The organism is Pseudoalteromonas sp. Z9A5, from assembly GCF_011378875.1.
GTDB lineage: Bacteria > Pseudomonadota > Gammaproteobacteria > Enterobacterales > Alteromonadaceae > Pseudoalteromonas.
On the sequence record NZ_WTLC01000019.1, the window covers coordinates 1 to 57,671 of the forward strand.

Sequence of the window (57,671 nt, forward strand, 5' to 3'; positions counted from 1 at the left end):
ATGAGGGTTCGGTGTAACGTTTTTTAGCGAATTCAATTATACCTTATCCTCATGCTGTTTGTTTTTTATACCGCAAAGATCAACACGCCCTAGTCATTAAGTGCTAATGAAAAAGTCAAATAACCCATAAAAATTAACAATCAAAGCTCTTTGACAATAATTAAATATTCACTATATATAATTTTAAATTATTTTCTAATATATAATTCCATTTTTGCTCAACCACCAAAACCAAGAGTTTTATATAAATCTGGTTTAATATTTATGGTTATAATTATTGCCGACTAGAAACAAATCCACCCTTATGTTATTTTTGTCTTGTTAGTAAAGTTAATTAATCAACTAAATCAGCTACAGGAGCCTTTCTTTTTTGAAACCTACGCCGCCCTAAGTTAATGCCCTTATCTTATTTATTTGCACATTATGTGTAATCAAATATCGCCATCTGCGCGAGAATCACTATTATTTAAATACAAAAACCTCCCTGCCGTTGCAGGAAAACTAACTAATTAGGTTATCTACATGTTTGATCACGTAAAAAGAGATTGGCTCTCTAATGTTCGTGGCGATGTGCTTGCTGGTATTGTTGTGGCGCTTGCCCTAATACCTGAAGCTATTGCCTTTTCTATTATTGCGGGTGTTGATCCTAAAGTGGGTTTATACGCCTCATTTTGTATCGCCGTTATTATTGCCTTTGTAGGCGGACGCCCTGGCATGATATCAGCGGCTACCGGTGCAATGGCGCTATTAATGGTAACGCTGGTTAAAGATCATGGTCTGGAATACTTACTAGTTGCTACCTTGCTTACCGGTGTACTACAAATATTTGCAGGCTTTTTAAAGCTTGGTGAGTTAATGCGGTTTGTATCGCGCTCTGTTGTTACAGGGTTTGTAAACGCATTAGCGATTTTAATATTTATGGCGCAATTACCCGAGCTTACCAATGTTACTTGGCATGTTTACGCCATGACCGCTGCGGGCTTAGGTATTATTTACTTATTTCCGTATATTCCAGCTATTGGCAAAATCCTTCCCTCTCCTTTAGTGTGTATTGTTGTTATTACACTGGTTTCACTGTTTTTAGGGCTTGATATAAGAACCGTTGGCGACATGGGCGAACTACCAGACACCCTGCCTATATTTTTATGGCCCGATGTGCCGCTAACACTCGAAACGCTGCAAATTGTTTTACCATATTCGATTGGTCTTGCGGTTGTGGGCTTACTTGAATCCATGATGACCGCCACTATTGTTGATGACTTAACTGATACAACGAGCGATCGTAATAAAGAGTGTAAAGGCCAAGGTATTGCAAATATTGGCGCAGGTTTATTTGGTGGTATGGCGGGTTGCGCCATGATTGGACAATCAATTATTAATGTTAAGTCCGGCGGTCGTGGTCGACTTTCAACCTTTATTGCTGGTTTATTTTTAATCATCATGGTGGTGTTTTTAGATGAGTGGCTGCGTTTAATTCCTATGGCTGCATTAGTTGCAGTAATGATTATGGTATCAATTGGTACATTCTCTTGGACATCAGTTAAAGATTTAAAAAAGAACCCGCTTTCGTCAAACGTAGTGATGATTTCCACCGTTATTGTGGTTGTTGCCACACATAATCTAGCCATTGGTGTTTTAGTTGGCGTATTGCTAGCTACGTTGTTTTTTGCCAATAAAATTGGTCGCTTTATGGTTGTTACAACTAAGCACGATGAAACTAAAAACCTAGTAACTTATGAAGTTGTAGGTCAGGTGTTTTTTGCCTCAGCAGAGCAATTTATTGCTTCGTTCGATTTTAAAAGTGCGGTAACAAATGTTGTTATAGATTTAACCCATGCACATTTTTGGGATATAACCGGCGTATCGTCACTCGATAAGGTGGTCATTAAATTTAGACGCGAAGGCGCAACAGTTAATATTGTTGGTATGAATAGCGCAACCGAAACAGTTGTTGATAAGTTTGGCGTACACAACAACCCTAAAGAAGTCGATAAACTACTTGGCGGTCATTAAGGAGAATGTAATGAAAAAAATAATTACCTGTATCGATGGCTCTGTCATTACACACGCTGTAACCGAAGCTGCTATTTGGGCTTCAAAAAAGCTAGATAAATCAATTAGCTTTATACATATGCTTGAAAAAATACAACAAACTAATGTAGGTAACTACACCGGTACGATTGGTTTAGGTGCCCAATCGGCTTTGCTTGAAGAAATGACAAAACTCGATGAACACCGTAGTAAAATTTCTTTAAAACTAGCAGATGAATTACTCGACTCGGTTGCTGTACAAGCAAAAATTGCTCATATTCAAAACTATGAATTAATTAAACGTCACGGTGACGTAATCGACGCTATTATTGATTTTAAAGATGATACTCGCTTAATCGTTATAGGTCGAAATGGTGTTGATCATCGTGTTGATTTAAATGCACTTGGTTCACACATCGAAACGCTCGTGCGTAGCGCTTCGCAACCAATATTGCTTATTTCTAGAAAGTTTAAGCAACCTAAATCATTTATGATTGCGTACGATGGTCGCGAAACAGCCGACAAAGCACTGCAACAAGTTATTGATGGCGGTTTATTACATGGGCTTCATTGTCATTTAGTAAGTGTTAATAATAATGAGAAGAACTTAGAAGAGAAGTTTCTTAACGCTCAATTTAAGCTTAGTAGTATGGGTTTTGAAGTGTCTGCAAGCTTTTTAGAGGGCAATATTTTTGACTCATTAATGCAATACAAAGAGCAAAATAACATTGATTTGATTGTTATGGGGGCTTTTGGGCATTCTAAGTTAAGGCAGTTTTTTGTGGGCAGTAATACCATTAAAATGCTCGAAAACAACGATGTGCCAGTTATTATATTAAAGTAAGTAGTTGTTTTAAGTAAGCGCCACTTTTAATTAAGTAACTATTTTAAAATAATATTTTAATATTCCATTCTAAAAGCCTAAAATCACTTAACTGATTTTAGGCTTTTTTTGTTTTTAGCTTGGTTTGGCTTTTAGTTTTAAAGTAAGGTTTAAAGTAAGGTTTAAAGTAAGCTTTATTTTTTAGCTTCAAACTTTTCAAATAAAAACTGAATAAACGACGTGACCTTTTGAGCCACAAACTTTCTATGCGGATAAATAGCAAATAAACCAAACTCAAATGTTTTATAACCTTGCATAACCTGCACAAGCTTACCCGATGCAATATCGTCTCTCACCACTATTTCAGGAATTAAGCCAATACCGCCACCCGCTACAACCACCTCTTTTACAGCTTGTGGATTATTAACCGAAACACGCGAGTTTACACTTGCCGTTAATGCCTCACCACTAGGTGAAACTAGAGGCCAATGGCGACCTATTTTAAAGTTGCTATCAATCACCGTAGCGTGTTGTTCAAGCTCGTCAACACTCGCTGGTGCGCCAAAGCGCTGAATATAATCTGCTGATGCACATAAAATTAAAGGGTAACTGGTAATTTGCCTCGCGATTAAATTAGAGTCAGACACACTGCCAATTCTAATTGCTAAATCAACCCCCTCTTCTAGTAAATCAATTGTTTTGTCTGAAAGCACTAAATCAATACTTAAATCAGGATAACGGCTCAGTAACTCAGGCATTAACGGCGCAAGGTTTGATTCACCAAACGACACCGGCGCACTCACCCTAAGCTTGCCGCTAGCAAGTGCTGTTTGACCCGATAAGTTATCGAGCATTTCGCTGTAGCTTTCAATTACAGGCACTACGCTTGTGTAATAACTTTGCCCTGCTTCGGTAATCGAAATTCTGCGCGTGGAGCGGTTAAATAATCTAACCCCTAAGTCTTGCTCTACAATGCCCACGTATTTACTAACCAGTGCCTTTGAAAGCCCAAGTCTGTCGCCTGCGGCTGTAAAAGAGCCTGTTTCAACAACCGCGATGATTGTTTTAATGCCAATAATAGTATCCATGATTGTCAATATAGCATTGACATTAATTCCTTACTAGCTCGGTTTTTCAAAACTGATAATAGTGAAAGAATAGCGTTATTAAAAACCACTATTCAAAATTAAAAAACAGGACAACCCATGAGCAACCTAACGCTATACCGTTTTACTTTATCTGGTCATTCACATCGTGCAGAGCTATTTACATCGCTTTTAAAGCTTGATGTAAATATGGTTGATGTTGCACTGCAAAACGGCGCACAAAAGCAAGCTGACTTTCTAAAAATGAATATTTTTGGGCAAATACCAGTACTTAAACATAACGATGACGTTATTAACGATTCAAACGCTATTTTAATGTACTTAGCACAAAAGTTTGATGCTAACAGAACCTGGTATCCAGAAGATATAACCGTTCAAGCGCACATTCAGCGCTGGTTGAGCGTTGCTGCAGGGCTTGTGGCTTCGGGTCCGTGCTCGGCGCGTTTAGTTACTGTATTTGGCGCACAGCTTGATCATCAAAACGCGATAAACATTGCCCACACATTATTTAAAACAATGGATGCGTACTTACAAAATCGCGAGTACTTAGTAGGCACTCAGCCAACTATTGCCGACATTGCCAACTTTTCGTACATAGCACATGCACCAGAGGGCGGCGTATCACTTAGTGAATACCCAAATATTTTAAGATGGTTAAGCAACGTTCGTAAACTTGATGGTTTTATAGCAATGCCTGAAACAAAAACAGGTTTACTCGCTTAGTTTTATACGTTTTTAATACTGTTTTAAAAGAGGCTATTTGGCCTCTTTTTTTGTGCTTGTTTGAGTGAAATCTGAAATTTAGTATAAGTAAATAGGCTGATATTTTGACTAACAGACAACTATTAATTCAATTAGTTGATACAAATCTATGCGAATAATACTGTGAGAAATTTCATGTGAAAATAAGGGGAATTCTTTCTGATAAAGCAGTTAGAAGATATCTAAAATTTGGCGGTAGGAATAAATATGGGGGAGCACTCAGACCTTCGCGAAATGTATGGCGATATCACAATGCCTGAAACAAAAGTAGGTTTACTTGCCCAGTGATAAAAGCTTACTACTGTTTTAAAAGAAGTCATCGTGCTTTTTTTATAAGTTTCAAATGTACTATTTACATGTTTAAAAACTTAGAGATTATTTCATAAGCTCATTTTTTAATTAATTTTCGCTGTTAGAGTTATTCTACAACCTTGCCATGTTCTCTTTCATAATATAGATGTATACTCAACTTAATACGTTATCAAAAGGTGATTGTGATGAATAAAAAAGTAGAAGCTTACGGCGTTTCAGCAGTTGCTAGGCCTAAGATTAAAGCAACTAAGATTTTAGATTTATCTGGGGAATCAGGTAAGCAAATTGTAAAATCTGAAGCTAAACTAGCTATAAGAACACACAGAAAAACATTTACTAAATTGGCTCATATGTAATGGAAATAATTTGCTTTCCATTTGAAAGGGTTATTGAAATTAATGCTTTTATTTTAGAAAGTGAACCCGGTATGAAAGGTGCAGTCGACATCCCTAAATTACAGGGCGCCCTAGGGCGAATAGATAATGCAATTATCTACGATGGCTTGGATGATGTGTTTGAAATAGCAGCTAAATATACAGCAAGTATAGCTATAGCTCATGCATTACCTGACGCAAATAAACGAACAGGGCTAGTTGTTGGTCTAGAGTATTTGTCATTAAATGAATACGAATTAACTAGCGATAACGATTTAATAGCTGATGCTGTAAAAGATTTAGTTATCGGTGAAATTAGTGAAAATGATTTTGCTGATGTATTGTATGCACAGTATTTCCAAGAAAACCCTACCAATAAAAGTACATAATCGGATAGCTAAATGTCTAATCCACAACAACTATGGGCATTTTATTAGCAAGAGATGCAGTAAATAATTCTTTTCCAGTAATGTGTATTCAAATATCCCTTACTGACAATAAATATCGTGAAGCTAAATAGTCATTGCCTAAAACAATATTAATTCCATTGTGTGTTTCGCGAATTTTTACATCTAAAGCTCAATTTGAACCCATAGCTCTATATTAACAACTACAGCTCTATATCAAGCACCTCAATACCTTTAGCTGGTACGGCGCAGCAAATTAGCGCCAGCCCTGTCTCTACTTGGTAACTTACGCTATTACGATAAACCACAGCGCCTGCATTTATTTCTACAGCGCAGCTGCCGTTTCGACAGCCAAACTCAGGTTTTAAACCATGGGATTGGGCTACATTAAGTAAATAATTAATTATTACCTGTGGAGTTTAAAAATTCTCAGCTATAAATGTTTAGTGTGGGTTGACCAGTACAAGTGGAGTTAGCTATGTATTGCAGATTTTAAAAGTTCTGAGCTAAATTCTATTTATGATCACCAGATATGCCAATCATTTCAATTTTTCGCTATCAGTTTTGTATCTAACTAAAGTGAATTGGTGAGCAAATATTCATAATCAGCTCACCTTTAATAAAAATATTTACCAAATAGTATTTAACTCGTTAACGGTATTAAGAACACTCGTATAGCCGCCTGTTATTACATACCATTGCGTTGGGTTTAAGTAGTAAACATGTTTTTGTTGCCACGCTTGAGAGTTTTCTATAAACGGTGCTTTTGCTAAAGCTTGCTCAATATTGCTTTTCCCACCAGTTGCTAAACCTCTGTCGAGTATAAACAGCCAATTTGGTTTTGTTGCCATATAATCCTTTGTTAATACTGCAGCTTGTTTGGCTTTTTGCACTTTAGTTTGGCTTTTATCGTTATCTTTTAGCTGCGGTTTATTAATTTTATTTGGGCTTTTTATACCAAGTAGTTCATACACCATACCAAATCTGTCTCCAGGTAAGTGCGCAATAAACATATCTTTTACAGTAAATAAAACAAGCCCTGGCCCTTTACCCACTGCTTTAGCCTGCAAAGCATTAATTTTATTATTTAGATTGTTCCACAATAACTTTGCTTGCTGTTGTTTTTCAAAAACATCACCCAGTAATACAATATTTCTTTTAATATTAGAGACAAAATCATCGGAACTTAATGTTAAATCGATGGTAGGTGCAATTGCAGTTAATTTATCTAATGCTCTACGGCTGCGTGGTCCGACTATAATTAAATCAGGTTTAATTTTTTTAAGTGCCTCAAAGTCTGGCTTAAATAAGCTACCCGCTATTGCTTTGTTTGGGGAGTTATAATGAGCTAAATATTCAGGAAACACTCCCTTAGCAACCGCTGTGACATCAACATCAAGTGCTGTTAATGTATCAAGTACACCTAAATCATATACAACTACCTTTATAGGCTTTTGTTTTATAACAACTTGGGTATTCCCTTGGTTAATTGTTATTGGGTAATTAGCAAAGCTAGCTACGGAGAAAAAACTACAACCAGCTATAAAAAATATTTTTATTAGTATGCCGTACATTTATATTTCCTTTTTAATTTATGAACATATTAAGGACATGCTAGCATGCCACACATTAAATGATAATGAGTAGCATTTACTTTTATTGATTGAAAAGCGGTTTTTTACGTTGCAGTTTCTAGAACACTTAAAATAAATTGTCTAAGTAATACTAAATAAAATTTACATTTCTTGGCAAAGCTCATTATCCCATTCCTGCGGTAAATTGCTTTTTATATGCTCTATAAAAGCACGCTGCTTTTTGGCTAATTTGCCAAAAGGATAACATAACCAAATAGGAACAGGATGACCTACCCAGTCTTTTAAGCAACGCTCAAAGCATTCGGGGTGAGCATTAAGACGCATGTTTGCTTGCCATAGAGGTAATAAACCAAGCCCATGCCCTTGGCTTATTGCATCTCCTTGTAACACCAACTGATCTGACTGAATTCGTGACGAAGGAACTGGTACACTTAATGTTTCTCCTCCTTGGTTTGTCATAACTAACTGCTCATTTTTATTGCCAATTAATTGTAACCAGTGAGTATTTATTAAATCTTCCGGTGAGTTAGGATAGCCGTTACACTTAAAGTAATCTTTACTACCAAATACCCCCTGCCAAAGAATACAGAGTTTTTCTTGGCGTTGGCTGGATTCAGGTAACTGCCCCATACAAAGCAAAATATTGTCTTGCCATTGGTTTGAGTTAGATTTTATATCTGTTTTAAGAGTCACGCTAACATCTGGAAAGCGCGTTAAAAACTGAGTAACAACATCACCTAGCCATCCTCTTAATAAGCCGGTATCAACATAGATAACTACTTCACCCTGTACTTTTTCATCTAAGGTATCTAATTCTTGTTTAGCTTCTTTCGCTATACTCAGTATTTGCTCACAATAATCGTAAAAACACAGCCCCGCCTCTGTAGGCACCAAGCTGTTAGGCATTCTTTTAAGTAAAATACTCCCCACATCTTGCTCTAAGTTTTTAAGATGTCGGCTAATAGTTGATTTAGACAACTGCAGTGTTTTTGCCGAATTTGATAAGCTTCCTGAACTAACCACAGAGACAAAACTACGTAATTCTTTAAATTGAGGCATTGCAACATCCCTACTGCGTTTAATACGCTCAGTGACGGCTAATTTACATAATAATAAATTAGCCATTACACGAGCAAACGATCAACATGTGTTGCAACTTTGGCAACACATTGTTCCATTTAAGTTCCTTTACATGATAACAATAAGTATTATCATTTGCGCTCTTGAATTTAGGCCTACATGTAAAGGAGAACATTTTAATGTCCAAACGATCAATGTCGAAGTTAGTACCATTGACCTGTAAAAAGTTACCTCTCGCTATTTTGATCCCTATAGCCATGAGCGCTTCAGCGGCAGAAAAAACAAATGAAATGGAAACAATGGTTGTAACAGCAACCGGTTATCAGCAGAAAATTATAGATGCTCCTGCATCTATTTCGGTCATATTACAAGAAGAGCTACGCAAACAATCTTATACCACTGTTGTTGATGCTGTTCGCGATATACCAGGCGTATATGTAACTGGTGGCGGTAATATGCAAGATATTAGTATCCGTGGTATGGATGATCAATACACATTATACCTTGTCGATGGTCGTCCTCTTTCGGCGGGTCGCTCAGTAAATACTAATGGCTCAGATGGGGGTAAACAAATAGGTATTCCACCACTTGCAATGATTGAACGTGTGGAAGTTATTCGTGGTCCTATGTCATCACTTTACGGCTCTGAAGCAATGGGCGGAGTGATTAATATTATTACTCGTACGGCTCCACAACAATGGGCCGCAAGCTTAGCCGCAAGCTATACTTCATCTATGAATGATGTGAGTAATGATCAATACAATACCGACTTTTACGCTGGCGGTGCGTTAATTAAAGATGTATTAGGCATGGAGCTTACAGGCTCAATACAACATACAGATGAAAGTGATTACTCTGGCGGTGGCGACGCTACTGCTAGCCGCCCAGACTCAGATACAACCCAATTTGGGGTTAAATTTAACTGGGCCGTTGATGATAAAAACAAGGTGAGTCTAGCCTACGATACATCAAATATTGATTTTGAGCATACACCAGGTAACTCAATAGCTATTGATGCAGAAGGCTCACAGTACGAATTTGAAAAGCAAATGTACTCCCTCACCCATATGGGTAATTACGGAAAATTAACAACAAACACTTATCTTCAGCAAGATTTATCTGAACGCGTGCAAGATGAAGATAAAAAAGAAGAAATAATTACGTTTAATACATCTGCAACTTATGCAGCAGAGCAACATATTTATACTGTGGGTGCACGATATAAAACCGAAGAACTTGTTGACGAAACGAATGGTTTGCTAGATGCCAACGTGGCTATTGCCAGTGATACAGTTGACCGATGGATTGGGGCTTTATTTACTGAGGTTGAATGGAACTTTATAAAAGACTTATCCATAACTACCGGTTTAAGATACGATAACGATGAGCAATTTGGTTCTCATTGGTCACCTAGGATTTATGCTAACTGGCATGCAAATAACCGCTTTACTGTTAAAGGAGGGGTTTCTACAGGATATACTCAGCCTTCATTATCTCAAGCTACTGCAGGCTTTGGTCGAGGCACAGGCGGGGGCGGATCTCCTAACCTATCTTCCACTGGAACATCCATTTCACGTGCCCTGATAATAGGTAACCCTGACTTAGATCCAGAAACTAGCGTTAACTACGAAGTTAGTTTTATTTATAACGATCCTAAAATTGGACTATCGACCAGCTTAACGTTTTATCATACTGATTTTGATGATAAAATAGCAGAAGATCGCTACTGTATTAGTGAAAATATTGATAGAAATGATTTTGAAAACTATCAATGTGAATTCAGTGGGAACACTTATCAATTTTTGAGTACGCAAAAAAATATTTCTGAGGCAGAAATGCAAGGGGTAGAAGCGACTGTAAACTACCGTATTGCCGACAACCTTCGCTTTAAAGCTGACTACTCTTTTACAGACTCTGAGCAAAAATCTGGAGACTTTGCAGGCGAGCCTTTAAATAAAATACCCAAGAGTATGGCTAATGCTACCTTAAACTGGGATGCGAGTGACACGATAAATTTATGGAGTCGTGTAAACTACCGTGGTGAAACCACTGACTATTTAAGCCGTACAAGCTTAAGTGATGGTACACCCGGCTACACCATGATGGACATAGGCGCACAATATTGGATGACTGATAATCTGAAAGTAATGGCTGGTTTATACAATGTTACAGACCGTGTAGTGACCAATGAAACCTACGGCGTTGTGCTAGACGGAAGAAGGCTTACGGTCAGTTTTAATTTTGAGTTTTAATAAAAGTAATTCAACGGAGCGTTTTTAAAACGCTCCGTTTGTTTAACAAAAAACAGTTGTTTTAGCGCATAGTTTTGTATTTAAAAACGCTATATTAACAACTACAGCTCTAAATCAAGCTCCTCAATGCCTTTAGCAGGTACGGCGCAGCAAATTAGCGCCTGCCCTGTCTCTACAGGGTAACTTACGTTATTACGATAAACCACAGCGCCTGCGTTTATTTTTACGGCGCAACTGCCGCAGCTGCCGTTTCGACAGCCAAACTCAGGCTCTAAACCATGGGATTCGGCTACATTAAGTAATGTATTGTCACCTTTGTTCCAGCGCTGTTCAAAGCCCGATTTACTAAATTTAATTACGGTGTTGTCTGCTTCTTCAACGCTAACCTCGTTGCTTTTATTAGGCGCTTCGCTTGTGTTAAGTACTTTGCGCTTAATACTGGAGGGTCCAAATGCTTCAGCAAATATGTTTTTATCCTGCACACCGAGTAATAAAAGCTCGTTATATACGTGTTGCATAAACGCTTCTGGTCCGCATAAAAAGAACTCGTAATCATCAAGCGGCAAATAATACCTAAATACATCCGCATTTATGCGCCCTTTTAAATCAAAGTTTTTGTCTTTTAAGTTAAAGCTCTCATCTTTTAAATTAGAGCCATTGCCTTGCTTTTCATCAAGCTCAGGCTGAGATAAAAGTGAGTAATAATCAATTGCGCCGCCACTCGTATCTGCAAGTGTTTTCAGCTCGTTATAAAACGCACGCTGTTGGGCACTTTTAGCACTATGGAAAATATGCAAAGGGCGTGTATAGCGGGTTCTTAACCCTTCATTGGCAATGTGTTTAGCCATTGAGATCATAGGTGTAATGCCTATTCCGCCACCAATTAGCACCGCTGGTTTGGCGCTAGTTGGATCAATAAAAAACTGCCCTTGTGGGTATTTAGCTAAAATAACGTCGCCTACTTTTACGTTATTATGAAAGTAGTTAGACACCTCGCCATTTAGCTCTTTTTTAATCGATAACCGGTAAAATAGTTCATGAGGGCTTGATGACACGGTGTAGGTTCTAATAACAGGTTTGCTATTACTGCTATTGCTACTGCTACTGCTACTATTTTTACATGGTATTTGTACAGTTAAATGCTGTCCAGCTTTAAACGGTAACAAGGTTGTATTGTTATGCCCTTCTAAATAAAAGGAGGTAATTACATTACTTTCTTTAATTATTTTAGTTACTTTTAAAGGCTGCCAAGTATGTTTTAGTTTTTCGGCTTGTTTGTTTTTATCAGCCTCAAGCCATGTGCCCGTCATTTTAGTATTAGGGGAATAAGCATCAAATTTAGCACTAAACGGGAGTAAGTTTTTAAGCCACATTCCTTTAGTGAGGGTAAATTTCCAGCCTCGGTCTGCGCCAATAAAGCCTTCAAGCTCTGGGTGCCCGTCCCATAGAATTTCAACGCTGCCGGTAAGCATTAATACATTGCCGGTGTCAAAATCAGGAAATAACAAACCTGCTTTTGGGTTTAATAAAAAGTTACCCAAGGTATTAAAAAAATTGTTACCTGCGTAATCAGGTATCGTTAATGTGTTGCCCTCTCGTTTTACAAAGCCAGGTATTCCACCACGGTGAGAAACATCAACGCCTTCAATTTTTGGATTGTTTTTTGCGGTTATAAAGCTTGATACAAAAAACGTATCGGTGGTGTCAATTAACGCACTGGCTGCGTTATCAAGTGTATTAAATTCAACTTTTTGTACCGCATTACTTTTAAGTAAAGGATCTCTATTAAACGTTAAGTCGCGCGTTTGAATATACTGCGGGCAATTTCCAAAGGATTGATCAACATTAAAACTCACCTGATTATCGCCAATTACCTCACCTACACGCACATTTAAACGGTTACGCCTACGCGTGCTTAGCTCAATGCCTAATAAACCAATTGGCGAGCCGGCAATATTTAATGTGTTATGTAGAGGGTCGTTTTTATCAACAGCGTGGGTCATTAATAACGACGTAGGAGTTGGGGCGCTTAAAAAGCCCGACTGTCCTGAAACAATAGATACCCACACATCGGCATTTTCATCAACACTGCCTGCAACCACAAACGGTAACTGCTCAAAAAATGCTTGGTGCTGCTCTGGCATAAATGAGCGCACGGCACGCTTGCCAAATGGTGCCATTATTTCTCGTTTACCGAGTTTGTCTTGTATTGCCAGCTCGCCTTCATGAAAAGGTGAAGCATCTATTGAGTTTGTGTTAGTCATTTTTCTCGTAATTCATCTGCGTATTTCATGGGGTAAATTTAACGCAATACACAATGAATGATAATGGGTGTTTTATTGACTGATAATGCACAAAACAATGACAATACTTGCACCCTATTAGTGCCAGGCGCGCACCAACATATAACAAAACTGGTTTTATCTTCACTCTAAAAACACATTAAATGCCTTTTAAACAATAAGTTATAAAACTGGCTGTGTTTTTGCAAACATTCTATTAACAAGCCTGTTTTACTTACGGCAAAAATTTAGGTTGTGAACACACTAGCTATTAGCAACCATCGGCAAAGAAGCCCGCACACAGTTATGCATAATGCGTATTTGTGGCGGGCTTTTTTGTTAATTGTATTTAAACCGTCACTTTAAGGAATGCCCTATGCAAACCTCGCAAAAAATACTCATTATTGGTAATGGTATGGTCGGACACCACTTTGTTGAACAAATGCGCCAAAGCGATGCCAACGCAGACATTACTGTACTTTGCGGAGAAGCAAATCTTGCATACGATCGCGTGTACTTATCAAGTGTATTTGATGGTAAAACGGCTGCCGATTTAGCACTTACCACCCACGACAACTACAAACAGCTCAATATTAATGTGCATACAAGCCAGTGGGTTGAAGGTATTGATAGAGCTGCAAAAGTAGTGACAACACTAACGGGTGAGCAATACCTGTACGACAAACTGATACTTGCAACCGGTTCGTTCCCGTTTGTGCCGCCTATAAAAGGTAACGACCAACCCCATTGCTTGGTGTATCGCACATTAGAAGATTTAGAAAAAATAAAAGCCAGTGCCGCCGTAAGTAAAAGCGGTGTAGTTATTGGCGGTGGTTTATTGGGGCTTGAAGCCGCAAACGCGATTAAGCAACTAGGGCTTGATACCCATGTTGTTGAATTTGCGCCGCAGCTTATGGCTGTTCAGCTTGATGGACAAGGCGGTACGCTACTAAAAAATAAAATAGAAAAACTCGGCGTTACGGTACATACATCAAAAGCGACCAGCGAAATAGTAAAAGGCGAAACGAGTCGCTTTAGATTAAATTTTTCGGACGAAACATTTTTAGAAACAGACCTAATTTTGTTCTCTGCTGGTATTCGCCCGTACGACCAACTCGGCAAAATTGCTGATTTAGAACTAGGTGAACGCGGCGGTATTATTATTAATAACCAATGCCAAACATCAGATCCTGATATTTTAGCTATTGGCGAGTGTGCCCTGTGGGACAAAAAACTATTTGGCTTAGTTGCACCAGGTTACAACATGGCACGCGTTGCAGCGAGCCAATTAAGTGGTGGCGAGCTTGAGTTTTTAGGTGCCGATATGAGCACCAAACTTAAGTTATTAGGCGTAGAAGTAGGCTCAATTGGCGACGCTCATGCAAAAACGCCAGACTGCAAAGAACTTATATACCAAGACGCTATTCGCGGCTGTTATAAAAAAATAATACTAAGTGAAAAAGGCGATAAATTACTGGGCGCTGTACTTGTTGGCGATACCAGCGATTACGATACTTTATTGCAGTACATGCTTAACGACATGGACTTACCAGAAAACCCTGAGTGTTTAATTTTACCAGACAGCGGCGGCGCGCCGTCGTTATCTGGCAGTGCCCTACCCGACACCGCCACTATTTGTTCGTGTCACAATGTGAGTAAAGGCGACATTGTAGGTTCAATTGATGGCGGCTCATGCGATTTAGCCTCGGTAAAATCATGCACTAAAGCAGCAAGCGGCTGTGGTGGTTGTGCCGCGTTATTAAAATCAGTTGTTGATAACGAATTAGCAAGTCGCGGAGTTGAAGTAAACAACCATGTATGTGAGCACTTTGCGTATTCACGCCAAGAACTACTGCACATGGTAAAAGTAGAAAGCATTAAAAGCTTTGATGACTTACTAACTAAACACGGCAGCGGTCATGGCTGTGAAATATGTAAACCTGCCATTGGCTCTATTTTAGCCTCAACATGGAACGACTTCATTTTAGAACCCGCTCATGTTGGCTTACAAGACACTAACGATACGTACCTAGCAAACATGCAAAAAGATGGTTCGTACTCTGTAGTACCGCGTATTGCTGGTGGCGAAATAACACCCGACAAACTCATTGTAATTGGAGAAGTAGCAAAAGACTTTAACCTGTACTGCAAAGTCACTGGTGGTCAACGTATTGATTTATTTGGTGCGCGCTTAGAAGAGCTTCCTGTTATTTGGGAGCGACTTATAGAAGCCGGATTTGAGACAGGTCATGCTTATGGTAAGTCTCTTAGAACCGTTAAATCGTGCGTGGGTAGTACGTGGTGTCGTTATGGTGTGCAAGACAGCGTTGGACACGCAATAGAAATTGAAAACCGCTATAAAGGATTACGTGCACCGCATAAATTTAAAATGGCGGTATCGGGTTGTACCCGCGAATGCGCCGAAGCACAAAGTAAAGATATTGGCATTATAGCTACCGAAAACGGCTGGAACTTATACGTGTGTGGTAATGGCGGTATGCGCCCTCGCCATGCTGATTTATTTGCGACCGATTTAGACACGCCAACACTGATTAAATACATTGACCGCGTGATTATGTTTTACATTAAAACGGCTGACAAATTACAGCGTACGTCGGTATGGATGGAAAATCTTGAAGGCGGTTTAGACTACCTTAAAAGCGTAGTCATTGACGACAGCTTAGGCATTTGCGACGAGCTAGAAGCGCAAATGGAATTAATTACGCAAACTTATGCATGTGAGTGGAAAAAAGCAATTGAAAGCCCAGATGCAGCCAAACGATTCCGCCAGTTTGTTAATAGCCCCGAAACCGACGACAACATTTTGTTTGTGCAAGAGCGTAACCAAATTCGCCCTGCTACAGAAGCCGAAAAACGTGAGCAACGTAATACACAAAACCGTATTCCAGTAATGGAAGTTGAAGAGGAGCAAGCTGATGTCTTGGCATAATATTGGAACAATCGACAACCTAGTGGCTAATAGCGGCGTATGCGCATTAGTTAATAATCAGCAAGTGGCTATTTTTTATATTCCGCAAAATCCAACGGCTGTGTTTGCTATTAGCAACTACGACCCTATTGGAAAAGCCAATGTATTATCGCGTGGCATTATTGGCTCAATCGACAATAAATTAGTTGTCGCATCGCCTTTATATAAGCAACACTTTTGCCTAGAAACAGGCGAATGTTTAGAAGCAGAAGCAATACACTTACCGGTTTTTAATGCAAAAATTGAAGACCGCAGTGTATTTATAAGCTCTGAACCAAAAGTTACAACAGCTGTGGCTTAGGGGAATATTATGAGTGTACTGTCTTATTTTTCGGGTATTGAAAACGTGTGGCTAAATAAGCTTGTTACTAAGCTAACAAGCTCAAATGATCGCAGTGCTAAAAGCGGCAACGTTTATATAATTGGTGCGGGCCCAGGAGACGCAGAGCTAATTACGGTAAAAGCACAGCGTTTAATTAATGCAGCCGATGTTGTTTTATACGACTGGTTAGTAAGCGATGATTTATTAAAAACGCTTCCTAAAAAAGCACAGCGAGTATTTGTAGGTAAACGTGCTGGTAAGCATTCGATGACCCAAGCTAACATTTGCGAGCTACTGGTTAAATACGCGCAACAAGGCTTAAACGTAGTGCGTTTAAAAGGCGGTGATCCGAGTATATTCGCACGTATTAACGAAGAAGCCGATGCACTTACCAAGCATAATATTAATTTTGCTATTGTTCCGGGTGTTACAACGGCTTGTGCTACGTCCGCTTATACGGGTATTCCGCTCACTGCCCGCGATGTAGCGCGTAGTGTTACATTTTTAACGGCGCAGTTTGCCGATCCTAACAAGCAACCTCATTGGCAAAATTACACGTTTATGCCTGCAAACAACAACCCCACTTTAGTGGTTTATATGGGGCTTTCGCGCTTACAAACGCTAAGCAACGGTTTGCAATCAGTGGGTTGGCCAAGTAATACACCCATTGCACTAATAGAGAATGCCACTACCACTAAACAAAAAGTAATTACCAGTACGCTTGAGCAAATAGTAAATGAGCATGCTAAACATAACTTTCAAGGTCCTACCCTTATTATGATTGGTGAAGTAATAAATCATAAAATGGCTATTAGCCCAGAGTTACTAAACAGTGTAAATGTTAACGCTTGATAAATATTGTTTTCGCGCTTACTACCTCCCCAGGAGTAGGCGCTTTTTTAGGTTCAAGTTGTGTGCAATAACATATTTAAATGCACCAAATAAGTTAACAGCAGCGATTATTTTAGTTATAAAAGCTCTGTGATAAATTAAGATGGAATTTCAAGTGACTGTTTTAGTTTGATTTTAAATTCAATGATGAAATTTATTAATGATTGGAACGGTGGTTGCACTTTAAAAACAAAAAAGTGTGGAATACTATCAATGGCGACAAGCAATCCTCTCACAAAACAGTTTTTATTAGCGGCAAAGTATCAAGAAATACACGCCTTAAAAAAATTACAAAACAGTTGCGCCTCGCTCACTAAACTAGGCGATTTTGTACATCAGCTACAAAAAGAACGTGCAATGAGTAATATATTTTTAGCCTCAAATCGCGAGCGGTTTAAAACACAACTCCAGCAGCAAATACACGTAAGCCACGATGCACAAACCGCATTTTATGATTCAATTAAACAAACTTATATTAGTGATAATGCCGATACTGGTCATACTCGACTATTTAATTTAATTGCCTATAGCTTACAATCTCTTGATGCATTGCCTGCATTACGAAGCCAAATATCACAGCAAAACATTAGCGCAGTACATGCTACACAATCATTTACGCAGCTAATAGCCAGTTTACTCAATATTATTTTAGAGGCAGCCGATGGAGCAAGCGATCCTAAAATAACTCGCTTACTGGTCGCATTTTTTAATTTTATGCAAGGTAAAGAATACGCAGGGCAAGAACGTGCGTGTGGCGCACAAGCATTTGCAGCGAGCAAGTTTACTGCAGAGCAAAAACAACAACTGGCACATTTTGTACAGGAGCAAAACCACAGCTTTGACTTTTTTAATGAATACGCAGATGAGCATTTATTAAAGTGCTATGCCACGCTAACAACGCATCAGGTTAACAATCAAGTTGAACAACTTAGAAGTTTATTGCAAAAGCTCGATGACGAAAATGCTCAACCGCTCTCACAACTTAGCGAAGTATGGTACGAAGTTACCACTACTCGTATCGATATAATGCATAAAATAGAGCAAAATATTGCTGATAATTTAATCGATACGGCTGCAATGCAAATAGCTTGCGCCCAACGTAGTTTAAATACCAATAAAAAAGTGCTCAATACTATAAATGAACAGCAAATTGCTCCTATCGTGGGTCAATTAGCGATTAAACAACCAGACCCTGAAATACAACCCAATGTTGCAGCCGATAAGCTCAATAGCAATAAAAGCATGTACGATTTAATTATTGATCAAAGCCAACATATTAAACAAATTAACCAAGCCCTACTCGATGCTAAAAAAGTAATTAGTGAGCAAAAAATTATTCACCAAGCTAAATATATACTTATTGAACAACTAAAAATTAGTGAAGAACAAGCCCACAAGCAACTACAAAAACAAGCCATGAATTCACATAAAACACTTTATAGTGTTGCTCAAAAAATCGTGGAGTTAAGTGATTAAAAGTGAAGGGTAAGTTTAGCTCGTAGGTATATAAAATAAGTATTAGCCAAAAATAAACCCAGATGCGCAGTGCGTATCTGGGTTTATATTTAATACAAACAAAATTTAAATCAAGACCTCTATATTGCAGTAATTAACAACATAAAAGCCTATTAAATTAAACTAGGTCGAAACGATCTGCATTCATAACCTTTGCCCATGCAGCAACAAAGTCTTTAACAAATTTTTCTTTGTTATCGTCTTGTGCATACACTTCAACGTATGAACGAAGAATTGAGTTAGAACCAAATACCAAGTCTGCTCTAGTGGCTGTCCACTTAACCGCTTTTGTAGCTGTATCTTGAATCTCATAAGAGTTACGACCAGTCGGAACCCATGAATTACTCATGTCGGTTAAGTTAACAAAGAAGTCATTAGTTAATGCGCCTTCATTATCTGTAAATACACCATGTTTAGTGCCACCGTAGTTAGTGCCAATTACACGCATACCGCCAATCAATACCGTCATCTCTGGTGCTGTTAAACCCATCAGTTGAGTGCGGTCAAGTAGCATTTCTTCAGGTGTTACTGTGTAATGCTGTTTCTGCCAGTTACGGAAACCATCGTGAAGCGGTTCAAGTACATCAAATGACTCATTATCAGTCATTTCTGCTGTTGCATCACCACGACCTGCTGAGAACGGCACTGTTACTTCAAAGCCAGCTGCTTTAGCTGATTTTTCAATACCAACATTACCGGCTAGAACAATTACATCTGCAATGCTTGCACCCGTCTCGCTTGCAATAGCTTCTAGTACTGTTAGTACTTTAGCTAAACGAACTGGCTCATTACCTTCCCAATCTTTTTGTGGTGCAAGGCGAATACGGGCACCATTTGCTCCACCACGTTTGTCCGAACCACGGTAAGTTCTTGCACTATCCCATGCAGTATTAACAAGCTCACTTAGTGTTAAATCGGTTGCTGCGATTTTAGCTTTAACTGTTTCAACATCGTAACTTGTATTACCCGCTGGTACAGGGTCTTGCCAAATTAGCTCTTCTTTTGGTACGTCTGGACCAATGTAACGTGCTTTAGGACCTAAATCACGGTGAGTTAACTTAAACCATGCACGTGCAAATACTTCTGAAAAGTAGTCTTGATCTTGAGCAAATTTCTCTGAAATTTTACGGTACGCAGGATCTACCTTCATTGCCATATCGGCATCAGTCATCATTGGGTTAAGACGGGTTGTTAAGTCTTCAACATCAACTGGTTTTTTATCTTCAGGAAGATTAATTGGTTCCCATTGTGTTGCACCAGCTGGGCTATGCTTTAATTCCCAATCGTAGTTAAGTAATAAATCAAAAAAGCCATTATCCCATTTAGTTGGGTTAGACGTCCAAGCACCTTCAATACCACTTGTAACAGTATCACGACCAATACCACGTTTAGTTTTATTCAACCAACCAAAGCCTTGGTCTTCTAATTCTGCAGCTTCTGGATCTGCTTCTATCTGCGAAGCATCGCCGTTACCATGTGCTTTACCAACAGTGTGACCACCGGCAGTTAATGCTACGGTTTCTTCATCGTTCATAGCCATACGTTCAAAAGTAACGCGTATATCATTAGCTGTTTTTTGTGGATCTGATTTACCGTCTACCCCTTCTGGGTTTACGTAAATAAGCCCCATCATTACTGAAGCTAACGGGTTTTCTAAATCGCGTTCGCCTGAGTAACGAGTGCCTTCACTGCCGCTTGGTGCTAGCCATTCTCTTTCTGAACCCCAGTAAATATCTTTTTCAGGGTGCCAAATATCTTCTCGACCAAAAGCAAAACCAAATGTTTGTAAACCCATTGACTCATAAGCCATGGTACCTGCATAAGCAATTAAATCAGCCCAGCTAAGTTTATTACCATATTTTTTCTTAATTGGCCAAAGTAGACGACGTGCTTTGTCTAAGTTTGCATTGTCAGGCCAAGAGTTTAGAGGAGCAAAACGTTGGCTGCCAGATGCCGCGCCGCCACGACCATCTGAAATACGGTAAGTACCCGCAGAGTGCCATGTCATACGAATCATAAGACCACCATAGTGACCCCAATCAGCCGGCCACCAAGGTTGGCTGTCAGTCATTAATGCAATCATATCTTTTTTTAGCGCTTCAACATCCAGTGTTTTTACTGCTTCACGGTAATCAAAATCTTCTTCTAATGGATTTGTTTTAGTATCGTATTGGTGAAGAATATCTAGGTTTAGCGCTTTTGGCCACCAAACCTTATTTGCATCAGTTGATGTAGCACCACCGTGCATTACTGGACACTTGCTATTAGACATAGATATTTCCTATTTTTCGAATTGAATTAATTTATTATCAGCACTACGTTCAGTGCTCTAAGCAGTACTATTACTTGTTTTTTATTATAAATAAAACTGTTTATTCCTACCACATTGATAGCTAAAACCTATCAGCCCCATTTTATTAAAATAAATTAGCTAGTATTAATAAATGCTCACAATAATATATAGCACATGAATTAAGGTAATATATTAATAAATAAAGAATATTTTATTAAATATTTCTATAAAATCGTCAACGTTTAAACTCTATACAGTAAATTTAAAGCGCCCTATCTCCACTAAGTTATTGCTAAAACAAGTGAAATGTTAATTTTAAATATATTCATCGTTCAATAATTAGCACTTAAGTACTATTTAAATATTTTAATATTTTAATATTTTAATATTCATATTTAAAAATATGAATTTAGGTAAGTAAATAATCGAAACCAAGTACAAAAAGCGGTCAAAAATTAAAAGCGCGTCGGCTTAAATTATTGTCCACAATAAAAATGAAGTTGAATAAGAGGACTTCATTAATAGAGTGTTTTTTAATCGAAAATATTTTCCACTGGCTATTTAAATTTAAATTATAAAAATAAAAAGTGAAAATTTTCTTAAAGATATGACATTGTAAAATTCTATATTTTAGAACATTTACTCTCGTGTATAAGAGTAAACTGAACTTTTTCCTTTTTTAATACTTGGAAATCACACGCTTTATAGTACATAAATAATTTGTTATGTTTGCATACTAAACAGTAAAATAGCCCCGACTAATGCTGTAATAACACCATAAATTATCATCGGAAGTATGGTTTTTTTAATAATATTGCCTTCTTGGTTAACAATACCTAAAATGCTGCTAACAGCAATTATATTATTAATACACACCATATTCCCCATAGCTGCTCCCGCTGATTGCAATGCCAATACCAATGTAATAGGTAAGCCAACCTGCTCAGCAATACTTAATTGAATACCACCAAACGTTAAGTTTGAAACTGTTGATGAGCCTGAAAAAAAGCTACCCAAAGCCCCTAAAAACGCAGCAAAGTAAGACCAATTATCCCCGGTTACATTTGCAAATGCATTAGCAATAAGAAAAATAGGTGACTGCTCGTCGCCAAGCATCATAAAGTTCACCATAATTAACGCCCCAATAAGTGAAAGCAAAGGTAACTTAATGCGCTGTCCAGTATCTACAAACGCTTCTTTTACTGTACCTGCAGACATTTTAAGTAATGGGATCGAAATGAGTACAACTAATAAAAATGGAATTAGCGCAGGTACATACAACGCTTTATATGACCAGTTAACCGATGTTTGTAGTATATGCTCAACCGATAAAACCAGCGCTTGGCTTACACTAAAATAGGTGCCTGCAATATCAAAACCAAACCATAGACTATTATTATTTAGTAATCCTTTAATACCCAGTTGTTCAATTCGCGTCACAATTAAAATAACAATGAGCAATATTAGAGGAAACAAAGCAATAAAGAGTGGTTTAAATGGCACTTTTTCGCCTTTAGGTAAATCGTTGTCAACTGACTTTAACCCTATATCGGCTTTAGCCAATACAATACTGAGCATTAAACCAATCGCTCCACCAAGGAGAGAGGGAAATTCGTAATTCCAATTAGCTAAAAGGTAGTAAGGTAAAGTACAGGCCAAAATACTTAAGAAAATAAAAGTAATATTACCTCGTATAAGTTGCCAGCTAACAACAAACCTAAGTGCAATAATAGGAATTACTAGCCCCGCAACAAGGTTAATTAAAGCGGTTTGACTCGACACCGAAAGTAACTGCTCTGAGCTCAGATTAAGTGCCTCTAACCCAAACCATATCGGTGTACCAACAGCGCCAAAAGACACCGGCACTGAGTTCATAATTAAAGCAAGTACAGCAACTTTAAGCGGCTTAAACCCTAACCCAACAAGCATAGGTGCAGCGATGGCTGCTGGTGTACCAAAGCCAGAAGCGCCCTCCAACATAAAAGCAAATGCCCAACCAATAATCATTAGCTGAGCAACCGCATTTGTACTTATAGAGTTAAGCCACGCTGTAATGACTTTTTCAGCTCCCGAAAAAGCCAATATCCGGTTTAATAAAATAGCCCCCGCAATAATAGATATAGGCGTTAATACCGAAAGTGCCCCAGCAATCGTATTAGCTAACAGTAAGCGTATATTAGTTTGAAAATAAAAAAGTTGAATTATACCCACTAGTAAGGCAATTATTGGTAAGGCTATATGCGAAGGTAAAGCAGCTTTTTTTGTCATTAACCAAATTAATAATACAATTGGAAACGCTGATATAAGTGTACTAACGAATTCCATTTTACTTTTCCTCTGCCAGCGTTAAAAATATTAAACTTAATCTAAAGTAACTATATTATATATTTAGAGCACTAGATGGATTGAAGCAAAAATCAGACTGGATCAAATAACAACCTAGCATTTAAAATCCAATATTTTTATAAACCTTAAATAGACAGCTTCTTTTTAATTTTTTCTTGCCATTCTAAAGCGAGCTCTGGCAATGTTAGTGCTTGTAAAAGTACGTCTTCATAACCTACATATTTTTTATCAAAAAACGCCTGAAACAGCCTTTTAACTGATATGTCGTGCGAGACTTTCTTCTCGATAACAACACTATCACCCGTTTTTGCAACGCCCTGCTCTAGTACCCTAAAATAAACCCCAGTACAGTAATGCTGGGTAAACAGTTTGAGGCTATTTTTATTATTAAGCGCAATAGCCAGTTTAAAACAGGGTACTCGAGGCTGACTTACCTCTAACAGCGTAGTGCCTACACGAATATGGTCACCTATGTGTATATTTTCTTCATCAAGGTCTGTAATCGTGAAGTTTTCACCAAAAATCCCAAAATTTAAATTTTCGTTTTCAAGTGTTTGTTTCCAGTAGTCGTAATGATTGTGCGAAAAAGCATATACCGCTTTATCTACCCCGCCGTGGTTAACTAAATCTGCTTGCTCGTCACCTATAATATTTAGCTTTTCAATTACTACAGGCTCGTTAGTTGGAATTTTAAATATTCCCGTTTTAACCTCTTTACTATTGTGAACCACTGTTTTTATTTTTGAGATGTTGGTTGAGATTATTTTCATTACGATACCAAAGACTGAGAAGGTGAAGATTGATTAAGCAGATATTTGAATTAGTATAAATAAATTTGATCAAAAAAATAACTACTAAAAGCTAAGTAACCTGAATTCTGAATAATAAATCTATTTCAAACAGAGTTCAGGTTAAGTAGTCATTTTAAAATATATTTTATTCGGCTTGCTTTAAAAAATACGTCTCGGCTAGTCCATTATGTATTCCAGCTAAGTCTATCTGTATTTCATCGATAAAGTCATGCAACAGACCATTTTTAAGTACTCGTACGTCTTTATTTTCTAACTCAACAATTGCATCATCAATAGATTTAATAATTTCTGTTGAGTTTGGCAAAGGTAAAACCAATGCTTTTAATTCATTCATACAAAATAAAATAGATCGTGGGAATACTTTGCTGTGCATCACAAATTCTATTACATCAGCACGTTGTACGCGTACGCCCATTTCTTGGCGATACATTTGATAAGCACTTAATGAGCGCAATAAACTGATCCACTGAATATTATCAAACGGCTTCACTTCTTCTTCATTAGTAATTAACGTAGCAGAGCGAATATCTAAAATTCGCGATGTCATGTCTGCGCGCTCTATAATCGAACCAAAGCGGATAAAAACATAGCCCTGATCATGATTAATTGTGGCATCTAACGCCCCAAATATTTGATGGGCTGAATCTATAATCTTTTTTAAATAATCAAAACGTCCGCGCTTTGTTATCCCTTCTTTTTGATTATCTTTTACATAATAATAAAGAGAGTTAATTTCTTCCCATACATCTCGAGGTATTACATCGCGGATTGTACGCGCGCTTTCTCGTGCCGAAGTAATAGAGTTTAAAATTGACGAGCTGTTATCACTACCAACAAGTAAATACCTTAATGCTTTTTGTTCAGTAAAATCAGTATGGTTTTCTGAATACGCTTTACGTACACCAATAATATCAATTAATGGCTCCCAGCCGGTACATACGCCTTTGGGTAAGTCCATCATCAGTAAATTGTTAACGTTAATTAAACGAGCCACATTTTCCGCACGCTCAATGTATCGAGATACCCAATATAAAGTTTCGCCTACTCTTGATAACATATTATTTAGCCTCTTCGTCAACAATCCAAGTATCTTTACTGCCACCACCTTGTGATGAATTAACCACCAAAGAGCCTTTAACCATAGCAACACGCGTTAATCCACCAGTGGTAACTTGCGTATCTTTACCTGATGATAAAATAAACGGTCTTAAATCGGTATGTCGACCATCTGGTTTATTGTCATCAAATGTTGGTACTGTTGATAAATCTAATGTTGGTTGAGCCACCCAGTTTCGTGGATCCGCTTTAATTTGAGCAATACACGCTTCTTGTTCTTTTTTAGTCGATTTAGGGCCAATTAATAATCCATATCCGCCAGATTCATTTGCTGGTTTAACAACAAGCTTATCGATATTTTTAATCACATGGTCGCATTCTTTCGGGTCTAAACATTTGAACGTTGGGACATTAGCAAGTTTAGCTTCCTCGCCTAAGTAGTACTTAATCATCTCAGGTACATAGGCGTAAACTACTTTGTCATCAGCAACACCTGCGCCTGGTGCATTAACCAAAGCAACATTACCTTTAGACCAAGCACGCATTAATCCAGGAACGCCAAGTTGGGATTCTGGTAAAAAGGCTTCTGGGTCTAAAAACAAATCATCTATACGACGATAAATAACATCAACTCGTTGTAGCCCTGTGATTGTTCTCATGTATACACAGTCATCTTTTTCAACAACTAAATCGCGCCCTTCTACCAGTTCGCAACCCATTTCTTGGGCAAGGTAACAATGCTCAAAATAAGCGGAGTTAAACACCCCAGGAGTAAGTACCACAACTTCTGGTTTATCTTGTGGACGAGGCGACATTGCCGCTAGCATATCAAATAATTGTGAAGGGTAATCATCAACAGGTAAAATCGATACTTGCTCAAATAATTCAGGGAATACACGCTTCATTACAGAGCGATTTTCAAGCATATAAGATACACCAGAAGGAACACGCAGGTTATCCTCAAGCACATACATTGTACCGCTACCATCGCGTACTAAATCTGAGCCACAAATATGCGCCCATATTTTATTTGGCGGGTTTATCCCCACGCATTGCTGGCGAAAGTTAACTGATTTTTCTAGTAATCCTTTTGGAAAAACACCATCTTTTATTATTTTTTGGTCGTGGTATAAATCATCTATAAAAAGGTTAAGCGCTTCAACACGTTGCTTTAAACCAACCTCTACGCTTTGCCATTCTTTTTTACCAATAGTACGAGGAATAATATCAAACGGCCAGGCTCTATCAATCATATTACCTTCGTTGTAAACCGTGAAAGTAATACCCATTTCTTTAATAGCTAAATCAGCAACCGCTCTGGCTTTTACTAATTCTTCTGCTGATAAATTAGCAAAAAATTGTGCTAATTGTGTCCCATGCGATCGAACGTTTCCTTGTGCATCAATTAATTCATCAAAGAAACCATTTGTTTGGTACGCTTTCCAATCAATTTTCATACACTCTTTCACCTTATCCATCATAATATATGACGTAGTTAAACTGCCTATTCCATTCGAATCATATCAACCGCTACATCAAGCAATTGACTACCGCCACCAAATACCACTCCTTTTAAAGGAGTTACGTCAGAAAAGTCTCGCCCTACGGCTAGAGTAATATGCTGATCGCGAGGTAAAACATTATTTGTTGGATCAAAATCAACCCAGCCAAAGTTTGGCACAAATACCGCAAACCATGCATGAGTTGCATCTGCACCTTCTAGCTTTTCTTCGCCTTCTGGCGGCATGGTTTCTATGTACCCACTTACGTATCGACCTGCTAACCCTACGCTGCGTAAGCATGCAAGCGCAAAGTGTGCAAAGTCTTGGCAAACGCCCCTTTTTTGTGCAAAAACAGTGCTCAAAGGCGTACTAATCGTTGTAAAACCAGGATCATAATGAAATTCATGAAAAATTCGTGCCATTAAATCTTTGCATGCAGAAATTATATTTTTGTGTGCATCAAACGAAATTAATGCGTATTCCTTAATTCCTTTATCTATTGGAATAAGTTGTGAAGGTAGTACAAATTCAGACGTTTTTAATAACTCCGCCGTATTTGGTTTAACCAATAAATCACGTACTTTTCGCCATGCAATATCAACACTCTCTAAATTACTATTAGCGCCGACTAACAGCTCTACCTCACTGATCATCGTTACTTTAAGTTTTTTATGCTGTATTGCTATTTCAAACGCTGTTACCTGATTATTAAAATAATCAGTAAATGTTTGTAAGTAAGTCGGTGTAGGTTCAATTTCTACACGACTACTGTGGCATATTTGCCCGCGATTCGTTTTTGGCGTTAATCGCGCTTGGTTTTGACACAAACTAACAAAGTCTGAATAGTTGTATGTAGTCGAGTGCTTTATTTTATATTTCACGATTGAGCTTGCTCAATATTAGTCCAGTTCAATTTATTTGCCGTTTGGGTATGAGAAAAATACTGTAGTAGTAATACATCACAAAATGTATCTAAGTTCATACGCGTATTATGGTTAAATTCGATTAACTGGTTACGTTGTCCATTTTCACTTTTTTGTAGGTAATCTTTCTCAGTTACATAACAACTTGTTTTAGAAAGTAAAATTGCTTTTTCGTGTGCCGCAATTACGCCTTGTCTGCGTTTTGTGGGTAAATGCTTACACAACTTATTAATTTCCTCTAACTGAAATAATAAAGAACGTGGGTATTCAGCATCTAAAAGTAATAACTCAAGCCCTGTACCAATGGTTTGATACATTCTGTATCGGCGCTTATGCGTAACTAAACTAACTTGGCAACTTAGCACTGCTTCAAGTAAGCCAAGCTCTTCGGGCTCGTCTAACTCTTTGGTTAATAAAGCCGCACTTAGTGATGTTATTTGTAAGCTACGCTCTACTCTTCTGCCCATTTCGAGTAAAAACCAGCCGTTACTATTTGGCATACAATCTGTAATCGAGCCATTAAAAGCCATAATTGAGCCTATAACTCTATCTAGGCTGCTTTGCATTGCACGCGTTGGAATATTAATATTTACATTTTTAAATACTTTAATTTGCTCATTAATATCATCAATTATTCGGCGGCTATCATGAGATAGTAATTCTTGAATTTGCACCGACGCATTAGCAATGTACTTTAATGTATTAATAATACTGCCAGCGCATTGCTCGTCTGCAAGGAGTTGAAAAGCAGTTTCTTTAGACAGATTTACATCAATGCCATCTAGTTTTAAATCAGGTTCTATATAGGGATAAACAATATATTGCGACCTAATGGCATTAGAAAGCCGTGCAACTATACTTTTTCGTATTGAATCTGGGTAAACAGAAAACTCTGTATACTTGTCTATAAAAATACGCAATATACGTATGGTGTTTTCGCAGCGTTCTAAGTATCGACCCAACCAAAAAAGGTGCTCAGCCGTACGGCTCGAAATAACCCCTTCGAGTAGCGTTACATCCATTCTTTTTCTAATTGGCACCGGTGGATTATGCTCGCCTAAATCAACTCTATCGGCTGTATTTATCCATGTATCTTTGATCCAACCAGATATTCTCGGGTTGTTACTTTTTTCGTTCGAAAAACACAGTGCTGAAGGAAGTACTTCTACGCCATTTTCTGTGGTTAATGCATAGCATCTAAACACCACTGGCTTGGAGATTAATTGCCCGTCATGCCAAAATGGTGCACTGCTAAAAGAAGGTTTTTCTTGGAAAAAGTAATTATCGGGTTCTTTGCTAATAAGTAGCTTTATTTCTTGCTCGTCTAGCACTCCATCTAACTTAAGTGTAGGGTCTATAGCAGATAGTAGTTCGAGGTTATTCCAATCAACAGCTTGCGCTTCTTTTACACTTAAATAATTTGGCTCACCTAACAACAGCGGTTGCTTTAAAATTTGCTGCGATAACTTTTCTAAGTTGCACTTTATTGAAGGTGACGAGAGCACACCGCTACCAAACGGGTTTAAAACCTTAACCGACCCTTGTCGTACCGATTGTAATAAGCCCGGAATACCATGAAGTGAATATTCAGTTTGCTCTAAAGAGTCAATACAACGATCAGAAACCCAGCGTAAAATGACATTAATTTTACCCAAGCCTTGTAACGATTTTAAACAAACGTCACCACCACGTACGGTTAAGTCGGCGCTTTGTACTAATGTATAGCCAAAGTAGGTAGATAGGAATGCATGCTCGTTGTAATTAGGGTCATCAATTCCTTGGGTAAGGATTACAATTCGTGGGTCATCCATATAGTGGGTATATTCATTAATACCCTCTTGGAATAGGTTTAAAAACTCTTTAATTTGCTGAACATTACATTCGGCAAATTCTTCAGCCATTACACGCCTTGCAATAATACGGCTTTTAATTAATAGCCCTAAGCCTAACGGGCACTGACAGTGATCGCTCAGTACTTTAAATTCGCCTGTTGGCGTGCGGTAAACATCTAGTGCAGTAAAAAAGAGTGTTAATTCGTTATTAGGTAAACTAAAACCTTCGCGTAAGTAATTAGGGTCTTGAAAAAGCTGCTTTGCAGGAATATGACCATCAACTAATAATGTTTGGTCACCGTAAATATCTTGCTGAATTTTATTTAATAAAAGGGTTCTCTGTTTTATTCCCTCTTCGAGCAATGCCCAATCAGCTTTAGATAACATAAATGGCAATGGGTCGAAATGCCACTGCTTATTGCTTTCATTTTTAATATTGCCATTTTGTAGCAATTGGCTAATTTCTGTAGCGCGGCTACTAACATCATCTGCTGTTAGGCTAGCTAAACGCTTAAATAAAGTATCCCAATGGTCTGGGTTTAAACCACTGTGGTTTGCTAGTTCATCATGTCCATGTGATTTATCAAGATATAAAGACAACCACTCAGGCAATTCCGGCATCGCGTTATTGTTAATATACAAGCTGAAAGCGCTCCAATTTATAGTAAATAGCCGTGTTCATAATGATGCTTTAAAAATATTTAGTCATTCCACTTTAAATAATTTCAAAGTGGAATGACACAACTATCAATTATTATTTAAAGTTAGGCTGCCTGCGTAAATCCAAGGTATTTGGATAATCAGGATTACTACTTTCTTCATCAGGTACCACGTATTCACTTGCACTTTGCGCCGATTGAAAACTATGCGTAACCGCCGATGGGCTCCAGCTTGGTTCTGCTGATGCAAGTAACGATGGTGTATGCCCATGCTCCCAAAATCTTGCAACTCTGCGCCCTTCAGCTTCAAATGCATTAACCGGTAGCGTTTCAGGATTACGACCCCCAGCATGGCTCACATGATATACAAAGCCTCCAACTGAACGACCTTCCCACGTATCGATTAAATCAAAAACTAATGGAGCATGTACGCCAATAGTTGGGTGAAGCGCTGTAGGTGGTTGCCAAGCTCTGTATCGTATACCCGCGACCATTTCATCTTTTGCTTTACCTTTAACCGGTTTAAGCGGCACTCTTCGACCATTACACGTTACAACATAGCGATCGCTCATTGTTCCTTGTACTTTTATTTGTACTCTTTCTAATGACGAATCTACATAGCGCGCCGTACCCGACGCACTTGCCTCTTCGCCTAGTACATGCCAAGGCTCGATTGCGGTTCTAAGCTCAAGTGTAACGTTATCAAGTTCTCGCGTTCCACATACCGGAAACCTAAATTCAAAAAATGGATTTAACCAACTTAACTGAAATTGAAAACCTGCCTGTTGTAAATCGCGGCTTACTTCAGCTAAATCGTTTTCTACATATTGTGGTAATAAAAACTTATCGTGTAACTCTGTACCCCAACGTATTAATGGCTTGTGGTAAGGTTTTTTCCAAAACCAAGCAAGTAAAGTACGCAACAGTAGCATTTGCACTAAACTCATTTGTGAATGTGGAGGCATTTCAAAGCCTCTAAATTCTACAATCCCTAAACGACCTGTGGCTGAGTCGGGTGAATAGAGCTTATCAATACAAAACTCTGCTCTGTGTGTATTACCCGTTAAATCCACTAATAAATTACGCAGTAGCCTATCAACTAACCAAGGCTCAGGCACCTCACCTTCGGGCATATGCGAAAAAGCAATTTCTAGCTCGTATAAAACTTCATCACGGGCTTCATCCACTCGCGGTGCTTGGCTTGTAGGACCAATAAAAAGCCCCGAAAATAAATACGACAAACCAGGATGATGCTGCCAATAGGTAATAAAACTTCTTAAAATATCAGGTCTACGTAAAAATGGGCTTTGCTCAGGTGTTTCGCCACCAAGCGTTACATGGTTACCACCACCAGTACCAGTATGGCGACCATCTGCCATAAACTTATCGGTACCTAATCGGCATTCTTTTGCTAAACCATATAGCGTTGTGGTTCGACTGACTAATTGATCCCACGATGTTGAAGGATGAATATTTACTTCAATAACACCTGGATCTGGCGTTACAGCGTATTTTTCTACGCGGCTATCTTTAGGTGGACTATAGCCTTCAATAACAAGCGGCATTTTAAGTTCTTTAGCCACACTCTCTATACTACTTATTAAACCCATGTAATGTTCAAAATGACTTGTTGGTGGCATAAATATATATAAACGCCCCTCTCTCACTTCCATTACAAGCGCAGTTTTAACCATTTCTTTACCAATAAAGCCCTTTTTAAGCTTTTTAGCTTTGGTAAAATTTTCTGGAATATCAAACGGGTCGCGGTCAATAATATTGCCGCTCCACTCAAGGCTGTCTAAAGGTAGGCGATAACCAAGTGGTGATTCACCCGGTAATAAAAAACAATGACCCCGTTTAAACTCCCACGTACACGACTGCCAACAGTTTTTACTATCGTTCCATTTTAAAGGTAGAACATAGCCAACAGGCTTTTCTATGCCTTTATCCATTTTAGCTAAAAAGCCTTTTCGGCTCATTGCATGGAGAAGTTCTGGTTGATCTGGCTTTATTTCGGTAGGTAATGAGGCTTCTTGCCACATGTGATATAAAATATCTTCATAAGCCGTAGTAAGTGCCTTGGTTTCAAGACCAAGTGAGTCACACAGTTTATCAGCAAACTTTTTAGTATCGGTATGATCGAATTTATAATCTTTATTAGGATCGGCTAATAGTGCAGCATCTTGCCATAAAGGCTCGCCGTCTTTGCGCCAATAGCACGCATATTGCCAACGTGGTAATGGCTCACCCGGATACCATTTACCTTGTCCGTAATGAGTAAAGCCACCTTTTGTGTATACTTTATTCATTTCTACAAATAAATTTTGAGCTAATATTCTTTTTTCTTTACCATCGGCATCAGTATTCCACTGAGGATGTTCCATATCGTCAATAGAAATAAACGTAGGTTCGCCACCCATAGTTAAATGTATGTTTTCTTCATTGTAAACATTATCAACGTGCTGACCTAAGCGGTTAATTGCCGCCCACTGCGCCTCAGAATAAGGCTTAGTAACACGTGGGTCTTCGTGTACACGCGTTACTTTATTATAAAAACTAAACTCAGATTTACAGTCGTCTATACCGCCTGTTACCGGCGCTGCCGAGCTTGGCTCTGGCGTACACGCCAAAGGAATATGACCTTCACCAGCAAATAAACCCGAGGTAGGATCAAGCCCTATCCAACCTGCACCCGGAATATACACTTCGGTCCATGCATGCAAATCGGTAAAGTCTTCTTCTGGACCGCTTGGACCATCTAGTGATTTTTGATCTGAGGTTAGCTGTACTAGGTAGCCCGATACAAATCGAGATGCTAACCCTAAATGACGAAACAGTTGTACTAACAACCAAGCAGAATCACGACACGAACCTGTTTTTTTACTTATTGTTTCGTTTGCCGTTTGCACACCGGGTTCTAGCCGAATGCCATAGCCAACTAATTCATAAATAGCTTGATTAACAGCCACTAAAAAATCAACGCTTCTAAGTGGCTCTTTAGGGTTTAAAGACTCAATTAATTCTTTAAATTTTGGACTGGCTTTTCGTTTTTTTAAATAAGGAGTAAGTTCTGACTTTGAAATAGCATCGTAAACAAATGGGAAGTTTTCGGCGTAATCTTCTAAAAAGAAATCAAATGGATTAATAACCGTTAGTTCGGCGACCAAATCAACTGTAAAACTAAATTCGGTAGTAGGCTTGTTAAACACCACCCTCGCTTGGTAATTACCAAAAGGGTCTTGTTGCCAATTTATATAGTGATCTTCTGGAACTATTTTTAAAGAATAACTTTTAATTTTTGTACGGCTATGTGGCGCTGGACGTAATCGGAATATATGCGGTCCCATATTGACTGACCGATCGTATTTATACTGAGTATGGTGCGAAATTCCAACTGTAATTGTCATCTATTAATTCCCCTTTAATAATGTATAGCCACAATATAACGCTAAAATATATTACTTGGCCTAATTCAACTTGTGCAATTTTTATACCAGCAAACTTATAAATTAGTGCTCCTCATCCATTTGCCGACTCATACACAAAGCAACGCCGTGCATAAAGGTTTTGACCAAATTAATAGAAAAAACACACCAACTCTGTAAATATTAAACTTAGTGTAATTTATACCATCAATTTTAGATTTTTAATGGTGCAGATAATGCACCAAAATAGTGCTTAAAAATAACTTACAATTAAAACTAGTTAATTTAAAATATTGAAATAAAACAAATAATGTTAATTTTTTAAAATACTTACTCCGTTATTTATAACGCTAAACGGGTATAATTAAAAGTATTTATTTATAGTTTAAAAATCATTAAAAATAATCATTAAATAGTAAGAAATAGTTCACAATAAAGCTGCTGTTAAAGTAAGTAACGGTGCTATACTAGATCGATTTTTAACCGCTTACGTTACAGCAAAACTAACAATCTCGATGAGATAAAACAAGCAACTTTTAATACAAAGATGCTTGTTTTAAAGATTAGTTTTGCAGCGGTGTGTTTTAATTTCAAACAAAACAGAACACGTCCAATTTGAAAAACCAACACATCCCACTAACCTGTTAATTTTTCATTATCATCAATGCTAAAGGTAATGCAGCACTAGCGTATTTTCAGATTTTTTAAATCAACCCAATCTACCTAATAGGATATTTTCTTATGCAAAAGTTAACGGATGTCGGTGAAAACTTAGTTAATGGTATAGCATCTCGTTATAACCTCAGCCACGATGCAGTACTACACATGTTAGTAAGCGTTAATAACGGCGGTGGTTCTATGGCTCAGTTTAATTGCCCAGAGCTTGGTGGTTCTGGTCAATGGATGCGCGGCGGAATGACTATGGTTGGCGATATGTTTAATAACGGCTTAAAATCAACCGTTGATAACTTATGCAATGAACTCGCTAATGTATTAAATAATAATCAAATATTTCCGGTTATTCCTGCAGGAACGCCTGGCAGCAATCAATGGTGGCCAGGTAATTTAGGCAGCCCATTCAGTAGTGGAGCGCAAAATAATATTCGCTACGCTATTTTCCCTAATCGCTTAGCCGTTGAATTAAATGGACAAGTGAGCGTATACGACACGCTAGATCACAATATTGGTGGAGTCAGCCAACAGCAAGGCAATAATACCTCTCTTACATTTAACAGTCAGTGGGGAACAATTAATGTAAATACCCTGCCATTAATTTCAGGACAAACGCCACCGGCTCCTCAAAAAGACTTTACACAGCAAGTAACGCAGCCGAATTTTGCATCATTAACACCAAATCAAGTTGAAGCACCTGTTAATAATACAATAGCGCAATATTCGGTAGACGAAACACTTCAAATTATTGAAAAGCTGGCACAACTTCGCGACTCTAATGCGCTTAGTGATGATGAATTTAATATCAAAAAGTCTGAACTATTAAAAAGGATTTAACTACTATCCTCAAATAGCATAACGCTAACTAAAAGTGGTTTATACAGTCTCTTTTTATTCGGTAACATATGAAAACATTTAAATGTAATTGCACAGATCAACTTATTTTATTTTTTGAAAGCAGCCATTGTTTGGCTTGTGGCAGAACCGTGGGTATAGACGACGAGTTCGACCAAGTTGAACCGTATGAAATCGATGAACAATCGGGGCTGTTTTACAAAGCAGAAGCGCCTGACGTTTTTTATAAAAAATGTGATAACAACGCTCAGTATCACGTATGCAATGGTATGGTTAATTTAGACACATTTATACCTGTTGCCGATAAAGACGAAGTGCTGTGTTTTTCGTGCCGCTTTAATGAAACGGTGCCCGATTTAAGTATTGTTGAACATATTCCATTATGGAAAAAAATGGAGACAGCAAAACGTCGCGCTTTGTATACATTAAAATCATTATCACTCCCTTTAAATACAACGATTCAAGAACCTGAAAGCGGATTAAGCTTCGATTTTATAGCAGACCGTAACGTAAGCGATCACTTTGTAAGCCCTATTATAGGTCAAGACGTTGTATTTACAGGACACGATTGCGGGCATATCACTATAAACCTAGCCGAGGCAGACGACGTAGCACGCTCACAAGCTAAAATAGCAATGGGCGAGCGTTATCGTACCTTACTTGGTCATTTTCGCCATGAACTTGGTCATTATTATTTTGATCAACTAATTGCAAATTCACCAAAAAAACATACTTTATGTAAGCAATATTTTGGTGATGACGAATTAGATTACCAGCAAGCGCTCGATACTCATTACAAGCAAGGTGCGCCAACTAACTGGCATGAAACCTTTATTAGTGAATACGCTACTATGCACCCCTATGAAGACTGGGCAGAAACATGGGCGCATTACATGCATATTATCGATACGCTAGAAACAGCCAAAAACTTTTCAATTACAGGCTCAACAACGGGTAATGAGTTTGAATTAGATGAAGCAGACGAGCTTCGATTGCCACAAAGTGCTTATTACTTTAATTCACAAACATCGATTGATGCTATTTTAGATACTTGGATGGAATTTTCGATTATTCTAAATTCACTAAATCGCAGCATGGGACTTGCCGATGCCTACCCATTTGTACTAACTCAAGCGGTGCGAACTAAGTTATCTTTCATCCATCATGCTATCCATAACAGGCTAAATTTAATGCCTGATTTGGTGAGCCAAGAAAATAAGTAAATTAAAGACGGTTATTTTAATCCGTTAAAAATCTACACGCCACTTACACTCATAATGATTCTTTCATGCGTGGTAAGTGGCATCTAAAAAATTTTTACTAATATAGATGAATGCGTAAATACGATTTATAAAATCATATTTTAGGTAATTTAAACAACTAAAGTTAAGTTAATTAAGCTCTACTAACTATCAATCAAATTTGTATGTACTAATTTTTTTGATTGTAAAATACTAGCCCGCACATGATCATAGATTAAGTTAAAAGCAAATGCGAAAACTGTAATAAAAAAAGTTACGCCTATATCCATTATTAATGCTTCCCATAAGCCAACGTTTAAAATGTACGCCATTACAGGAATGGTAAAAACGAGTAATCCTCCTTGAAATAAAAGCACATGAAAAATACGAAATAATAATGAGCGCTTCTCTTTTGCACCAGTTGCTACTTTGTCAAAAAGGCAATTAAAAATAAAATTCCAACACATCGCAATGGTTGCAATTATAATCATGGTGCCCGATAAAGCCGATATTGCATGATCTGTAAATACAGCCAAACCAATAATCGATAACGTTACCGCTAATACCTCAAATAAAATAGCCTGTAATACCCGCTCCAACGCCCCCATCTTTGAACTCATAACCAACCTCTTTATGCCAAATAATTAAAGAAATCATCATGACATAATTTAATTATCTACAAAGTTAGCAGCCATCACCTTTAGTGATAAGATGGGCAAATAATTACTCATTTTTAAGTTAAATGGTATGTATAGTTTTGAGCAACTAAAAATTTTTGTAACAGTGGTAGAAACAGGATCTTTTTCGGCAACAGCCCGAAAGCTAAACCGTGCACAATCGGGAATTAGCCAAGCTATTTCTAATCTTGAAATAGCGATTAATCAAACATTGTTTACGCGTAATAAAAATACACCCAACTTAACAAGTAACGGTAAAGCATTGTTACCAATTGCATACTCTATACTCCATCAGCAAAAATATTTTGATCAAAAAGTAGATGCATTAGCACAAAATTATGAGCATGAAGTAATTATAGCTATAGATGAAAGCCTAAATAATCAAGATATTTTAAAAGTGATTACCCCACTTGCTGATCAGTTCCCTGTTACTAATTTTGAGATAATATCTGCAACAACATACGATATAGAAAATCTGGTAAAAACAGGAAAAGCACAACTAGGTATCATATATAGTGATGGTGAGCTAAAGGTAGATATGGATTTTTTTCTATTGGGGCAAGCTCGGTTTTTAACGATTTCATCACCAGTGCATCCACTCGCAACGCTAAAGTCTGTAACAAGCAGTGACTTAAAAGCCCATAGGCAATGTGTTCATCGCAGCCTTAATCAAAAAGAGTTATGGTTTAGCTACGCAATCAGTTCTAGGGTTTGGTATGCAAATACACATCAGACGCTTGTCGACCTAGTAACCCAAGGAATTGGCTGGGCACTTGTACCAGAGATGGCAATTCAAAAGCATTTAAATCAAAGTGAAGTTATAACACTGCCCGTTACACATGAACAAGGCGGTTGGCTAACTCCTGTAGGATGCGTGGTTTCAAGGAGCCAAGCATCGGGTCCCGTTCTTCAAAGCTTAGTAAATCTTTTACAACAATACTTTTTAAAAAATGATGGCTGGGAGCTAAAGCTTTAATGCTTGCAAAGCTTTAATTAAATTAGTTTACTGATTAACTCAGTAAACTATTATATAGACAGCTTAGTTAATCGTTTTCGCAAGATTCTAAACCAACTCGATAAGTTGATATTATACCTGAACCACTATGCTTATGAAGTGCAGTAAAAGCGCTATAGCTAGGCTTATAAGATACAGAGTAGCTCATGTTTAATTGCGAACCATAGTTACCACAGCAATTAGAACTAACAGATGCATCTTGGTTTATAATTTTAAAGTCTTCTAATTTATAAGTTTTAGCAAAAGCTAATAACTGTTCCGTTTTTTCTTGGTATATAGCACCTACATCAACATCTTCAGAAGATTTTATATTTTCCATGTAATTAAGTGATGCAACATCTCTTACTTTACATGTTTCCTCTGTCGCTGAATCGGCTGCAAATACTAATGATGGGGCCGTGATAAGCAGTATAGATAGAAGGGTTTTCATAATGACATCCTATGTAATTAAATTTCCATTATTAAATCTTAAATGTAAGATTTAATTATTGCCTGTAACACTATTTTTAATCAATCGGCTGCATTTTATCAGTAACGATTTTTCTATTCAACATCTTAAATATGCAGGATATTAAGTGAAATATTTAAGATTTTTTATTTTTTATAATTCTTATTTACTATATTCTTATTTTGTATATTTATAACAGCAAAGGTTATACCCACTATTTACAGAAACCCTAAACTCTACTTTATTTAAACTTATAAATTCGTAAGATAGGATTATTCCTTTAGTCTGTTTATAATTTTTTCTTGATAAGTACTTACTGTAGAAAACTTTTGTATCGGAACAAATAAATCCGCGAGCTTTTCGTTTGAGATATCAGAGATATTAATCCCTTTATATAAAATAGGCGCATTATTTTGTCTGGTTAAATTATCCGACAGTAAAAGATTTAATTTCACTGTACGTGCTAACTCTTCTTGATACAGAAAAAATTCTCTTAAATGTGTACTGACTATATCGTCTGGTTTTGATCTGTCTATCATCAAAATTTCGTCAATTAATCGGTTTAACCTGCTGCGAGACTCTATTGCTTCGTCGAGAATATCTAACCAATTAAGCTCTGTACTTGATAGTAAAGCTAAAAAATACACCGTTCGAGCTTTATTGTAATTAATAAAACCAGGCCACATAACATCTTCGCTAGATACTCTAAGTGCTTTATCAAACTGCTCAGCGGCAGATTTAAGATACATACTTACTTCTTCAAGTATTGATGGCTCTATAGTATTAATATTTTTTTGAGCCAACTCTAAACCATCAATCGACAAAATATCTACAGAGTTCATATTTAGCGACTCTCGTAATAAATGCATGCCTTTTTTGTTGTAATACAAACCTAGGTAATTATGGTAAATGGTTTTTGTCACTGGATTACGAAGAATTGGACCTCTCACATGAAGTAAGTCTGCATGAATATTAAAATTATCATCAGCCACAAAACTTTGGTAAGAAACAACAGCTTTAAATAGCTTTATTGTTTCCGTTATTTGAATTGAATTACCTTTACTCACCGAGTGCAATATTTCACAGCGCCTATCAACTTCTGACAAAATTGTACCCATACGCTTTTTATAAAGCACTTTGTTAGTTTCTGATGCATTAAAAACAGCTGGAAATAAAACAATTAGGTCAATTATATACTGAAGGGTATCGGCAAAAAGAACGGCGGTTTCTGACTCTTTTTTTAGTTTATGCTCAATAGAGTCAAAAATTTCTTTCTCTAGTGTATTTTCATCTTGGGACTTAAACTGATTAATTAACTCTGGAAGTGAGGTTACGTAATTTTCATTATCTAAAATGTTACCTTCCATTTTACTAATGTTATTTACACTATCAATTGATGTATATGTTCTAACAGTAATAAATAAAGCTAATACGGCTATACAAAAGCTTACTGTTGATATGGTAAAGCTTAGTAAATCTTTACCTTCTTTTAAATCATATACCCATACAGCAAGAAAAGCTGAAAGTAGAACAAGTAATAATATTGTAAAGTATAACATTTTTGATGTGCGCATATGTCTTCCAGACTTGGGTCGAGCTAACAATCTAATATTGCTGATTTATAACACGAAAAACGCAGACTTCACACGCAAACTGAGAGTTACATAAGTTATTTATTATCGAGCTGTGAAGCCTTTACTGAACGTAAATAATTAAATATTTTTATCACCCTTCCCACTTGCCCAGCGCTTGTTTGTCACTTTGTTTAAACTCAACCCAATTTGATGAGTCTTTAAAGTGCTCTTTCTTCCAAAGCGTGGCGTGGTTTTTTAAATAATCCATTATAAATTGTGCGCCTTCGAACGCGGCTTGGCGATGGCGGCTGGTCACGCCTACAAATACAATTTGCTCGCCAAGTGCTAAGTAACCAACGCGATGAATAATGCATATTCGCGCCAATTGCCAGCGAGTTTGTGCTTGCTCTGCAATAGATTGAAGAAGTTGCTCGGTCATACCAGGGTAGTGTTCAAGCTCAAGTGCAATAACGTTATCGCCACTGCTGAACTCTCTTACCAAACCTGTAAAGGTGACAACAGCGCCATCGCTTTTATTATTACTACAAAGCGCATTGTGCTCGTCACCTACATTAAAATCATCGGTTTGTACTTGAATATGTATGCTCATTAACCACCTGTAACCGGCGGGAAAAAGGCAAGCTCATCCCCTGCTTTCACTATTTCGTCGCTTGATGACATAGTTTGGTTAAGCGCTGCAAGTAGCTCACGCTCCTCCAGCCACGGTTGCCAATGCGGGTATTGGCTCACTAATCTTAATTTAAGCTCTGAAATAGTAAGCGGCTGCGTAATCTCAAGGCTTAATTTACTGCACTTTAACCGCTCTTTTAGTTGCCCAAAAAACAATAACTCTACTTTTCCGGCGCTAGATATAGCATCGTTTGGATTAATCGCGCTGCCAACTGCCATTTTTGCCCCCTGCTTTTTGAGTAACGCGCATGCCGCTTATTTCCATTAATGGGTCGGCTGCTTTACACATATCAAACAAAGTAAGCGCAGCAACAGATACCGCTGTTAACGCTTCCATTTCTACGCCAGTTTTACCGGCAAGTTTGCAGTAGCTGGTTATTTTAATTTGGCTGTTTGCTTCATCAAGTTCAAAATCAACAGCTACTTTAGTAAGTGCAAGCGGATGACAAAGCGGGATTAAATCGGCGCACTTTTTAGCGCCTTGAATACCCGCAATACGTGCCACGCCTAACACATCGCCCTTTTTGTTTTGATTAAGCATTACTTGTTCAAAGGCAAGCTTGCTCATGCTAATAAAGGCTTCAGCTGAGGCATCGCGCAGGGTTACGTCTTTGAGCGATACATCAACCATATTAGCTTGGCCGTTTTCGTCAACGTGGCTTAACATACTATTGCTCACGCGATTCACACTTTTTACCAATGGTAATGTGCGGTGCAAAGTTACACGGTTTATGCATTGAGTTAAGTTGATCTTTTATAATGCCTGTCCACGCTGTTTTACATGCGCCTGTAGAGCCTGGCATACAAAAAATAACGGTGTTGTTAGCAAGCCCTGCCAGTGCACGTGATTGAATAGTTGAGTTACCAATTTCACCGTACGATATATGTCTAAATAGCTCACCAAAGCCGTCTACGCTTTTATCAAACAGCGGCGCAAATGCCTCAGGTGTTGAATCACGTTCGGTAAATCCTGTACCACCAGTCACTAAAATAGCGTGAATCGTGTCGTCGGCTATCCACTGCGATGCAATAGCGCGCATTTGGTAAACATCATCTTTTACAATTTCTTTATCCGCTAAGTGATGACCCGCCTCAGTTAGCGCTTTAATTAAGTAATGACCAGAAGTATCGGTAATCGCATCGCGCGTGTCGCTTACTGTAAGTACGGCAATGTTTAGAGGTATTTGTGTATCGCTTGTGTGGCTCATAATGTTCTTCTCAATTGGTTAATGCTTAGGTCAAAATGCTCATTTACAGCTTTAAATTGCGCCGGTGTATTGGTGTTTATTAATGCATGCGCTTTATTACATAAAAGCGTTTGCACACCAATGCTTTGGGTAAACTGTTTTATTGATTTATGACTGTTTGCGTTTGTGAGTATGTGTTTTAAATGATTTTTTACACTGCTTGTATTACGAATATACAGCGGTAGCGGTTCATTTTCAAAGTGCCAAGCATGTATTTGTGACTGATTTAATTGATTGCTCACACTTTGTACGTTATTTGTCTGAGAAGCCAGCACTATTGTGCTTAACAAACTACTCGTAAGCAGTGGCATATCTACCGCAGTAATAAGTAAATCGTGATCGGTGGCTATTAATGTTGAGTAAATTCCGCCAAGGGGTCCACTGTTTGGGTATATATCTTTAACGTACTTTTCTGAGGGATAATCGCTCGGCGAGTAATGGCTCGATGACTTGACTGGATTTGTAATATTGCGGCTTATCAGTATGTTTTTAGCGCCTGCGTCTTTTAATAAATCACACGCATTGTGCAATAGCGTTTTATTTTTTAAAACTAAATCGGCTTTGTCTGTGCCCATTCTTGATGACTTACCACCAGCAAGCACAACGCCTGTAAAATCTCGCTTAACTTTTATATTAGATTTTATATCAGCTTCTATATGACTATTCACATCAACTCCCATATTAGCCACCTAACATGGCTAAGTGAGTTGTCGCACCTGTTAAGCGTTTATCTAGCTCATGACTTATTTCTTTATTGCCCATAGCAGCTTGAATTGCCTTTACGGTCGCTGCAGTATCATCCTCGTTTAGCAGTTCGCGTAAATCTATACCTTGCTCGGCAAACAAGCATAAGTGTAATTTACCCAGCGCCGACACCCTTAAGCGATTACAACTTTTACAAAAGTCTTTACTGTACGGCATTATTAAACCAATACGACCATCGTAATCAGGATGACAAAATTCCTCAGCGGGTCCATTTAATTTCCCTCTAACTACTTGTAACCAACCTTGGTCGAGTAATTGTGCTTTAACCATTTGCCCACTTAAGTGGTTTTCTTCAAAAAAGGTTGCGCCGTCACCGGTTTCCATTAATTCTATAAAGCGTACCGTAACTTTGTGGTGCTTTACCCACGCTAAAAAATCCTTCAATTGGTTTTTATTAAACTGCTTGGCAAGCACTGCATTTATTTTTATATCTTTTATGCCCAGCTCTACCGCGCGTTCAATCCCTTTTAAAATAAGGTTAAGTTTGTCGTGCCCTGTTATGAGTTTAAACATACTCGGATTTAAACTATCAATACTGACATTAAGCGCATCAAGCCCTGCTTCAGCAAATTCATCAATTTTCTTTAATAAATTAAATCCATTGGTAGTAATGGCTACTTTTTCTATACCTGGTGTATTTTTACAGAGCTTTATAATATCGGTTACGTCGCTTCGTAAGCATGGTTCGCCACCTGTAATACGCACTTTTTTGGTACCTAACTCTGCAAACGCATTTACCAACGTGCTAATTTCGTTTTTATTTAAAAAATTACGCGGCGTATCGCACTGATACCCGTTTGGTAAACAATAACTACAACTAAAATTACATACATCGGTTATTGAGAGGCGCAAATAGTTAAACTGCCGACCAAATTGATCATTAAGCATATGCTTCCTTTTTTCTTTACATTACAACCGCAACATCAATGCTGCTAGAACCTGCTTTGTAATGTTGTTTTATTAATTGGCTTAATTGTGTTTTACACGAACCGCAGTTCGTCCCACATTTAAGTTCAGACCCCAATTGCTCGACTGTGTTTGCACCGTTTTTAATGGCGTTTATAATTGGCTGCTCTCTTACTTTAAAGCAGCTACACACTTGTGCACCTTGGGTAAATTCTTCATCGGGAGTTGCATAAAGCAAAGACTGTAACTGTGTAAAGGTCAGTAATGGCTCTGCAAATAAATGGTTTATCCACTCAAGTGATATTTCTTTTTGCTCATTAGAAATAATACCAACAAACGCTAATTGATCGTTTTGAATACACTGCACATGCATGGCTTTTGCCGTATTCATAGCCGACCATTGCCCTTTTAGACCAGTTAAGGTTTGGCAGTAATACAGTAAATCACTTTGTGGTTCATTAAGCGCCAATTGGTAATTAAAGCAATTGCTTGCATTAACTTTGAGCCAAAAATCACTGCTTATAACTAGTTCGTTTTTAGCAAACAGCTGCATATATTGCCCAAAGGGTGCTTTAACTATATTAACAGCGCCGTGTTTGCACTCAGCCTGACCAGATAGAGGGTCAACTACCGATTGATACAACCCACTTACTGTTGCTGATGACGCAAATTGCTTGTTCCAATGAATAGGCATAAAGCATTCACCTTTTCGCACGGCATCGGTTACTTTTGCATGCGCGGTAACCTGCCCTGTTTGGGCAATTGCACTTATTAAATCGTTTTGTTTTATTGCTAATTTACTGGCATCAAGCGGATTAATTTCAATGTACGGGCGTGTAATATGCGATGAAAGCGCAGTGCTTTTACCCGTGCGGCTCATAGTATGCCATTGGTCTCGTATACGACCCGAGTTCATTACAAACGGGTAATCACTTGATGTTTTTTGCACAGGTAATTTCGGCGTTATGGGTATAAAACGCGCTTTTTTATCAGCGGTGCTAAATTGGTTATCTGTAAAAACCTGACCGTTTTTATAAGGCTCGTTTTTAACAACAGGCCACATAATGGGTTTTAAATTATCATACTGATTTTGTGTGAGCCCAACTAAACCTGAGAGGTTTAACAATCGGCTGCCGTTATTTTCAAAATCGGTTAATTGTGCCCATTCTTCAAAAATGCCACTTGGGTCTGTAAAATCAAACCCTTCAAAGCCCATTTTTTTAGCAACATCGCACATAATTTGCCAATCGTTTTTAGCTCCTGAATAAGGCGCTACTAACGGGCGCTGCCTTGATATTCTGCGCTCTGAGTTGGTTACTGTGCCGTTTTTTTCGCCCCATCCGGTTGATGGAAAAGCAACATCGGCAAATTTTAATGTATCACTTTTTGCAATACAGTCAGATACAACTACCAGCTCGCAGGTCTCTAATGCCTTTTTAATAGCGGCGTTATTGGGCAAGCTCACCATTGGGTTTGTTGCCATTATCCACACTGCTTTTATTTTACCTGCGGCTATTTCATCAAACATATCGATGGCATTGCTGCCTGCTTTTTTAGCAATAGTTGGCGAGAGCCAAAAACGTTGCACAAGTGATTGATGCGCTTCGTTTTCAATATCTAAATGCGCCGCTAACTGATTAGCCAAACCACCTACTTCGCGCCCACCCATCGCATTGGGTTGCCCCGTAATCGAAAACGGACCGTTGCCTGGTTTAAGTAATTTACCTGAGGCTAAATGCGCATTAATAATGGCGTTGCATTTATCTACACCCGAACTTGACTGATTTATACCCATTGAATAAAAGCTAATCGCACTTGGGCTGTTAGCAAATAGCGCATAAAACTCAGTTACTTGCTCAATTGCTATATCGCAAAAGTCGCTAACTGCCTCACAGCTCCACTTTTGTGCCTCTTGCAGTGCGCTTTCAAAGCCGTTTGTGTGTTGAGCAATAAATTGCGTGTCGAGGTGGTTATACTCATTTAAATAATTAAGTAAGCCGTTATAAAGTGCGGCGTCACTGCCTGGTTTTATATTTAAAAATGTGTCGGCAAGCTCAGCGGTGTCAGTTTTACGCGGATCAATAACCACCACTTTCATATTTGGGTTAAGTTGCTTTGCACGCTCCATTCGCTGATACAAAACAGGATGCGTCCATGCGGCATTAGAGCCAATTAAAATAAGTAACTCAGTTTGCTCTAAATCCTCGTAGGTACACGGCACTACGTCTTCACCAAAAGCGCGTTTGTAACCTGCCACAGCAGATGACATACACAGGCGCGAATTTGTATCAATATTGCCTGAGCCTATGTAGCCTTTCATTAATTTATTCGCGATGTAGTAATCTTCAGTAAGTAACTGCCCCGATACATAAAAAGCCACAGCATCGGGTCCGTGCTTTTGTATTATGTCGTTAAATTTATTGGCAACGTGGTCGGTGGCTTCATCCCACGTGGCTGCTTTATTATTAATAAGCGGCGACGTTAAGCGATTATCACTGCCTGTTGTGTCGAGTAAATGCGTGCCTTTTACACATAAACGACCAAAGTTTGCGGGGTGCTCTCGCATGCCTTCAAGCTTGGTTGGCACATTATTAAAAAGTGAAATATCAACACCACACCCTACACCACAGTAAGCACATGTTGTTTGTTTTAAACTCGTTTTATTTATAGTTGGTGACGTATTTGCGGTTGCCATACTGCTCTCTTTTAATGTGCTTTAATTAGTGTGCTTTAATTTATGCGGGCTGTTTTACAGGCTCATTAAGGGTAACTACGTTAATAGTGTTACTTGCTTTAGCGAGTGCGCTGCTTATTACGTTTTGAACAAGCTTTTCACAACCACCACAGCCTGTACTGGCTTTGGTGCTTTGCTGCACACTTGCCAAATCTATGCAGCCTTTAGCGACTGTTTGTTCAATGGTGTGTTTAGTTACTTTATGACAAGCGCAAATAATAGCGTCATCAGGCAAGTCATCGGCGCTTAGCTCTGCTATGTCGCCAGCAAGGGGCATAATGAGCGCTTCGGGAGCGGTGGTAAGTTCAATGTCGTTTAAATGATATTGCAGTAAATTATCGTAATCGCTGGTATCGCCAACAAGTACGGCGCCAATCAGCTTATTACTTTGTGAATTAGTGACTACTTTTTTATAAATGCCATTGAGTTGATCCTCAAAGTAATAGCTTATTGCGCCTTCGCTGCGTGCATGTGCATCGCCAATAGAGCCTACTTCAACGCCCATTAATTTAAGCTTGGTGCTCATATCAGCACCGCTAAATTCATCTGCTTTGTTATTTGAAGAAATGGCTTGTTGCGTACTTTTTTGGACATCTTGTAAAATATGTCCAACCGCTATTTTAGCCATGGCGTAACCTGGTGCCACTAAGCCAAAAATAAAGTTATTCCACAGTGCACATTCGCCAATAGCGTATATGTTTTTGTCGCTCGTTTGGCAGTGGTTATTAATTACAATACCGCCGCGCTCACCTATATCTAAATTAAACTCGCGGGCTAAATTGTCATAAGGGCGAATCCCTGCAGAAAATACAATCATGTCGGTTTCAACGGTTTTACCGCCTTTAAAACACATTTTGTAACGGCAACTTTCACCTTCTACTATTTCCTCGGTTGCTACTGATGTATGTACAGTAACGCCTAAATCGGTAATTTTGTTTTTTAATAACCGACCGCCACCCGCATCAACTTGTACGCCCATAAGTTGCGGTGCAAATTCTATTACGTGAGTATGTAAACCCAGTTGCTTTAATGCATTTGCAGCTTCAAGCCCTAATAAACCACCACCAATTACCACGCCTACTTTACTACCGTGGGCTGAGTTTTTTATTGCGTGTAAATCGTTAATGGTCCGATACACAAGGCAATGCTCGCGATCTTTACCAGGAATAGGCGGCACAAATGGGAATGAGCCGGTAGCAAGCACCAGCTTGTCGTATTCAAACAGCTCCCCTTTAGCGGTCTTTACAGTTTGCGAATCACGATTTATATCAACCACTTTAGAGTGAGTATGAAAGCGTACTTGCCAATCGTCATAGGTTTTATTGCATGTAAGAGCGAGGTCGTCTGCGGTTTTACCTTTAAAAAAAGACGATAGTTGCACGCGGTCATACGCTAAGCGGTCTTCTCCACTTAATACCGTAATTTCAAATGGGTTATCACCCTGATTTTGAGAAACCAGCTGCTGCACAAAATGATGCCCCACCATTCCGTTCCCTACCACTACAACACGCTGCTTGCTTAGCATTTACTCACCTTAAACCGACATTGCTTTACTTATAGCTAAACTTAAGTCTAGTTATTTGTTATAACTTTGTTAAAGCAATATGCAAGCCATGCATATATTAACATTAATTATCAATGAGTTAATGTATGCGGAGTGTTTGTAAAGCACCACAAAATAGCATTGTATGCACCAATTTGTTACGCAGTAAAAATATTTTAAAACACTTTGGGGACGGGCAGCATTGTAATGTGGAATTAATAAATTAAATTCCACTTCAGGCTTAGTTTAATTGGAAGATGGTAAGTGTGAGCAGTTGATTTTTATTAGCTTTTTTGCGCGATAACTTTATTTAAACGGGTATATTAATACGCATGAAATTTCTAATATAAAACAGATGCGAGCTATATTAGAAATTACCAATTAGAGCTATAAAACCGCTCTTATATAGCGGCGTATATACGCCGCTATACAATTATTCACACTAATTATAATAAAGATATTTATGCTAATTTTACTTACCAGGATAAATTCTTAGCACAACTGCTTGATGTGAAATAACCTCATCATCGTAATTTGTTGAGAATGACCCCATATCTTTATGTTTCCATAAATCACGTACATGTACTTCATCCCAATCAAGACCAAGATCTTGCTTCCAATCAATTGATATTTTTTGGGTTTCACTTCCACGATTCAACATAGCTACTGCCCAACTACCATCTGACATTGGTTTTGCTAAAACATGTATCTTACCCGTTTTTTTAACTGTTTTTGCTTGTTTCCCAAGAGGATCTTGATTCAAAGCAATTACTTCTTTATTTGTCAGGGTTTCTAAAGTGTAAGCATCTAAGTTTCTGACATCTGTGCCAGTTAATAACGGCGTTGCTAAAATAGACCACAAACTAAAGTGCGCACGGTATTCAATATTCGATGCACCAGCACCCACAAGCTCTTTACTCTCGCCATTGAGACCTACCACTAACATGTCAAAATCATTCCACTGCCCAGGCTTATTAAATTCTTCTAAGCCATCGCCTCTATCGAGCATGTCAAGAACATCAAAATAGTAATCTTCTCTATTCTCTGGGTAATCAAAATCATCCGATATATCTTGACCTATTCTCCAGTGATTTGCGCCTATATCACCTGCCCATTCCCAAATATCTTCCCATCCACAATGACATGCATGTAATACAATATCTTTAGGGTTATCAATTAATGGTTTAGACATTTTATAAAAAATTTCTTTTAATTCTTGTTTACTCGCATCTTTATGAGAGCAACAACTGTCGTACTTTAAATGATCAACATTCCATGAAGCGAACATATCTGCATCTTGTTTCTCATAGCCCAAACTTCCAGAAAACCCAGCGCATGTCGTTTCACCTGGTCCAGAGTAGATGCCTAGCTTCATGCCATTTTTATGTGCATATTCAGATAAAAACGTTATTCCTCTTGGAAATTTTTCTTTATCGTAATCTAAGGCTTTATTTTGACGTTTTCCTTTATCTTGCTGCCACCCATCATCGAGGTTAACGTAAATGTATCCAGCGTCTCGCATTCCATTACTTACCATTGCATCTATTGTTTCAATAATAAGTTTCTCATTTATTTCAACACCAAATTGATTCCAGCTACTCCACCCCATAGGAGGTGTTTTTGCTAATCCATTGTTAAGTTTCTCAAAAATATGGCTTTGTTTATCTTCTGATTGTGCGTGTACTTTTTCTGTTATGCCGATTGTAGAAAAGAATAAAATAGCGAAGAGTATAAAAATACGTGATGTAGTTATAGATTTCATATATTTCCCCAATGATTAAATAAATTAACATAAAACATGTTAAATCCATACTAATTGAAAGATAATGAAAGGTAAAGGCAGTGTGAAACAAAAAGAAACTTTTGTTATGTGTAATAATGGGCCGAGGATTCAAATAGACCAAACAATCACAATCGTATTATGGTGATTTAGTAATATTGTTTTTTTGGATGAAGGCTCGTCAAGTGAGGCTATTTAACTGCGGTATAAATATTTGTACTTAATGGGCTGAGTAACTTCTCCTGTATTATTTTACTTGGGCGTGTTTAACATTTATGCAGCGTTGTCGGTTATTTACAAAAAAGTAACTACACTTCATAGGCTTCGCCGCCCAGCCTAAAACCGTATAAAAGTAAATTATTCGGTTTTTATTAACGCATTTACCCATATTCACAAAGGTAATACGCGTTAATAGAACCGAGTAATCACAAGTATCATTTTAAATTAAGGGGAAAAATGCAAAAAATTAAAATTTAGCGCTCATCCATACCCACAATTTTTGGGTATCGACTTTATTAGCAGCGGTATCGCCCGCTGAGTAATCAGCGTATTTAGCACCCACAGAGTAGGTTTTATTAATAGGTTTAATGTATTGTACGTTTAGCTCACGACCTAAATCGTCAACCCCATTTGATTGCTCATTGGCATCAAAACTGTGATATGCCACCAGCCATTTACCGTCAAACGCTTTACCGTTTAAGCTTATGTAAGTGTCGTCCAAGCCTTGTGCGGGTGTGTTTAAAAACGTATCTGTCCAACCATTAAATTTATGTAACGTGGCAAGCGGTGCTGCAAACCCGTAATCGCTACTGTCAGAGCCCAGTGATTCGATGCCAACTTTAAATGTTATGGGCTCACTGCCCAACCCATTAATATCAACACCTCCTTCAAGTACATAGTAGTCTGCATTAAAATCACTCACGCTTGTTGATGCAGACTGCGTTGCATACTCCGCTTTGTAATAAAACGTTATGTCGTTTAGAGTTTTATTACCGTTAAAAGAAACGCCATAAGTGTCTAAACTGTCGTCTTGTAGTGCATCGTCACTTAATAAGTAACTGTATAAAACCACTTTACCGTAGTCTGTTGTAAAGCTGGCATTAATTAGATGATCGGACGATTTAATGTCTTTATCGTCAGCAAATATGCGGTTACGCTTATTTAAATAACTGTATTGTAAATCTATGTTATTAAATGCGTAGTTGAGGCTTGCTGCATCAAAAGTTTGCCTGTCTTGGCGCCAACCTACGTGCCCAACAAAGCGTTGCCCATCAAGTGCTATTACTTGGCGTCCTACTTTTAGCGATAAACCACTGCGGGCATATTTAACAAAGCCTTGGTCAATTTCAGTGGTTTCGGGGTCGGCAATAACTGAGTAATCGGTATTTTTACCCACTGTGTTGTTGTAATCATCTACGCCAAAAAGGCTGCGAGTGTCTTCTACTTCAATTAGACCTGAAAAACCATTAACCTCATCTGTTTGATGCGTTAAGCGGGTTCTAAGTGTTAAGCCGCTTGCATCTTTTAATGCATTTTCTTGATCGACGCTTTCAAAACGCAGTCTAAAATCAAGATCGGTTTGCGAAGCTTGGCTTATTGAAGGCGCGGTGAAGCAACCCAGTATAAAAATAATAGGTAAGTTGTTCTTATAGTTAAGCATTTTGGTTCTCTACGTTTTAATTATTAATACACATACCAAAGCAATAAATAAACACAGCGAAATACATTTCCAGACCATCACTGGATCGCGTTTCATTATTGAACTTTTATTAGCGGTACTTTCTAAATAAGGGTTAGGTTTATTGATATCGTTTATAAACTCAGAAAAGGCTTGGTATCTGAGCTCGGGTTTAGGGGCAAGCGCCTTCATAAGGGCTTGATCTAACCAAAACGGAATATCGGCTCTGTATTTACGTATACTTGTGTAGTGCCAATGGCTGTAATCTTTTGGCGCTACGTGGTTAAGTGGCAGTGGTTTGTAAGGCAATTTTGAGCACAATAACTCGTATGCAATAACGCCAAGTGAAAACAAATCACTTTTAAAATCGGCGTGCATAGTAATGAGTGTTTCGGGTGCAGTATAATCGGCAGTACCTTGCGGGCAATCATCCGCAATTTGTTTAACCGACTCGTCCATAGCCGCAACACTTACTGTGCCGTAATCAATGAGCGTTACTTTTCCGTGCGCATCTATCATTACATTATCGAGTTTTAAATCGCGATGTACCATATCGAGTCGCTGAAACGCCCTTAGCGCATGTACTATTTGTTCAATAATACTGCGTACTTGGGTTATTTCTGGGTGCGGCACGTCGTGCTTCCAATCACTAAGTGTTTGCCCGTCCATGTACTCACAAATATGGTACAAAAAACGACTCTGCGATTGCGTACTCAATACTTTCATCACGTTTAAATGGTTTATGCGTTGCCCTACCCAGCCTTCTCTTATAAAGCCTTGAAGGTAGTGCACATCGTCTTCAAAATTAACCGAAGGTGCTTTTAAAACCACTGGCGGTATATCGGGCGCTTGTTGCACTAAATAAATGTGCGAGCGACTACTGGCATGTAATTTACGAATAACCGTGTAGTCATCAATTTTTTGCCCAACATTAAGCGCAGGTGGAATTTTTCGTCGTGTTAGCGAATGATAAAGCTCATCTAACTTTTGCTCGGCAATATTTTCTACTTTTACAAGCAAACAACTTACGTTGTCGTCACTGCCTCGCGCTAATGCAAGTTCGGTAATTGCTTTAGCTGCATTTTCTAAATTAGTGTGATCTAAATTAACGTATTCATTAATTAGTTTAGCTATATCGCTGTTTGGGAGCACATCGTGTACGCCATCGCAGGTTAATATATAAATATCGTCTGCTTTTAGGTCAACTTCGTAAACATCTATTTCTTGATGAAGTTGTGCGCCTAATGCACGTGTTAGCGTATCGTTTACTTTGTGATCCCGTGTTATTGCCTCTATTTTATTTCCTCGCAAGCGGGTAATACGCGTATCACCTAAGTGAAATATATAACCCGTTGCCGACTTTAAAATAAGTGCTGTAAAAGTGGTCATCCAATCGGCTTGGCGTTGACCAAGGTGATTGTAATTAACCGATTGCGAATACAGCCACTGATTTAAACTCGCTAATACCTTCGACACTGACTTTTTAACTGCCCAACTTTCGGGGGTATTTAAATACTCATTTATAAAATGAGTGACCGAAAGTTGAGACGCTTGTTTCGCATTTTTTGCTGATGAACACCCATCGGCTAAACAGGCAATAACGCCTTTAGACTCTTTTTCTTGCGCTTTGGTATTAAGGGCTGCAAACGCATCTTGGTTTTCTGCTTTTAACCCTTTAGCGCTGTGCCCGCCAAATGAAACGTTGAGTTCATTTTTTAACGCTTTAGCTTGGAGTGTTTCATCAAACATCGTCAATAATGCCTTAAGTCACTGAAATAAGTTCAACGGTGCCGTCTTCATTTACTTCGGTAATGTGTCCGTCTGGTTCTTTCATAAAAAACAGCGCGCCTAAGCCAAGTAATGCACTACCCGCAATAATGAAAAAGAAGGTTTTATAATCAACAAGTGATAATGCCGTTAAGTAAACTACTGCGCCTACATTACCGTAAGCGCCTGTCATACCTGCAATTTGCCCAGTTAAACGACGTTTAATTAGCGGTACTGCGGCAAATACAGCGCCCTCACCTGCTTGCACAAAGAACGAACATGCCATAGCAGCTACAACAGCAAGCCATAAAGGCCACGATGCATCAACCAAGCCCATTACAAAATAACCAACAGCAAGACCCGTCGTAAGTACAATAAGTGTTATACGGCGACCCAGTTTATCTGAAATCCAACCGCCACCAGGGCGAGATGCTAAGTTCATAAATGCGTAAGCAGAGGCTAAAATACCCGCATACACCATATCAAGACCAAACACATCCATAAAAAACAGTGGCAACATAGATACAACCGCAAGCTCAGAACCAAAGGTTGTAAAATATAAAACATTTAAAACAGCCACTTGTTTAAACTCATAACGATGCGACTCAGGTACTGGCTCTTTAAAAATATGACCATTTACGTCAAAGGTTTTATACACTTCGTAAATATAAAGTAGAACTAAAAAAGCATACACAGCAAGTACAAAATTAGCCGAAATTAAGTTAGCACCGGTTGGCGAAAGCTTCCAAGTAAGTAATGCTAATGCGCCGTACATAGGGATTTTCATAATAAGCAGTAATACAAAGTCGCCTTTACTGGTTACTTCCATTGCGCCTACTTTTTTAGGCTTAAAGTATGTACCGCCTTTTGGCGTATCGGTTACATTTAAGTACCAAATAACACCAAATATAACGCTTAATACACCGGTTAAACCTACTGCATAACGCCAGCCATCTTCGCCGCCAAACATTAGTGCAATAATTGGCAATAACATAGCCGCAGCTGCTGAACCAAAATTACCCCAGCCGCCATAAATACCTTCCGCTATACCCAACTCATTAGCAGGAAACCATTCACTCACCATTCGAATGCCCACAACAAAGCCAGCACCAATAAAACCTAAAGCAAAACGCGCCAGCGCCGCTTGTTCAAATGTAGTTGCCATAGCAAACATAAAACACGGAATGCTACAGGTAATAAGTAATGCTGAATAAACAATACGAGGACCAAATTTATCGGTTAACATACCCACCACAACGCGGGCAGGAATAGTTAACGCTACATTTAAAATGAGTAACGTTTTAACTTGTGCCATGGTGATCCCAAGCGAACCCGCAATTGCACCTAGTAAAGGGGCATGGTTAAACCATACAAAAAATGACACAAAAAAGACCATCCAACTCAGATGTAATACTTTCATTTTTCCTTTAAAGGATATTAGGTTAAACCCAGAACTCGGTTGCATGTTTATTTCCTCGTAAACGTATTATTGTTTTACTAATGCCCCACTCTTTTAGATGAGTAGCAGCCCAATGTTTGTTAAATTTTAGTTAACCTACTACAGCAATTACTGAGCCACTAATTAAAAGCCATCAATTTCAGTTGGTTATATGTATTTACTGTTTTAATACGTTATAGTTGCACTATATGAGTGAAGGGCTATGGACTGTTACAGTGCAAATAAAAAGCGTTACTACTTGCTCTAGGATTTAACAACTTGGTATTGTTCAAAAAAAGTATGAGAAGTCTAAAAATGCAAAAGCCACCATTAACTTACCAGCAGCAACTGCGCTATTCTCGACACATTATGCTGCCGCAGCTTGATATAGACGGACAAGAGCGACTATGGCAATCGCATGCTTTAGTTATTGGTGTGGGTGGGCTTGGGTGTGCGGTAGGTCAATACTTAGCGGCATCTGGCGTTGGGACCCTTACCTTAGTTGATAACGATGAAATAGACGTGACCAACCTGCAAAGGCAAATACTGTATAAAGAAAGTGATATTGGTAGCTCAAAATGCAGTGCTGCTAAAAAACAGCTTAACGCGCTTAATAGTGAAATAGACATAAACACTATTGAGGCATTTTTTGATGCAAGTACCTCTACAGAACAGCTATTTAATAACATTGATATAGTAATTGATTGCTCAGATAACCTAGCAACGCGTAATGCACTTAATAGCGCCTGTTTTAAAGCTAAAGTTCCGCTGGTGTCCGGCTCTGCAATACGTATGGAAGGACAAGTCGCCTGTTTTACTATGGATGAAAACAGCCACTGTTATGGCTGTTTATCACAACTTTTTAGTGAACAAACACAAAGCTGCTCTGAATCCGGCGTACTTTCCCCTATTGTGGGGCTAATAGGCAGTATTCAGGCTACTGAAGCGCTAAAAATGCTTGCTGGTTTGCCCAGCGGCTTAAGCGAACACTTATTGCTGGTGGATGGTTTAAGCATGGAATTTAATCGTTTTAAAATAGCTAAAAACAGTCAATGTGCGGTGTGCAGCATTTAGTTATTCTAGATTACTGATCGTTGTATAAAGCACATCGCCCACTTTAAAGTCGTTTTTGTCCCACACTCGTCTTGAAGCCAAGCAATACAATGTTTGCCCATCTACATTAAGCGTTAACTGCCACTTATTATTAATAAGCTCAGCCTGAGTTAATACCGACTTTAAAACATTGCTGTGCGTTGTTTGCTCAGGCTTTAACGCACTAAACGACATTTGCTCACTTTCTATAATTAGCTTATTACTGCTATCTACAAGTGCAGGAAGCACAAAAAGCGGCTGCTCACTTTGCTGTAATTGCAGTTGATATAGCCCGTAGTCTTCATCAAATTTAACCACATTGTAATTAATTAAGCTCAGCGGTGTTTGCCTATCGTTTGCATAAATAGCTTTTGCAACGTGTGCACTTGCACCTTGGTTTATCACCTTCCCTTTATCAAGCTGAATAAGGGTATCGCAGCAAAATAGCAGCTCTTTTAATGAGTGACTTACTATTATAAATTTAATATTAAACTTAACTGCAAACTCGCTAAGTTTAGTGAGCGTTTTAAAACGCAATGACCAATCAAGCGCACTAAAAGGCTCATCAAGCATTATAAATTTTTGACCGGCTAACAGCGTACGCGCAAATACTACACGTTGGCGTTCGCCACCCGATAAGCTTTGTACATCACGGTTTAGTAAGTCTTGTAATTCGAGTGTTTTAACAACGTATTCTAGCGTTAAGCTGGTTTGCTTATTCCCGCAGTGCTTTTGTGTAAACGCTAAATTACCTACTACATCTAAATGAGGAAACAACGGGCACGATTGCAACTGAAGCGTAATACCGCGTTTATCGCTTGGTAACTCATGCACTGGCTGATTATTTACATAAACACTTTTTGCAGGCTCTAAACCACTAATACAACGCAGCAATGTTGACTTACCCGAGCCAGAAGGCCCGTAAACACCGAGTACATTAAACGACTCAAGCTCAAGGTTTATATCTAAATCAAAATTATTGAGTGCTTTAAAAAGGCTTAATTTAATCATGTTATTGCTTAACCCCTACAATGCTTTTATTAAACTTAAATAACAGCACTAAACAGGCAAACGAAATAGCCAGTAAAATAAGTGAAAGCTGATGCGCCGCCGTATAATTTAACGATTCAACATGGTCATAAAGCGCAATAGACACCACCTGTGTTTGCCCCTGAATATTACCGCCAATCATTAATACCAAACCAAACTCACCCAATGTGTGCGCAAAGCCTAAAGCAAATGCGCTACCAATACTGGGTTTTAAAAGCGGAATAATTAAATGCACAAAGCGTTTAAACGGGCTTAACCCAAGCGCAATGGCAGCTTCGTTATAGGTTTGATTAATATGCTTAAACCCAGCCACAAGAGGCTGCATTACAAAAGGCAGCGAATAAAAAAGCGAACCAATAACCACGCCCTGAAAACTAAACGCCAGCTGCGTACCCGTTAGCCAAAACCAAAACTGCCCAAAAGCGTGATCAGGCGAAAATAAAACAAGTAAGTAAAACCCTAATAACGTAGGCGGCAGCACTAAAGGCATTGCAATTAATGCCTCTAAAAATGGTTTAAATTTACCATTATAGCCAGCGAGCTTGTAAGCCACCGGAATACAAAAAACAAGAAGGAGCACTGCGGTTATAAAGGCAAGTTTTATAGTTAACCACAGCGCAGTTAAATCACTTTGAAGCATTGTTGTCCTTTATTCTGTAACCTAATTCAATTAACTGCTGCTGCGTAGCCTGCGTCATTAAAAATTGCATGAGTTGCTTAGCGCTAGCGAGTTTTTTAGTCGACTTAATAATAACACCCTGTTGAATTATATCGGGATATTGATTGGTAGGCAGCACGGTGTAATCTAAATACTTTTGATTTTGAGTGTTACTGTAAGCCGCCTTTAGTGATGAAACAGCCACCAGCCCGACTCCTACATTACCGCTTTCAACAAACTGAAAAGCATGCG

General features: G+C 38.4%; 44 protein-coding genes (1 of these 44 running past the window's edge). 14 read left to right on the forward strand and 30 right to left on the reverse strand.

All coding sequences use genetic code 11. The annotated features are described in order from the left end of the window. Positions 1–522: 522 nt before the first annotated feature. Together GQR56_RS11250 and GQR56_RS11255 are read left to right on the forward strand one after the other, a co-directional pair. Positions 523–2,013: a SulP family inorganic anion transporter gene (locus tag GQR56_RS11250; protein ID WP_024613038.1), complete on the forward strand. Its 1,491-nt coding sequence runs from the start codon at positions 523–525 to the stop codon at positions 2,011–2,013. A 10-nt stretch (positions 2,014–2,023) separates the two neighbouring features. Beyond that, positions 2,024–2,875 carry a universal stress protein gene (locus GQR56_RS11255; protein WP_166111379.1) on the forward strand — a complete coding sequence of 284 codons (852 nt, stop codon included), beginning with the start codon at positions 2,024–2,026 and terminating at the stop codon, positions 2,873–2,875. 173 nt (positions 2,876–3,048) lie between these two features. Here GQR56_RS11255 and GQR56_RS11260 read toward each other — a convergent pair whose 3' ends face one another. Further along, positions 3,049–3,942 carry a LysR family transcriptional regulator gene (locus GQR56_RS11260; RefSeq protein WP_024613040.1) on the reverse strand — a complete coding sequence of 298 codons (894 nt, stop codon included), beginning with the start codon at positions 3,940–3,942 and terminating at the stop codon, positions 3,049–3,051. A 117-nt stretch (positions 3,943–4,059) separates the two neighbouring features. Here GQR56_RS11260 and GQR56_RS11265 point away from each other — a divergent pair, with 117 nt between their 5' ends. From GQR56_RS11265 to GQR56_RS11275, 3 genes are all read left to right on the forward strand, one after another. Continuing rightward, the gene (locus tag GQR56_RS11265; protein ID WP_166111382.1) at positions 4,060–4,683 is read left to right on the forward strand and encodes a glutathione S-transferase; all 624 of its coding nucleotides are present in this window, start codon (positions 4,060–4,062) and stop codon (positions 4,681–4,683) included. Between the two features lie 536 nt (positions 4,684–5,219). Continuing rightward, positions 5,220–5,390, forward strand: coding sequence for a hypothetical protein (locus tag GQR56_RS11270; RefSeq protein WP_007375222.1), 171 nt, complete (start codon positions 5,220–5,222; stop codon positions 5,388–5,390). Continuing rightward, complete coding sequence (locus tag GQR56_RS11275) at positions 5,390–5,797, forward strand: type II toxin-antitoxin system death-on-curing family toxin (protein ID WP_166111385.1); 408 nt, start codon at positions 5,390–5,392, stop codon at positions 5,795–5,797. The genes GQR56_RS11270 and GQR56_RS11275 overlap by 1 nt, the downstream gene beginning before the upstream one ends. Before the next feature lie 647 nt (positions 5,798–6,444). Here GQR56_RS11275 and GQR56_RS11280 read toward each other — a convergent pair. Both GQR56_RS11280 and GQR56_RS11285 read right to left on the reverse strand, forming a co-directional pair. After that, positions 6,445–7,389, reverse strand: a complete 945-nt coding sequence (locus GQR56_RS11280) for an ABC transporter substrate-binding protein (RefSeq protein WP_166111388.1) — start codon at positions 7,387–7,389, stop codon at positions 6,445–6,447. 162 nt (positions 7,390–7,551) lie between these two features. Further along, positions 7,552–8,469, reverse strand: a complete 918-nt coding sequence (locus GQR56_RS11285; RefSeq protein WP_166111391.1) for a LysR family transcriptional regulator — start codon at positions 8,467–8,469, stop codon at positions 7,552–7,554. A gap of 200 nt (positions 8,470–8,669) precedes the next feature. On the opposite strand from GQR56_RS11285, the gene GQR56_RS11290 reads away from it, so the two are divergent. Further along, entirely contained in the window at positions 8,670–10,742 is a 2,073-nt protein-coding gene (locus GQR56_RS11290) for a TonB-dependent receptor (protein WP_166111393.1), read from the forward strand. 101 nt (positions 10,743–10,843) lie between these two features. Here the strand turns inward: GQR56_RS11290 and GQR56_RS11295 are convergent, their stop codons facing one another. After that, on the reverse strand, positions 10,844–13,006 hold the full coding sequence (locus tag GQR56_RS11295; RefSeq protein WP_166111396.1) for a pyridoxamine 5'-phosphate oxidase family protein: 2,163 nt from the start codon (positions 13,004–13,006) through the stop codon (positions 10,844–10,846). Between the two features lie 394 nt (positions 13,007–13,400). Between GQR56_RS11295 and nirB the strand changes: the two genes are divergently transcribed. From nirB to GQR56_RS11315, 4 genes are all read left to right on the forward strand, one after another. Then, positions 13,401–15,974 (forward strand): nitrite reductase large subunit NirB, encoded by a 2,574-nt coding sequence (gene nirB / locus GQR56_RS11300; RefSeq protein WP_166111399.1) that lies wholly within the window; start codon positions 13,401–13,403, stop codon positions 15,972–15,974. Beyond that, positions 15,961–16,314: a nitrite reductase small subunit NirD gene (gene nirD, locus GQR56_RS11305; RefSeq protein WP_165741035.1), complete on the forward strand. Its 354-nt coding sequence runs from the start codon at positions 15,961–15,963 to the stop codon at positions 16,312–16,314. The genes nirB and nirD overlap by 14 nt, the downstream gene beginning before the upstream one ends. A gap of 9 nt (positions 16,315–16,323) precedes the next feature. After that, entirely contained in the window at positions 16,324–17,187 is an 864-nt protein-coding gene (cobA, locus tag GQR56_RS11310) for a uroporphyrinogen-III C-methyltransferase (RefSeq protein WP_166111403.1), read from the forward strand. A 252-nt stretch (positions 17,188–17,439) separates the two neighbouring features. Further along, the gene (locus tag GQR56_RS11315; protein WP_166111406.1) at positions 17,440–18,702 is read left to right on the forward strand and encodes a nitrate- and nitrite sensing domain-containing protein; all 1,263 of its coding nucleotides are present in this window, start codon (positions 17,440–17,442) and stop codon (positions 18,700–18,702) included. A gap of 157 nt (positions 18,703–18,859) precedes the next feature. On the opposite strand, the gene katG is transcribed toward GQR56_RS11315, so the two are convergent. The 8 genes from katG to GQR56_RS11355 all read right to left on the reverse strand — a co-directional run bounded on the left by katG (position 18,860) and on the right by GQR56_RS11355 (position 33,571). Beyond that, positions 18,860–21,013, reverse strand: a complete 2,154-nt coding sequence (gene katG, locus GQR56_RS11320) for a catalase/peroxidase HPI (protein ID WP_166111409.1) — start codon at positions 21,011–21,013, stop codon at positions 18,860–18,862. Between the two features lie 744 nt (positions 21,014–21,757). Then, the gene (locus tag GQR56_RS11325) at positions 21,758–23,359 is read right to left on the reverse strand and encodes an L-lactate permease (RefSeq protein WP_166111412.1); all 1,602 of its coding nucleotides are present in this window, start codon (positions 23,357–23,359) and stop codon (positions 21,758–21,760) included. Between the two features lie 146 nt (positions 23,360–23,505). Then, positions 23,506–24,150, reverse strand: a complete 645-nt coding sequence (locus GQR56_RS11330) for an MOSC domain-containing protein (protein WP_166111415.1) — start codon at positions 24,148–24,150, stop codon at positions 23,506–23,508. Positions 24,151–24,316: 166 nt separating this feature from the next. Beyond that, a complete protein-coding gene (locus tag GQR56_RS11335; RefSeq protein ID WP_007585221.1) occupies positions 24,317–25,249 on the reverse strand; it encodes an alpha-E domain-containing protein in 933 nt (310 codons plus the stop codon). A 1-nt stretch (position 25,250) separates the two neighbouring features. Further along, entirely contained in the window at positions 25,251–26,705 is a 1,455-nt protein-coding gene (locus GQR56_RS11340) for a circularly permuted type 2 ATP-grasp protein (protein ID WP_166111418.1), read from the reverse strand. Positions 26,706–26,752: 47 nt separating this feature from the next. Next, positions 26,753–27,631: a transglutaminase family protein gene (locus GQR56_RS11345; RefSeq protein WP_024590933.1), complete on the reverse strand. Its 879-nt coding sequence runs from the start codon at positions 27,629–27,631 to the stop codon at positions 26,753–26,755. Further along, positions 27,628–30,147, reverse strand: a complete 2,520-nt coding sequence (locus GQR56_RS11350; protein ID WP_166111421.1) for a circularly permuted type 2 ATP-grasp protein — start codon at positions 30,145–30,147, stop codon at positions 27,628–27,630. Before GQR56_RS11350 ends, GQR56_RS11345 begins: the two co-directional genes overlap by 4 nt. 112 nt (positions 30,148–30,259) lie before the next feature. Continuing rightward, positions 30,260–33,571: a transglutaminase family protein gene (locus tag GQR56_RS11355; RefSeq protein ID WP_024611322.1), complete on the reverse strand. Its 3,312-nt coding sequence runs from the start codon at positions 33,569–33,571 to the stop codon at positions 30,260–30,262. 759 nt (positions 33,572–34,330) lie between these two features. On the opposite strand from GQR56_RS11355, the gene GQR56_RS11360 reads away from it, so the two are divergent. Together GQR56_RS11360 and GQR56_RS11365 are read left to right on the forward strand one after the other, a co-directional pair. Continuing rightward, a complete protein-coding gene (locus GQR56_RS11360; protein ID WP_166111424.1) occupies positions 34,331–35,098 on the forward strand; it encodes an SHOCT domain-containing protein in 768 nt (255 codons plus the stop codon). 68 nt (positions 35,099–35,166) lie between these two features. Continuing rightward, a complete protein-coding gene (locus GQR56_RS11365) occupies positions 35,167–36,339 on the forward strand; it encodes a putative zinc-binding metallopeptidase (protein ID WP_166111429.1) in 1,173 nt (390 codons plus the stop codon). 182 nt (positions 36,340–36,521) lie between these two features. Here the strand turns inward: GQR56_RS11365 and GQR56_RS11370 are convergent, their stop codons facing one another. After that, positions 36,522–36,977 carry a PACE efflux transporter gene (locus GQR56_RS11370; protein ID WP_206018155.1) on the reverse strand — a complete coding sequence of 152 codons (456 nt, stop codon included), beginning with the start codon at positions 36,975–36,977 and terminating at the stop codon, positions 36,522–36,524. Positions 36,978–37,104: 127 nt separating this feature from the next. Here GQR56_RS11370 and GQR56_RS11375 point away from each other — a divergent pair, with 127 nt between their 5' ends. Then, positions 37,105–38,010, forward strand: coding sequence for a LysR family transcriptional regulator (locus GQR56_RS11375; RefSeq protein ID WP_166111432.1), 906 nt, complete (start codon positions 37,105–37,107; stop codon positions 38,008–38,010). Positions 38,011–38,077: 67 nt separating this feature from the next. Here the strand turns inward: GQR56_RS11375 and GQR56_RS11380 are convergent, their stop codons facing one another. The 14 genes from GQR56_RS11380 to GQR56_RS11445 all read right to left on the reverse strand — a co-directional run bounded on the left by GQR56_RS11380 (position 38,078) and on the right by GQR56_RS11445 (position 54,646). Next, positions 38,078–38,479, reverse strand: coding sequence for a hypothetical protein (locus GQR56_RS11380; protein WP_166111435.1), 402 nt, complete (start codon positions 38,477–38,479; stop codon positions 38,078–38,080). A 290-nt stretch (positions 38,480–38,769) separates the two neighbouring features. Next, the gene (locus GQR56_RS11385; RefSeq protein ID WP_166111438.1) at positions 38,770–40,071 is read right to left on the reverse strand and encodes a hypothetical protein; all 1,302 of its coding nucleotides are present in this window, start codon (positions 40,069–40,071) and stop codon (positions 38,770–38,772) included. 151 nt (positions 40,072–40,222) lie between these two features. Beyond that, positions 40,223–40,681, reverse strand: coding sequence for a molybdopterin synthase catalytic subunit MoaE (gene moaE, locus GQR56_RS11390; RefSeq protein ID WP_166111441.1), 459 nt, complete (start codon positions 40,679–40,681; stop codon positions 40,223–40,225). After that, positions 40,681–40,980 (reverse strand): MoaD/ThiS family protein, encoded by a 300-nt coding sequence (locus GQR56_RS11395; RefSeq protein WP_166111444.1) that lies wholly within the window; start codon positions 40,978–40,980, stop codon positions 40,681–40,683. The genes moaE and GQR56_RS11395 overlap by 1 nt, the downstream gene beginning before the upstream one ends. Beyond that, positions 40,958–41,428: a cyclic pyranopterin monophosphate synthase MoaC gene (gene moaC, locus GQR56_RS11400; RefSeq protein ID WP_024593775.1), complete on the reverse strand. Its 471-nt coding sequence runs from the start codon at positions 41,426–41,428 to the stop codon at positions 40,958–40,960. The genes GQR56_RS11395 and moaC overlap by 23 nt, the downstream gene beginning before the upstream one ends. A gap of 1 nt (position 41,429) precedes the next feature. After that, a complete protein-coding gene (gene moaB, locus GQR56_RS11405; protein ID WP_024609783.1) occupies positions 41,430–41,969 on the reverse strand; it encodes a molybdenum cofactor biosynthesis protein B in 540 nt (179 codons plus the stop codon). Continuing rightward, the gene (locus GQR56_RS11410; RefSeq protein WP_050581964.1) at positions 41,966–42,688 is read right to left on the reverse strand and encodes a molybdenum cofactor guanylyltransferase; all 723 of its coding nucleotides are present in this window, start codon (positions 42,686–42,688) and stop codon (positions 41,966–41,968) included. The genes moaB and GQR56_RS11410 overlap by 4 nt, the downstream gene beginning before the upstream one ends. 1 nt (position 42,689) lies before the next feature. After that, entirely contained in the window at positions 42,690–43,661 is a 972-nt protein-coding gene (moaA, locus tag GQR56_RS11415) for a GTP 3',8-cyclase MoaA (protein ID WP_024609785.1), read from the reverse strand. A gap of 16 nt (positions 43,662–43,677) precedes the next feature. Beyond that, positions 43,678–46,374, reverse strand: coding sequence for a nitrate reductase (locus tag GQR56_RS11420; protein ID WP_166111447.1), 2,697 nt, complete (start codon positions 46,372–46,374; stop codon positions 43,678–43,680). A gap of 40 nt (positions 46,375–46,414) precedes the next feature. Further along, the gene (locus GQR56_RS11425) at positions 46,415–47,938 is read right to left on the reverse strand and encodes an FAD-dependent oxidoreductase (protein ID WP_166111450.1); all 1,524 of its coding nucleotides are present in this window, start codon (positions 47,936–47,938) and stop codon (positions 46,415–46,417) included. A gap of 490 nt (positions 47,939–48,428) precedes the next feature. Continuing rightward, entirely contained in the window at positions 48,429–49,565 is a 1,137-nt protein-coding gene (locus GQR56_RS11430; RefSeq protein ID WP_206018156.1) for a glycoside hydrolase family 27 protein, read from the reverse strand. 637 nt (positions 49,566–50,202) lie between these two features. Next, positions 50,203–51,396, reverse strand: a complete 1,194-nt coding sequence (locus GQR56_RS11435) for an alginate export family protein (protein WP_166111456.1) — start codon at positions 51,394–51,396, stop codon at positions 50,203–50,205. A gap of 9 nt (positions 51,397–51,405) precedes the next feature. Then, positions 51,406–53,163, reverse strand: a complete 1,758-nt coding sequence (locus GQR56_RS11440; RefSeq protein WP_166111459.1) for a bifunctional protein-serine/threonine kinase/phosphatase — start codon at positions 53,161–53,163, stop codon at positions 51,406–51,408. Between the two features lie 13 nt (positions 53,164–53,176). Continuing rightward, the gene (locus GQR56_RS11445) at positions 53,177–54,646 is read right to left on the reverse strand and encodes a NarK family nitrate/nitrite MFS transporter (RefSeq protein ID WP_166111462.1); all 1,470 of its coding nucleotides are present in this window, start codon (positions 54,644–54,646) and stop codon (positions 53,177–53,179) included. Between the two features lie 288 nt (positions 54,647–54,934). On the opposite strand from GQR56_RS11445, the gene moeB reads away from it, so the two are divergent. Continuing rightward, positions 54,935–55,693 (forward strand): molybdopterin-synthase adenylyltransferase MoeB, encoded by a 759-nt coding sequence (moeB, locus tag GQR56_RS11450; RefSeq protein WP_166111467.1) that lies wholly within the window; start codon positions 54,935–54,937, stop codon positions 55,691–55,693. On the opposite strand, the gene GQR56_RS11455 is transcribed toward moeB, so the two are convergent. The 3 genes in view from GQR56_RS11455 to modA are tightly spaced (at most 1 nt apart) and all read right to left on the reverse strand, a layout consistent with a single transcriptional unit that may run on beyond the window. Continuing rightward, positions 55,694–56,722, reverse strand: coding sequence for an ATP-binding cassette domain-containing protein (locus GQR56_RS11455; protein ID WP_166111470.1), 1,029 nt, complete (start codon positions 56,720–56,722; stop codon positions 55,694–55,696). A gap of 1 nt (position 56,723) precedes the next feature. Then, positions 56,724–57,401 carry a molybdate ABC transporter permease subunit gene (gene modB / locus GQR56_RS11460; RefSeq protein ID WP_024609792.1) on the reverse strand — a complete coding sequence of 226 codons (678 nt, stop codon included), beginning with the start codon at positions 57,399–57,401 and terminating at the stop codon, positions 56,724–56,726. Further along, positions 57,388–57,671 carry the 3' portion of a molybdate ABC transporter substrate-binding protein gene (modA, locus tag GQR56_RS11465; protein ID WP_197111281.1) on the reverse strand. The gene runs 469 nt beyond the window's last position, so the window shows 284 of its 753 coding nt (coding positions 470–753); its start codon lies off the right edge, out of view — the gene reads right to left on this strand; it ends in the stop codon at positions 57,388–57,390. The genes modB and modA overlap by 14 nt, the downstream gene beginning before the upstream one ends.

Coding starts and splice junctions, on each gene's coding strand:
- GQR56_RS11250 (WP_024613038.1), top strand. CDS start 523: ATGTTTGATCACGTAAAAAGAGATTGGCTCTCTAATGTTCGTGGCGAT.
- GQR56_RS11255 (WP_166111379.1), top strand. CDS start 2,024: ATGAAAAAAATAATTACCTGTATCGATGGCTCTGTCATTACACACGCT.
- GQR56_RS11260 (WP_024613040.1), bottom strand. CDS start 3,942: ATGGATACTATTATTGGCATTAAAACAATCATCGCGGTTGTTGAAACA.
- GQR56_RS11265 (WP_166111382.1), top strand. CDS start 4,060: ATGAGCAACCTAACGCTATACCGTTTTACTTTATCTGGTCATTCACAT.
- GQR56_RS11270 (WP_007375222.1), top strand. CDS start 5,220: ATGAATAAAAAAGTAGAAGCTTACGGCGTTTCAGCAGTTGCTAGGCCT.
- GQR56_RS11275 (WP_166111385.1), top strand. CDS start 5,390: ATGGAAATAATTTGCTTTCCATTTGAAAGGGTTATTGAAATTAATGCT.
- GQR56_RS11280 (WP_166111388.1), bottom strand. CDS start 7,389: ATGTACGGCATACTAATAAAAATATTTTTTATAGCTGGTTGTAGTTTT.
- GQR56_RS11285 (WP_166111391.1), bottom strand. CDS start 8,469: ATGCCTCAATTTAAAGAATTACGTAGTTTTGTCTCTGTGGTTAGTTCA.
- GQR56_RS11290 (WP_166111393.1), top strand. CDS start 8,670: ATGTCCAAACGATCAATGTCGAAGTTAGTACCATTGACCTGTAAAAAG.
- GQR56_RS11295 (WP_166111396.1), bottom strand. CDS start 13,006: ATGACTAACACAAACTCAATAGATGCTTCACCTTTTCATGAAGGCGAG.
- nirB (WP_166111399.1), top strand. CDS start 13,401: ATGCAAACCTCGCAAAAAATACTCATTATTGGTAATGGTATGGTCGGA.
- nirD (WP_165741035.1), top strand. CDS start 15,961: ATGTCTTGGCATAATATTGGAACAATCGACAACCTAGTGGCTAATAGC.
- cobA (WP_166111403.1), top strand. CDS start 16,324: ATGAGTGTACTGTCTTATTTTTCGGGTATTGAAAACGTGTGGCTAAAT.
- GQR56_RS11315 (WP_166111406.1), top strand. CDS start 17,440: ATGGCGACAAGCAATCCTCTCACAAAACAGTTTTTATTAGCGGCAAAG.
- katG (WP_166111409.1), bottom strand. CDS start 21,013: ATGTCTAATAGCAAGTGTCCAGTAATGCACGGTGGTGCTACATCAACT.
- GQR56_RS11325 (WP_166111412.1), bottom strand. CDS start 23,359: ATGGAATTCGTTAGTACACTTATATCAGCGTTTCCAATTGTATTATTA.
- GQR56_RS11330 (WP_166111415.1), bottom strand. CDS start 24,150: ATGAAAATAATCTCAACCAACATCTCAAAAATAAAAACAGTGGTTCAC.
- GQR56_RS11335 (WP_007585221.1), bottom strand. CDS start 25,249: ATGTTATCAAGAGTAGGCGAAACTTTATATTGGGTATCTCGATACATT.
- GQR56_RS11340 (WP_166111418.1), bottom strand. CDS start 26,705: ATGAAAATTGATTGGAAAGCGTACCAAACAAATGGTTTCTTTGATGAA.
- GQR56_RS11355 (WP_024611322.1), bottom strand. CDS start 33,571: ATGACAATTACAGTTGGAATTTCGCACCATACTCAGTATAAATACGAT.
- GQR56_RS11360 (WP_166111424.1), top strand. CDS start 34,331: ATGCAAAAGTTAACGGATGTCGGTGAAAACTTAGTTAATGGTATAGCA.
- GQR56_RS11365 (WP_166111429.1), top strand. CDS start 35,167: ATGAAAACATTTAAATGTAATTGCACAGATCAACTTATTTTATTTTTT.
- GQR56_RS11370 (WP_206018155.1), bottom strand. CDS start 36,977: ATGAGTTCAAAGATGGGGGCGTTGGAGCGGGTATTACAGGCTATTTTA.
- GQR56_RS11375 (WP_166111432.1), top strand. CDS start 37,105: ATGTATAGTTTTGAGCAACTAAAAATTTTTGTAACAGTGGTAGAAACA.
- GQR56_RS11380 (WP_166111435.1), bottom strand. CDS start 38,479: ATGAAAACCCTTCTATCTATACTGCTTATCACGGCCCCATCATTAGTA.
- GQR56_RS11385 (WP_166111438.1), bottom strand. CDS start 40,071: ATGCGCACATCAAAAATGTTATACTTTACAATATTATTACTTGTTCTA.
- moaE (WP_166111441.1), bottom strand. CDS start 40,681: ATGAGCATACATATTCAAGTACAAACCGATGATTTTAATGTAGGTGAC.
- GQR56_RS11395 (WP_166111444.1), bottom strand. CDS start 40,980: ATGGCAGTTGGCAGCGCGATTAATCCAAACGATGCTATATCTAGCGCC.
- moaC (WP_024593775.1), bottom strand. CDS start 41,428: ATGTTAAGCCACGTTGACGAAAACGGCCAAGCTAATATGGTTGATGTA.
- moaB (WP_024609783.1), bottom strand. CDS start 41,969: ATGAGCCACACAAGCGATACACAAATACCTCTAAACATTGCCGTACTT.
- GQR56_RS11410 (WP_050581964.1), bottom strand. CDS start 42,688: ATGGGAGTTGATGTGAATAGTCATATAGAAGCTGATATAAAATCTAAT.
- moaA (WP_024609785.1), bottom strand. CDS start 43,661: ATGCTTAATGATCAATTTGGTCGGCAGTTTAACTATTTGCGCCTCTCA.
- GQR56_RS11420 (WP_166111447.1), bottom strand. CDS start 46,374: ATGGCAACCGCAAATACGTCACCAACTATAAATAAAACGAGTTTAAAA.
- GQR56_RS11425 (WP_166111450.1), bottom strand. CDS start 47,938: ATGCTAAGCAAGCAGCGTGTTGTAGTGGTAGGGAACGGAATGGTGGGG.
- GQR56_RS11430 (WP_206018156.1), bottom strand. CDS start 49,565: ATGGGGTGGAGTAGCTGGAATCAATTTGGTGTTGAAATAAATGAGAAA.
- GQR56_RS11435 (WP_166111456.1), bottom strand. CDS start 51,396: ATGCTTAACTATAAGAACAACTTACCTATTATTTTTATACTGGGTTGC.
- GQR56_RS11440 (WP_166111459.1), bottom strand. CDS start 53,163: ATGTTTGATGAAACACTCCAAGCTAAAGCGTTAAAAAATGAACTCAAC.
- GQR56_RS11445 (WP_166111462.1), bottom strand. CDS start 54,646: ATGCAACCGAGTTCTGGGTTTAACCTAATATCCTTTAAAGGAAAAATG.
- moeB (WP_166111467.1), top strand. CDS start 54,935: ATGCAAAAGCCACCATTAACTTACCAGCAGCAACTGCGCTATTCTCGA.
- GQR56_RS11455 (WP_166111470.1), bottom strand. CDS start 56,722: ATGATTAAATTAAGCCTTTTTAAAGCACTCAATAATTTTGATTTAGAT.
- modB (WP_024609792.1), bottom strand. CDS start 57,401: ATGCTTCAAAGTGATTTAACTGCGCTGTGGTTAACTATAAAACTTGCC.